General features: G+C 72.4%; 45 protein-coding genes, 1 tRNA gene and 2 pseudogenes (1 of these 48 running past the window's edge). 24 read left to right on the top strand and 24 right to left on the bottom strand.

The window, feature by feature from the left end; genetic code table 11:
* Nucleotides 1–104: 104 nt before the first annotated feature.
* From IG84_RS0126020 to IG84_RS0126030, 3 genes are all read right to left on the bottom strand, one after another.
* Nucleotides 105–1661, bottom strand: a complete 1557-nt coding sequence (locus tag IG84_RS0126020) for a hypothetical protein (RefSeq protein ID WP_031062089.1) — start codon at nucleotides 1659–1661, stop codon at nucleotides 105–107.
* 232 nt (nucleotides 1662–1893) lie between these two features.
* A complete protein-coding gene (locus IG84_RS0126025; protein WP_031062091.1) occupies nucleotides 1894–2427 on the bottom strand; it encodes a hypothetical protein in 534 nt (177 codons plus the stop codon).
* Nucleotides 2428–2562: 135 nt separating this feature from the next.
* Nucleotides 2563–2635, bottom strand: a tRNA-Arg gene (locus IG84_RS0126030).
* A gap of 302 nt (nucleotides 2636–2937) precedes the next feature.
* On the opposite strand from IG84_RS0126030, the gene IG84_RS0126035 reads away from it, so the two are divergent.
* The 7 genes and pseudogenes from IG84_RS0126035 (at nucleotide 2938) to IG84_RS0126065 (ending at nucleotide 12416) form a co-directional block, all read left to right on the top strand.
* Nucleotides 2938–4809, top strand: coding sequence for a dynamin family protein (locus IG84_RS0126035; protein WP_051862444.1), 1872 nt, complete (start codon nucleotides 2938–2940; stop codon nucleotides 4807–4809).
* Nucleotides 4806–6491 (top strand): GTPase, encoded by a 1686-nt coding sequence (locus IG84_RS0126040; protein ID WP_078649418.1) that lies wholly within the window; start codon nucleotides 4806–4808, stop codon nucleotides 6489–6491. Before IG84_RS0126035 ends, IG84_RS0126040 begins: the two co-directional genes overlap by 4 nt.
* 249 nt (nucleotides 6492–6740) lie before the next feature.
* Nucleotides 6741–7178 (top strand): annotated as a pseudogene (locus IG84_RS42390) (single-stranded DNA-binding protein); the annotation flags it as partial.
* A gap of 594 nt (nucleotides 7179–7772) precedes the next feature.
* On the top strand, nucleotides 7773–9191 hold the full coding sequence (locus IG84_RS0126050; RefSeq protein ID WP_031062103.1) for a thioester domain-containing protein: 1419 nt from the start codon (nucleotides 7773–7775) through the stop codon (nucleotides 9189–9191).
* Nucleotides 9192–9581: 390 nt separating this feature from the next.
* Nucleotides 9582–11246, top strand: a complete 1665-nt coding sequence (gene ettA / locus IG84_RS0126055; protein WP_078649420.1) for an energy-dependent translational throttle protein EttA — start codon at nucleotides 9582–9584, stop codon at nucleotides 11244–11246.
* Nucleotides 11247–11256: 10 nt separating this feature from the next.
* Entirely contained in the window at nucleotides 11257–11709 is a 453-nt protein-coding gene (locus IG84_RS0126060; protein WP_031062107.1) for an acyl-CoA thioesterase, read from the top strand.
* A complete protein-coding gene (locus tag IG84_RS0126065; protein ID WP_031062110.1) occupies nucleotides 11706–12416 on the top strand; it encodes a DUF8010 domain-containing protein in 711 nt (236 codons plus the stop codon). Before IG84_RS0126060 ends, IG84_RS0126065 begins: the two co-directional genes overlap by 4 nt.
* Before the next feature lie 75 nt (nucleotides 12417–12491).
* Here the strand turns inward: IG84_RS0126065 and IG84_RS0126070 are convergent, their stop codons facing one another.
* Nucleotides 12492–12896 carry a globin gene (locus IG84_RS0126070; RefSeq protein WP_030249823.1) on the bottom strand — a complete coding sequence of 135 codons (405 nt, stop codon included), beginning with the start codon at nucleotides 12894–12896 and terminating at the stop codon, nucleotides 12492–12494.
* 96 nt (nucleotides 12897–12992) lie between these two features.
* Between IG84_RS0126070 and IG84_RS0126075 the strand changes: the two genes are divergently transcribed.
* The gene (locus tag IG84_RS0126075) at nucleotides 12993–14030 is read left to right on the top strand and encodes a methyltransferase domain-containing protein (RefSeq protein WP_031062111.1); all 1038 of its coding nucleotides are present in this window, start codon (nucleotides 12993–12995) and stop codon (nucleotides 14028–14030) included.
* Nucleotides 14031–14047: 17 nt separating this feature from the next.
* Here IG84_RS0126075 and IG84_RS0126080 read toward each other — a convergent pair whose 3' ends face one another.
* The 7 genes from IG84_RS0126080 to IG84_RS0126110 form a co-directional block, all read right to left on the bottom strand.
* Nucleotides 14048–15394: an FHA domain-containing protein gene (locus IG84_RS0126080; protein WP_031062114.1), complete on the bottom strand. Its 1347-nt coding sequence runs from the start codon at nucleotides 15392–15394 to the stop codon at nucleotides 14048–14050.
* 62 nt (nucleotides 15395–15456) lie between these two features.
* Nucleotides 15457–16809, bottom strand: coding sequence for a VWA domain-containing protein (locus tag IG84_RS0126085; RefSeq protein ID WP_031062116.1), 1353 nt, complete (start codon nucleotides 16807–16809; stop codon nucleotides 15457–15459).
* Between the two features lie 148 nt (nucleotides 16810–16957).
* Nucleotides 16958–18217 carry a protein phosphatase 2C domain-containing protein gene (locus IG84_RS0126090; protein ID WP_031062118.1) on the bottom strand — a complete coding sequence of 420 codons (1260 nt, stop codon included), beginning with the start codon at nucleotides 18215–18217 and terminating at the stop codon, nucleotides 16958–16960.
* 1 nt (nucleotide 18218) lies between these two features.
* Nucleotides 18219–20840: a tetratricopeptide repeat protein gene (locus IG84_RS0126095; protein WP_031062120.1), complete on the bottom strand. Its 2622-nt coding sequence runs from the start codon at nucleotides 20838–20840 to the stop codon at nucleotides 18219–18221.
* Nucleotides 20837–22120 (bottom strand): hypothetical protein, encoded by a 1284-nt coding sequence (locus IG84_RS0126100; RefSeq protein ID WP_031062122.1) that lies wholly within the window; start codon nucleotides 22118–22120, stop codon nucleotides 20837–20839. Before IG84_RS0126100 ends, IG84_RS0126095 begins: the two co-directional genes overlap by 4 nt.
* Nucleotides 22121–22181: 61 nt before the next feature.
* Nucleotides 22182–23171, bottom strand: coding sequence for a glutamate ABC transporter substrate-binding protein (locus tag IG84_RS0126105; protein ID WP_078649436.1), 990 nt, complete (start codon nucleotides 23169–23171; stop codon nucleotides 22182–22184).
* Between the two features lie 17 nt (nucleotides 23172–23188).
* Nucleotides 23189–24631 carry a hypothetical protein gene (locus IG84_RS0126110; protein WP_031062126.1) on the bottom strand — a complete coding sequence of 481 codons (1443 nt, stop codon included), beginning with the start codon at nucleotides 24629–24631 and terminating at the stop codon, nucleotides 23189–23191.
* 294 nt (nucleotides 24632–24925) lie between these two features.
* On the opposite strand from IG84_RS0126110, the gene IG84_RS0126115 reads away from it, so the two are divergent.
* Nucleotides 24926–25612, top strand: a complete 687-nt coding sequence (locus IG84_RS0126115) for a FadR/GntR family transcriptional regulator (protein WP_037800894.1) — start codon at nucleotides 24926–24928, stop codon at nucleotides 25610–25612.
* Between the two features lie 16 nt (nucleotides 25613–25628).
* On the opposite strand, the gene IG84_RS0126120 is transcribed toward IG84_RS0126115, so the two are convergent.
* The gene (locus tag IG84_RS0126120; RefSeq protein WP_031062129.1) at nucleotides 25629–26195 is read right to left on the bottom strand and encodes a helix-turn-helix domain-containing protein; all 567 of its coding nucleotides are present in this window, start codon (nucleotides 26193–26195) and stop codon (nucleotides 25629–25631) included.
* 47 nt (nucleotides 26196–26242) lie between these two features.
* On the opposite strand from IG84_RS0126120, the gene IG84_RS0126125 reads away from it, so the two are divergent.
* Nucleotides 26243–27118: a class I SAM-dependent methyltransferase gene (locus IG84_RS0126125; RefSeq protein ID WP_031062131.1), complete on the top strand. Its 876-nt coding sequence runs from the start codon at nucleotides 26243–26245 to the stop codon at nucleotides 27116–27118.
* A gap of 38 nt (nucleotides 27119–27156) precedes the next feature.
* Here IG84_RS0126125 and IG84_RS0126130 read toward each other — a convergent pair whose 3' ends face one another.
* From IG84_RS0126130 to IG84_RS0126160, 7 genes and pseudogenes are all read right to left on the bottom strand, one after another.
* Complete coding sequence (locus IG84_RS0126130) at nucleotides 27157–28137, bottom strand: N-acetylglucosamine kinase (protein WP_031062133.1); 981 nt, start codon at nucleotides 28135–28137, stop codon at nucleotides 27157–27159.
* A 185-nt stretch (nucleotides 28138–28322) separates the two neighbouring features.
* A complete protein-coding gene (locus IG84_RS0126135) occupies nucleotides 28323–29591 on the bottom strand; it encodes a 6-phospho-beta-glucosidase (RefSeq protein WP_037800902.1) in 1269 nt (422 codons plus the stop codon).
* A 16-nt stretch (nucleotides 29592–29607) separates the two neighbouring features.
* A pseudogene (locus IG84_RS0126140) lies at nucleotides 29608–30435 on the bottom strand (carbohydrate ABC transporter permease); the annotation flags it as partial.
* 12 nt (nucleotides 30436–30447) lie between these two features.
* Nucleotides 30448–31401, bottom strand: coding sequence for a carbohydrate ABC transporter permease (locus tag IG84_RS0126145; protein ID WP_031062140.1), 954 nt, complete (start codon nucleotides 31399–31401; stop codon nucleotides 30448–30450).
* A 13-nt stretch (nucleotides 31402–31414) separates the two neighbouring features.
* On the bottom strand, nucleotides 31415–32752 hold the full coding sequence (locus IG84_RS0126150) for an ABC transporter substrate-binding protein (RefSeq protein ID WP_051862448.1): 1338 nt from the start codon (nucleotides 32750–32752) through the stop codon (nucleotides 31415–31417).
* Between the two features lie 47 nt (nucleotides 32753–32799).
* Entirely contained in the window at nucleotides 32800–33966 is a 1167-nt protein-coding gene (locus IG84_RS0126155; RefSeq protein ID WP_031062143.1) for an ROK family transcriptional regulator, read from the bottom strand.
* Nucleotides 33967–34147: 181 nt separating this feature from the next.
* Complete coding sequence (locus IG84_RS0126160) at nucleotides 34148–35227, bottom strand: mechanosensitive ion channel family protein (RefSeq protein ID WP_031062144.1); 1080 nt, start codon at nucleotides 35225–35227, stop codon at nucleotides 34148–34150.
* Nucleotides 35228–35492: 265 nt separating this feature from the next.
* On the opposite strand from IG84_RS0126160, the gene IG84_RS0126165 reads away from it, so the two are divergent.
* Complete coding sequence (locus IG84_RS0126165) at nucleotides 35493–36029, top strand: HNH endonuclease (protein WP_031062146.1); 537 nt, start codon at nucleotides 35493–35495, stop codon at nucleotides 36027–36029.
* Nucleotides 36030–36220: 191 nt separating this feature from the next.
* On the opposite strand, the gene IG84_RS0126170 is transcribed toward IG84_RS0126165, so the two are convergent.
* Nucleotides 36221–39229 (bottom strand): glycoside hydrolase family 84 protein, encoded by a 3009-nt coding sequence (locus IG84_RS0126170; RefSeq protein ID WP_031062148.1) that lies wholly within the window; start codon nucleotides 39227–39229, stop codon nucleotides 36221–36223.
* A gap of 434 nt (nucleotides 39230–39663) precedes the next feature.
* Here IG84_RS0126170 and IG84_RS0126175 point away from each other — a divergent pair, with 434 nt between their 5' ends.
* From IG84_RS0126175 to alc, 7 genes are all read left to right on the top strand, one after another.
* The gene (locus tag IG84_RS0126175) at nucleotides 39664–39918 is read left to right on the top strand and encodes a hypothetical protein (RefSeq protein WP_031062150.1); all 255 of its coding nucleotides are present in this window, start codon (nucleotides 39664–39666) and stop codon (nucleotides 39916–39918) included.
* Nucleotides 39918–42014: a 4-alpha-glucanotransferase gene (gene malQ, locus IG84_RS0126180; RefSeq protein WP_031062152.1), complete on the top strand. Its 2097-nt coding sequence runs from the start codon at nucleotides 39918–39920 to the stop codon at nucleotides 42012–42014. Before IG84_RS0126175 ends, malQ begins: the two co-directional genes overlap by 1 nt.
* 48 nt (nucleotides 42015–42062) lie before the next feature.
* Nucleotides 42063–42305, top strand: coding sequence for a hypothetical protein (locus IG84_RS0126185; RefSeq protein WP_031062155.1), 243 nt, complete (start codon nucleotides 42063–42065; stop codon nucleotides 42303–42305).
* Nucleotides 42306–42516: 211 nt separating this feature from the next.
* Complete coding sequence (locus IG84_RS0126190; protein WP_031062157.1) at nucleotides 42517–43494, top strand: acyl-ACP desaturase; 978 nt, start codon at nucleotides 42517–42519, stop codon at nucleotides 43492–43494.
* 127 nt (nucleotides 43495–43621) lie between these two features.
* Complete coding sequence (locus IG84_RS0126195; RefSeq protein ID WP_031062160.1) at nucleotides 43622–44596, top strand: DMT family transporter; 975 nt, start codon at nucleotides 43622–43624, stop codon at nucleotides 44594–44596.
* Between the two features lie 17 nt (nucleotides 44597–44613).
* Nucleotides 44614–45531, top strand: coding sequence for a LysR family transcriptional regulator (locus IG84_RS0126200; RefSeq protein WP_031062161.1), 918 nt, complete (start codon nucleotides 44614–44616; stop codon nucleotides 45529–45531).
* A gap of 141 nt (nucleotides 45532–45672) precedes the next feature.
* Entirely contained in the window at nucleotides 45673–46818 is a 1146-nt protein-coding gene (gene alc, locus IG84_RS0126205; RefSeq protein WP_031062164.1) for an allantoicase, read from the top strand.
* A gap of 238 nt (nucleotides 46819–47056) precedes the next feature.
* On the opposite strand, the gene pepN (IG84_RS0126210) is transcribed toward alc, so the two are convergent.
* Nucleotides 47057–49624: an aminopeptidase N gene (gene pepN / locus IG84_RS0126210; protein WP_031062166.1), complete on the bottom strand. Its 2568-nt coding sequence runs from the start codon at nucleotides 49622–49624 to the stop codon at nucleotides 47057–47059.
* A gap of 197 nt (nucleotides 49625–49821) precedes the next feature.
* Between pepN (IG84_RS0126210) and IG84_RS0126215 the strand changes: the two genes are divergently transcribed.
* The 3 genes from IG84_RS0126215 to IG84_RS0126225 all read left to right on the top strand — a co-directional run bounded on the left by IG84_RS0126215 (nucleotide 49822) and on the right by IG84_RS0126225 (nucleotide 51001).
* Nucleotides 49822–50076: a type II toxin-antitoxin system RelE/ParE family toxin gene (locus IG84_RS0126215; RefSeq protein ID WP_107053964.1), complete on the top strand. Its 255-nt coding sequence runs from the start codon at nucleotides 49822–49824 to the stop codon at nucleotides 50074–50076.
* Between the two features lie 53 nt (nucleotides 50077–50129).
* Nucleotides 50130–50402 carry a helix-turn-helix domain-containing protein gene (locus IG84_RS0126220; RefSeq protein ID WP_245659617.1) on the top strand — a complete coding sequence of 91 codons (273 nt, stop codon included), beginning with the start codon at nucleotides 50130–50132 and terminating at the stop codon, nucleotides 50400–50402.
* A 77-nt stretch (nucleotides 50403–50479) separates the two neighbouring features.
* Nucleotides 50480–51001, top strand: coding sequence for a DUF1203 domain-containing protein (locus tag IG84_RS0126225; RefSeq protein WP_031062172.1), 522 nt, complete (start codon nucleotides 50480–50482; stop codon nucleotides 50999–51001).
* Between the two features lie 74 nt (nucleotides 51002–51075).
* Here IG84_RS0126225 and IG84_RS0126230 read toward each other — a convergent pair whose 3' ends face one another.
* Entirely contained in the window at nucleotides 51076–52107 is a 1032-nt protein-coding gene (locus IG84_RS0126230; RefSeq protein WP_031062174.1) for an aspartate-semialdehyde dehydrogenase, read from the bottom strand.
* A 280-nt stretch (nucleotides 52108–52387) separates the two neighbouring features.
* On the opposite strand from IG84_RS0126230, the gene IG84_RS0126235 reads away from it, so the two are divergent.
* The 3 genes from IG84_RS0126235 (at nucleotide 52388) to IG84_RS0126245 (ending at nucleotide 56200) form a co-directional block, all read left to right on the top strand.
* Complete coding sequence (locus IG84_RS0126235) at nucleotides 52388–52948, top strand: HPP family protein (RefSeq protein WP_031062176.1); 561 nt, start codon at nucleotides 52388–52390, stop codon at nucleotides 52946–52948.
* A gap of 256 nt (nucleotides 52949–53204) precedes the next feature.
* Nucleotides 53205–54941, top strand: a complete 1737-nt coding sequence (locus tag IG84_RS0126240; RefSeq protein ID WP_031062178.1) for a TIGR03767 family metallophosphoesterase — start codon at nucleotides 53205–53207, stop codon at nucleotides 54939–54941.
* 110 nt (nucleotides 54942–55051) lie between these two features.
* Entirely contained in the window at nucleotides 55052–56200 is a 1149-nt protein-coding gene (locus IG84_RS0126245; protein WP_031062180.1) for a serine hydrolase domain-containing protein, read from the top strand.
* Nucleotides 56201–56251: 51 nt separating this feature from the next.
* Here the strand turns inward: IG84_RS0126245 and IG84_RS0126250 are convergent, their stop codons facing one another.
* Both IG84_RS0126250 and pepN (IG84_RS0126255) read right to left on the bottom strand, forming a co-directional pair.
* Nucleotides 56252–57370, bottom strand: a complete 1119-nt coding sequence (locus IG84_RS0126250; RefSeq protein WP_031062182.1) for a hypothetical protein — start codon at nucleotides 57368–57370, stop codon at nucleotides 56252–56254.
* Between the two features lie 124 nt (nucleotides 57371–57494).
* Nucleotides 57495–57671, bottom strand: the 3' end of a protein-coding gene (pepN, locus tag IG84_RS0126255; RefSeq protein ID WP_031062185.1) for an aminopeptidase N. 2427 nt of this gene lie beyond the right edge of the window; the window shows 177 of its 2604 coding nt (coding positions 2428–2604); its start codon lies beyond the right edge, outside the window; its stop codon occupies nucleotides 57495–57497.

Consider the following 57671-nt stretch of genomic DNA (forward strand, 5'->3'; position numbering starts at 1 on the left):
CCCTGGATCCCCCTACAGCCCCGCACCCCGAAGTTCCATGGAAGATCAGCCTGTAGTCCCGCCCCGACCAGTCTCTTTCGATTCGATGGTCGGAAAGCGAAGCCCTAATTCTTTTGCAGGGCACGGGTCACGCCCGCGATGACGGCCGTCGTCAGCTCCCAGCCAAGGGCCACCAGGGCGTAAGCCATCCATTGGAGGCCGCCGTCCGTCCAGTACCAGGCCGTGCGCTGCCCCAGGCCCCCGATGGGGATCAGGAGGTCGAGGGTGTAGACGAGGGGCTGGAACGGGGCGCCCTCGCCCCTTTTCACGGGCGTGGGGGAGTGCGCGCCGAAGGCCAGCGTGCCCAGCAGGGTCAGCACGAGGAGCCAGACGCCGGCCAGCCATGGGCGGTAGCCGTAGCCGACGGTCGCATCGAGCAGGTGTCCCCACGCACGCGCAGCCGGGTGCAGCGTGCAGCGGCGGTGGCGCTGCTTGGCCAGGAGGACCCGGCGGGCATCGTCGTCGTGGCCGGCCTTGCGGTACCAGCTCGCCAACTGCTCGTACGGCTGTGGGCTGTAGCCGGGGCTGCGCCGTATCCACGCCACGCGACGCGTCACGGAGTCCGGCTGCCGCACCGCCTCCCGTCGCTCGCCCGCCTCCGCCACCTTGATGGAGCCGTAGACAAAGCCGTCCAGCTCCACTACGTCCGGCCAGCTCTGGCCGCTGTCGTGGAGGTGGGAAACCTGCGCGCCGCGCAGGTCCACCGTGCCGGACGGCGACCGCGCGAGGGTGAGGTCGAAATCGACGGCCTGCATCAGCGTGGCGACCAGGGCCGGGGCGTCACCGTTGGGTGCCCCGTTCAGGAAAGCCCCCTCGAAGGTCAGGCTGTCCGAGACCTGGGCACCGCGCAGCCGTACAGTGCCGTTCGCGGTGAACCCTCGGGAAAGGTCGAGCACCGCGGCCACGGCATTGTCCAGGGCGAGCGCCACTCCGCGCGGGCCGGGGCGTTCCAGCCGCGCGCCCTTCATGAACAGCCCGCCCGGCAACTGCGCACCCAGCAAGCGGACTTCGCCGTGTGCGACGAATCCGTCCCGGCAGAAGATGCCTCCCTCGGAGACCAGGCCACCGGCCGCCATGGCCCACCCGCCGGGTGCGATCAGCTCGGCCCCGTTGAGGAGCACGCCGCCGGTCACGTGCGCCTTGGTGAGGGACAAGGCGGTGTTCTCATGGTCGAAAGGGGAGATGGGCCCGGCTTCCACGGTCGAACGGCGCAGGGCGAGGCGTCCCTCGATGCGGATCGAACCGGCTTCCAGGCCCGGCACGCGGCTCCCCAGGATCGCGATCGTCTGAGTCTGCGCCCCGAAGAGGTTCACACCCTCCTCGAACCAGCAGTCCTCGAACCAGAAGGGGTGGCTGATCTGCGCGCCGGCCAGGTTGAGGCGTCCGGAGATCCTTGCGCCGACGAGCGTCAGAGAGGCGACCGCGCCGGGCTGCGCGGCGTTGGCGCCGAGCAGCAGCGCCGCGATCACCGAGGCCCGGACGGTGCGCTCGGGCCCCCACTGCCCGCCGTCGGCAACGCGGTCGCCCTCGGGCGTACCCGCGCGCAGGTCCACGCGGTACCCCACGGGGAACGCATCCCACAGCTCACGTTCCGGCGGCGTCAACTCGTCGTATGAGAACACCCGAGCAGAGTAGTGATCTTCTCTTGCTCTCGGATTGCCCTGCTGCACGGGAAGCGAGGACGGGGGCGTGGCTCGCGGGGGCCGCACCGAGGCCGGAGGCGACCTCCTGGAGCTGACTCCCGAGGGGGGACCGCCCGCGTAGAGCACCACCGCGTATTCTCCGTGGCCACCCGCAGGAACCCGGTGACAGCGGACAGCCGAACAGGCGGCACCTGGCCGCCCGTTCGACAGATCAAGGACAGCCCTGTCGGTCCCGTGAAGGCGGGGTGGGGGAGCTTGCGGCGGAGTCGAGCTGCGCGTGGTGCGACTCCCGCCTGTGCGCCCGATCCCGGATGACTCGTTCCCGCGAGGACCAGCGGTAGCGCACCGCGTACTTCTTGACCGGGACCCAGGCGAAGAGCCCCGCGACGATCAGGCACGGCAGCAGCCCGAGGAGGGCCGGTACGGCGAGCAACACCACACCCAGCGCCGTCGCCACCGCGACATCCGTGGAGTCGCCCGTCTCGGATCCGGCGGCATCGATCACCATGGCGGGGACCAGGCCGGCGGTGAGCGTCACCAGGCCCGCACACAGCAGGAAGACGAGCGCCCGGCCGCGCGACAGATCCTCGCGGATCAGCGTTCCGAGGGCGTCCGCCTGGTCCCGCAGCCGGGACGCACGGTCCGGCCAGCTGTCCGGTGCGCCGGGGGACGCCGGTAGAGGAGCAGCCCGGAAGGGGGACGTGCGAGCGGGGGCCGGGGGGTGACCGTTGGTGGTGTTCGTCATGTCCGTTCTTGTGTCGCCCGCTCCGTCACCCGGTGTTCGGAGAGATGAAAGCCCGAGTGGCCGGCGTCTCCCCGCGGGTGATCGCAGGTACGCTGACCAGCGAAAAGGTCCTCCCATGGGGAGGACCTCGGAGAGCGCCCCCGGCAGGACTCGAACCTGCGGCCAAGTGCTTAGAAGGCACCTGCTCTATCCACTGAGCTACGGGGGCCGGGTGTGGACGTGGATCACGGACCGCGGACCAGGATAGGGGGCCGCGTGCCTCGTCCCGGTTGCTTCACCTCCGTGGCACGTTGTGGAGGTTCGGTGAAGCGGTCCCGATAATCGCAGGCAGGTACGAATTCTGCATCGGTTTTGGCGCCTCGTGGGACGGGTGTTGTGCACTCGTTATGCCTGAGCCCCTCCTGTCGCGGGCGCCTCACGCGCCACACATCCCATTTTGTGCTGGTTCGTACGGCGCGCACATAGGGCTATACGCTTCAAAAAGCTGTCGAAATTGGGCATTCTTCACATGTGGTGACCTTGGACGTAGGACCCCGGATCATCGACGCGCTCTCCGTGCTGCGTGACCGCGTCGCCGCCGCACGCTTCCCGCTCCCGCTCCCAGGGGTCGCGCGCGCCCGCCGCGACCGCGCCGAGTTGCTCGCTCACCTCGACGACTATGTGATGCCCCGTTTGCGCGCTCCTCAGGCACCGTTGCTCGCCGTCGTCGGCGGGTCCACCGGCGCCGGCAAGTCCACGCTGGTCAATTCCCTCGTGGGACGGCATGTCACGGAGGCGGGTGTGTTGCGGCCCACAACCCGTACGCCCGTCCTGGTGTGCCACCCGGACGACCGGCACTGGTTCACCGGGCCCCGCGTCCTCCCCGACCTCGTGCGCGTGTGGATGCCCGAGCAGGGGAGCGGCGGGAGTCACGCGGGGACGTACGGGAGTGCCCTTTACGGGGATGGAGGCGTGGGTGAAGGCGACGAGGGGGCGGAGGTCTACGAGGACGAAGAAGACGGCGGTGACGGGGGCGACGGGCCGGCGCCGCTGCGTATCGAGACGGACCGCGGCGTCACGAGGGGACTCGCCCTCCTGGACGCTCCGGACATCGACTCCCTCGTGGCGCGCAACCGGGAACTCGCCGCGGAGCTGATCTGCGCGGCGGATGTGTGGGTGCTGGTCACCACGGCCTCTCGGTACGCCGACGCCGTGCCCTGGCATCTGCTGCGCACCGCCAAGGAGTACGACGTCACGCTCGTCACCGTGCTCGACCGGGTGCCGCACCAGATCGCGCCCGACATCGCGGGCCGGTACGCGGCCCTGCTCAACCGCGCCGGCCTCGGGGACGTACCGCGCTTCACCATCCCCGAGCTGCCGGAATCGGCGGGTGGCGGCAGCGGTCTGCTGCCCGCCACCGCGGTCGCCGCGCTCCGCGCCTGGCTGGAGCGCCACGCCGAGGAGCCCGTAGCGCGCGAGGCGGCAGCGGCCCGTTCCGTGACCGGGGCGATCGCCTCCTTGCGCAGCCGGCTGCCGGCGCTGGCCGGGGCGTCCGCCGCCCAGCACGCCGCCGCGGTCCGGCTGGCCGACCGGGTCGACGACGCGTACGAGAAGGCGTCCGTACGGGTACGGAGCGCCGTGGCCGCCGGCGAGGTCCTCTCGGGGGACGCGCGCGCCCACTGGCGCGACCACGCACTCGGGGGCCGCCCCGACGAACTGCTGGACGCCCTCACGTGCGGGCTCACCTCCCTCTTGTGCTGCGCGGTGGAGGAGGCGGACGAGCGGACGGCGGAGGCGTGGCGGCGGGAACCGGCGGCGGGCGGGCTCGGCCCACCGGGGGGCGTGGGAGCGCCCGGTACCAGTGCTGTCGCTGGTGCTGGTACCGCCGCCGGACGGCTCGGCATTCTTGTGCGGCGCTGGCGGCGCTGCCTGGAGGAGCTCGCGGAGGACGAGGTACGCGAGGTGCGGGAGGCACGGGAGGCGGCCGCGGACGTACGAGGCGTGTTCGGCGGCGTACGGGCGCTGACGCGCGAGGCGCGCGGCGTACCGGGGGACGCGCGTGGGCCGGAACGGACGGGGGCCGCCGTACCCGAGGAAGCGGCAGCGCTGCTCGCCACCATGTTGCTGGGCGGTCGCCGGGCCCGTACGGCGGGCGAGAACCTCGCCGAGCTGCTCGGCGCGCACGGAGCGCTGCGGCTGCGGGACCGGGGCGGTGCGCTGCTGGACACGTACCTGGACCGGGCACTGGCGGGCGAGCGGGAACGCAGACTCGCCCCCCTGGACGAGCTGACCGTGCCCCCTGAGCAGCAGGCGGGGCTGATCGCCGCCCTGTCGGCGCTGCGCAGGGTGCCCGTACCGGGGCCGGCATCGGGGCCGGCCCCGGAGGGGGCGATGGCGAGATGAGTGGCACCTGCGGAGAGGGCTTCATGGTGAGCGGTGAGGGCGAGGACGCGGCCGGCTATGGAGGCGTACCACGAGGGCGGCGCACCGTGGAGGACGAACTGCAGCCACGGATCGACGCGCTGCGGGAACTCATCGGGCTGTCCCGGACGCGGCTGGACGGGCGGACGCTGGACGAGGCCGGGCAGGTACTGGAGGCGGCGGACGAGCGGTACCGGCTGTCGGGCGAGCACACGGTCGTGGCGGTCGCCGGAGCGACCGGCAGCGGCAAGTCGTCGCTCTTCAACGCGCTCGCCGGCGCACCGTGCTCCGAGGTGGCGGCGCGCCGCCCGACCACCTCGCAGCCCGTGGCGTGCGTGTGGCCGGGCGACCGGGCCGGCGCCGAGGGGCTGCTGCACCGGCTGGACATCCCCGTAGCGCAGCGCTTCGTACCCGCCCCGGAGCCTGCGGGCGACGAGGACCTGCGCGGACTCGTCCTGCTCGACCTGCCGGACCACGACTCGGCAGCGGCCGGCCACCGCGCCCAGGTGGACCGGGTACTGAAGGCGGTCGACGCCGTCATCTGGGTCGTGGACCCGGAGAAGTACGCGGACGCGGTGCTGCACGAGCGGTATCTGCGCCCCTTGGCGGGCTACGCCGAGGTGACCTTCGTGGTGCTCAATCAGGTGGACCGGCTGCCCGGTGACGCCGCTGACCAGGTGGTCGACGATCTGCGACGGCTGCTCGACGAGGACGGGCTGGCGCTCAGCGAACACGACGAGCCGGGCGCCACGGTACTCGCGCTGTCCGCGGCCACCGGGGAGGGCGTGGGTGAACTGCGGGACGCCCTCCGGCAGTTCGTCGCGGAGCAGGGGGCGGCGGGGCGCCGCCTGGCCGCGGACGTGGATGCCGCGGCGGAGCGCCTGCAGCCCGTATACGTGGCGGAGGGGCACGCCGGGCTGACCGAAGGGGCGCGGGAGGACTTCGAGGAGCGGCTCGCCGAGGCCGTGGGCGCCACGGCTGCCGGGCGCGCGGCCGAACGCGACTGGCTGCGCCATGCGGAACGTGCCTGCGCCACCCCGTGGGTACGGCTGCGGAGTTCGAGGCAGGGCGCGTCGCCCGGGCAGACCTCGCAGACCCTGCCCGGACGGACCTTGCCCGGGCAGGCATCGCGCGCCGTGACCGAGCAGGCGGTGCGGGCCGTGGCCGGCGAGGCGGCGCGAGGACTGCCCGTGCCGTGGGCGCAGGCCGTGCGCGAGGCGGCGGACAAAGGGGCGCAGGGGCTGCCGGAGGCACTGGACCGGGCGGCGGACACGGCCGACAGGGCGCTGCGGGCCGGGCCGCCGGCGAAACCGCGGTGGTGGACCGTGGCAGCGGCGGGTCAGGGCCTGCTGGTCGGGCTGCAGGCGCTGGGTGTGCTGTGGATGGTGGGCCTGTTCTGCGGGGTGGCGTGGGCAGCCAGGGGGCCGGGCTGGCTTCCGGCGCTCGTGCTGATCACGGCCGGTACGGTCGGCGGGCCCGCGCTGTCCTGGCTGTGCGGCGTGGCGGCGCGCGGCCCGGCGCGACGGTACGGGCAGGACGCCGAACGGGAGTTGCGGGCCGCGGCGGCCGGCTGCGGCCGGGCCCGGGTGCTGGAGCCGGTCGCGGCGGAGCTGCTGCGGTACCGGGAGGTGCGTGAGCAGTACGCGGTGGCAGCGGGGGTGTGAGCGGGGGCCGCGAGAGCGCGCGGGAACACGAAATCGCGGGTCACGAGAGCGCGGGCCGCGAGCGGATCACTCGTACGGGTGGCCGACTTTTCCCCGTTCCTTCCTTCTCCGGCGGTTGTCCCGGCGGTTGTCCACAGCCCCCGACGAGCTTTTGCGAACTCGTGCAGCATGAGTTCCAGGCGCGGTCGAGGGTGGGATCGACGACCGAGCCGGCGGAGACCAGGAAGAGCAGAAACGGGGGAGATGACGATGACCGACACGATGGTGACGCTGACGGGGAACGCGGCGACGGCGGTGGAGCACCGCTATACCAAGGACGGCGCGGCAGCGGCGAGGTTCCGGATGGCCTGCACGCCACGCCGCTTCGACAGGGAGCAGGGCCGCTGGACGGACGGCGTCACGAGTTTCTACACCGTGCGGGCGTGGCGCACGCTCGCGGACAATCTCGCCGCCTCGGTGGCGGTGGGCGAACCACTGGTCGTACGGGGCCGGTTGACCGTGCGCGAGGGGGAGCACCCGCCGGAGCGGGGCGGCGGCCGGTGGTTCGCGGCCGAGGTCGACGCCGTGACGATCGGGCACGACCTGACCCGCGGGACCGCCGCCTTCCGCCGCGCCGCACGGGCCCGTACGGAGGCGCTGTCGCAGCCCGGCCAGTCGCAGTCCGATCAGTCGCAGTCCGGCCCGCCGCCGTTCGGCGCGGCACAGTCCGGCTCGGTGCAGTCGGCCTCGGACGACGTGGCAGCCACCGCGTCCCTGTGGACGACTGCTCCGCCGGATAAGGGTGTTGAGACACGCGACGATGCCGGTCCGCTCGCAGCCGAACGGGCTGACACTTCCAACGGAACCAACGCAACTAGCAAAGCCGACGCGGAAAATGGCGATTTCACGAGTGGAACTCGGCACTCCGGCGCCGAAGGTGGCGATTCGGCATCCGCGATTGCCGTCCACACGAACGGAATTGGTGATTCCAGGACCGGAAGTGATTCGCCGGAGAAGGTGCCAGTGTCCTGAATTGCCCCCGGGGATTTGTCGATAATCCCAGGTCAGCGGGGCTTCCTTCGGTAACGATTGCGATTCGGATCGCTTGTCCGACGGTTGAGACCGGGGACGCTGTTGCGCTCGCTCTCTAGGATCCACGAGTACTCACGGGGGCCGATCATCACGAGTACTCACGGGGACTGATCGTTCCGTTCGGCGACCGTTCCGTTCGGCTGTTGAGTTCTTGCGTTCTTTCCGGCGGGGCCACCTCCCAATGACCTGCCCCGCCCAGAGGGGAATTTCATGATTTCTGTGAAGAGGCGCGGTGCGGCCCGCCTTGCCGCCGCGGTCCTGGCCTCCGGCCTGGTCGCGGCGGGTGCGATAGCCACCGCGGGGCCTGCCGCCGCGGACGACGCGCCCCCCGGGCACAGCGGAGTGACCGCCACGCTCGGTGGTCTGACGACGTACGACCAGGCCGTCATCCACGACCACGGCCGGGACCAGAAGCTCGGTGCCGGGCTCTTCGAGATGGCTGTCGACGGGGGCGGCTCGCTCCAGACGTACTGCATCGACATCCACAACCCGACGCAGGACCAGGCCAAGTACCAGGAAGTGCCCTGGAGCCAGTCCTCGCTGCACGACAACACGGACGCCGGCAAGATCCGCTGGATCCTGCAGAACTCCTACCCGCAGGTGAACGACCTGGCCGCGCTCGCGGGCAAGGCCGGCTCCGGGACGCTCACGGAGAAGACCGCGGCGGCCGGTACGCAGGTCGCGATCTGGCGCTTCTCCGACCACGCCGACGTCGACGCGGCCGACCCCGCGGCGGAGAAGCTGGCGGACTACCTCCAGAAGAGCGCGCAGGACCTCGCGGAGCCGACGGCGTCCCTGACGCTCGACCCGCCCGCGGTCTCCGGCAAGTCCGGCAGCCGCATCGGCCCGGTCACGGTGCACACCAACGCCCAGAGCGCGACGGTCACCCCGGCGGCGGACGCCCCGTCCGGCGTCTCGATCGTCGACAAGGACGGCAAGGCGGTCGCCAAGGACGGCAAGCCGCTCGGCACGGTGTCCAACGGCTCGCAGCTCTTCTTCGACGTGCCGGCCGGTGCGGAGGACGGTGCCACCTCGATGACCGTCCAGGCCGCGACGAAGGTGCCGGTCGGCCGGGCCTTCACCGGTGTCGGTGATCACGCCAAGAGCCAGACGCAGATCCTCGCGGGCTCCAGCGAGTCCACGGTCTCCGCGGTGGCCGGCGCTTCCTGGGCGAAGCAGGGCGCGGTTCCGGCGGTCACCGCCGAGAAGAACTGCGCCAAGGGTGGCGTCGACATCACCGTCAGCAACAAGGGTGACGAGGTGTTCGGCTTCCAGCTGTCAGGCAAGGACCACGAGGTCGCGCCGGGCAAGTCCGAGACGGTGACCGTGCCGGTCGGCGAGGACCAGTCGTACGAGATCACGGTGAAGGGCGCGGGCGGCTTCTCGAAGACGTTCTCCGGCGTCCTGGACTGCAAGACCGCCGGCAGCGGTGGCGACAGCAGCCCGTCCCCGGCTCCGTCCGCGCACCCGAGCCCGGCCTCGGCCGGTGGTACGGGCGGCGACTCGGCGGGTGACCTGGCCGAGACCGGTTCCAGCAGCGCCACGCCGATGATCGCGGGCGTCGCGGTCGTGCTGGTCGTGATCGGCGGTGCGGCGGTGTTCTTCGTCCGCAAGAAGAAGACGGTGTGACGCAGTGCGTCAGTGAGCCGGTGAGTGCCGGTAAGCAATGCCGGTGTGACCCAGTAGGTACGGCGGGAGCGAGCAGTACCCGCGGTACGAACAGTAAGAAGCAGTAAGAAGCAGTAAGCAGCAGACCGGCGGCCCCGGAGCGCGCTCAGCGCCCCGGGGCCGTCGACGTCCGCCACCCCGGCCACCCCGGCGGCCTCAGCGGCCCCGCGCTCCGGCCGCCCCGGCGGCCCCGCGTCCCGCCATTTCAGCCCGCGCCAGGTGTCCACTCCCCGTGCACCCGGCCTCACTCCGAGTCGCTCTCGCGAGCTACCCGTTTCCTTCTGGGGACGGGCGTACGGCAAGATGGGTAGTACTGCCCACTTCCAGATCCAGACTGCCGGACGGTTTCTCTTGGCTGAGTTCATTTACACCATGCGCAAGGCGCGCAAGGCGCACGGCGACAAGGTGATCCTCGACGACGTCACCCTGAACTTCCTGCCGGGGGCGAAGATCGGTGTCGTGGGCCCCAACGGTGCCGGTAAGTCCACGGTGCTGAAGATCATGGCGGGCCTGGAGCAGCCGTCGAACGGCGACGCGTTCCTGTCGCCCGGTTACAGCGTCGGCATGCTGCTGCAGGAGCCGCCGCTGGACGAGTCCAAGACGGTCCTGGAGAACGTCCAGGACGGCGCCCGCGAGATCATCGACAAGCTCAAGCGCTTCAACGAGGTCGCCGAGCTCATGGCGACCGACTACTCCGACGCGCTGATGGAGGAGATGGGCAAGCTCCAGGAGGACCTCGACCACGCCAACGCGTGGGACCTGGACACGCAGCTCGAGCAGGCCATGGACGCGCTGGGCTGCCCGCCCGGCGACTGGGGCGTCACCAAGCTCTCCGGTGGTGAGAAGCGCCGCGTCGCGCTCTGCAAGCTCCTCCTCGAGGCCCCCGACCTGCTGCTCCTCGACGAGCCCACCAACCACCTGGACGCCGAGTCCGTGCAGTGGCTGGAGCAGCACCTCGCCAAGTACGCCGGCACCGTCGTCGCCGTCACCCACGACCGGTACTTCCTCGACAACGTGGCCGAGTGGATCCTGGAGCTGGACCGCGGCCGTGCGCACCCGTACGAGGGCAACTACTCCACCTACCTGGACAAGAAGGCCACGCGCCTGAAGGTCGAGGGGCAGAAGGACGCCAAGCGTGCGAAGCGTCTGAAGGAAGAGCTGGACTGGGTGCGGTCCAACGCCAAGGGCCGGCAGGCCAAGTCCAAGGCGCGTCTGACCCGGTACGAGGAGATGGCGGCCGAGGCCGAGAAGACCCGGAAGCTGGACTTCGAGGAGATCCAGATCCCGCCGGGCCCGCGCCTGGGCAACGTCGTCGTGGAGGTCGAGAACCTCAGCAAGGCGTTCGGCGACAAGGTCCTCATCGACGACCTCTCGTTCAGCCTGCCCCGTAACGGCATCGTGGGTGTCATCGGCCCGAACGGCGCCGGTAAGACCACGCTGTTCAAGATGATCCAGGGCCTGGAGTCCGCGGACTCCGGTTCGATCAAGGTCGGCGACACGGTCAAGATCTCGTACGTGGACCAGAACCGCGCCAACATCGACCCCAAGAAGACCCTGTGGGCCGTGGTGTCGGACGAGCTGGACTACATCAACGTGGGCCAGGTCGAGATGCCGTCCCGCGCGTACGTCTCCGCGTTCGGCTTCAAGGGCCCGGACCAGCAGAAGCCGGCCGGCGTGCTGTCCGGTGGTGAGCGGAACCGCCTCAACCTGGCGCTCACGCTCAAGCAGGGCGGCAACCTGCTCCTCCTCGACGAGCCGACCAACGACCTCGACGTCGAGACCCTGTCCTCGCTGGAGAACGCGCTGCTGGAGTTCCCGGGCTGCGCCGTGGTCGTCTCCCACGACCGCTGGTTCCTGGACCGCGTCGCCACGCACATCCTGGCGTACGAGGGCGAGTCCAAGTGGTTCTGGTTCGAGGGCAACTTCGAGTCGTACGAGAAGAACAAGATCGAGCGGCTCGGTCCGGACGCCGCCCGTCCGCACCGCGCCACCTACAAGAAGCTGACCCGAGGCTGAGGCTGATCGCGTGCGACACGTCTACTCCTGCCCGCTGCGCTGGGCGGACATGGATGCGTTCGGCCACGTCAACAACGTGGTCTTCCTGCGCTACCTCGAAGAGGCGCGGATCGACTTCATGTTCCGGCTGGCGCCGGGGGACGGCAGCCCGTCGTTCTCCGGCGGGTCCGTCGTGGCCCGCCACGAGATCGACTACGTCCGCCCGCTGGTCCACCGGCACGCGCCGGTGACCATCGAGTCCTGGGTGACCCGCATCACCGCGGCGTCCCTGACGATCGCGTACGAGATCAAGGACGAGGACACCCTGTACGTGCGCGCCTCGACCGTCGTGGTGCCCTACGACCTCGAAGCGGGCCGTCCTCGGCGGATCTCCGCCGAGGAGAAGGCGTTCCTGCAGGAGTACATGGACGAAGCTGACGACGCCGGCAGCGCGGGCAAGCAGTCGGAGGCCGTCGCCGCATGACGGTCCTGCGCCTCGCCGACGACGGGGAGGCGGCGGACCTCGCCGCCTTCCTGTCCCGGCTGCTGCATTACGACCGTGCGGCGGCGGTGCGCCTCCAGGCGGCCCCCGCCGGCGGTGCCGGGGACGGCGGCGTGCTCGCCGTCTTCGGCCGGCCGCCGTCCTTCGAGGTACTGGCCATCCGTACGGCGCGCCTCGCCGAGCCGGTACGGCTGGACGCGACCGTCTCGGCAGGCGAACTGCTCGACGGCATCGACGAGGCGGCCGGCACGCTCACCGTCCCCGCCGAGGTCACCGGCCCGCCCTGGGCCGGGGTGCTGCCGCCGCAGGGCGGCTGGCGGCGGGTGCCGGGGCTGCCCGCGCCCGACGCGCTGGGCCGGATGCTCGCGGTCTCGGTCGCCGAGTTCCGGGCCCGTGACGGGGCGCTGCCGCCCGAGCAGCGGACCCGGGCGGAGCGGGACCGGATCGGCCGCGAGATCTGGTCGCGTACGGTCGGCGACACGCACCTCCCGCTGCGCGCCGTGCACGCCGCGCAGTCCCTGGGCTTCCTGCGCCCGGTACGCACACCGGTCGGTGCCGCGGGCACCGGCCCGCTCCCCGAGCCGTACACCTTGCTCGAGGCGGGCGGCTGGCTCCGGCTGCGTACGCCGCTCGGCTCGGTCGCCGTCCGTACGGGCGGGCTCCAGGGCCTGTCGGTCACGCCCGCCTGACGAGCACCTGCATGGCATGAAAAGAGGCCGGGCCGCCCCCTGGGGGCGGCCCGGCCTCTGTCACATCGTGCGTGCTCAGCCCTCGCTGTTGACCATCGAAGCGGCCGCATACGTCAGGTAGTTCCACAGCTGCGTCTCGTGTTCGGGCGCCAGCTCCAGGGAGTCCACGGCGTCCCGCATGTGCCGCAGCCAGGCGTCGTGCGCCGCGCGGTCGACCGTGAAGGGCATGTGCCGCATCCGGAGCCGGGGGTGGCCGCGGCTGTCGCTGTACGTCCGGGGACCGCCCCAGTACTGCATGAGGAACAGCGCGAGGCGCTCCTCGGCCGGGCCGAGGTCCTCCTCCGGGTACATGGGCCGCAGCAGCGGGTCCTCCGCGACGCCCTGGTAGAAGCGGTGCACCAGACGCCGGAAGGTCTCCTCGCCACCGACCTGCTCGTAGAAGGTCTGCTCCTGAAGCGTGCCGCGCGGAATCTCGTTCACCCTTCCATGGTCTCAGACGTACCGGCCGAGTACGGGAGACGTAGGACCGGAAAGCCGGTAACGGCAGCACGGGCGGGTGCGTAGCACAGTGGAGGTATGAGCGGGAGCGGTACGGAGCCAAGGAGCGATCCGTACGCCGTCGAGGCCGCGGCGGCCCGGGCCGGGCTGGTGCGGCTGATCACCATGGGCGGCGGGCTGACGGATACGCGCTGGCGGGCGGCGTTCGCCGAGGTCCCCCGGCATCTCTTCGTGCCGGTGTACTACGTGGGCGTGGCCGGCGGGTACGAGCGGCGTGCGGCGGACCACCCCGATCCGGAGCGCCGGGATGAGTGGCTGCGCGGGGCGTACGCCGACAGCGCACTGGCCACGTACGTGCGCCACGGGGAGCTGGTCTCCTCCAGCAGCCAGCCGTCGCTGATGGCGGAGATGCTGGCCGCGCTGCGCGTCGAGGACGGCGACGAGGTACTGGAGATCGGCGCGGGCACGGGCTACAACGCGGCGCTGCTCGCGCACCGGCTCGGGGACGAGCGGGTCACCACGGTCGATCTGGACGAGGAGATCACCGGGCCGGCGCGGGAGCACCTGGCGGCGGCCGGGTACCGGCCCCTGGTGGTCACCGGGGACGGCGCGCTGGGCTGCCCGGAGCGGGCGCCGTTCGACCGGATCATGGCGACCTGCCAGTTGCCGTCCGTACCCCCGGCGTGGGTGGCGCAGTGCAGGACCGGCGGGCTGATCCTCACGCCGCTGGCCACGGGGCTGGTGCTGCTGCGGGTGACGGGTGAGGGGCGCGCGGAGGGACGGTTCCTGTCCACCCCGGCGTACTTCGTACGGCTGCGCAGCGCGGCCCCCGAGGGCGAATCCGATACCGAAGCCGGTCCCGCGTCTGAGGAGCGCGCCGAAGTGTGGGCCGCCACCGCGGAGCTGCCGCGCGAGGCGCTGCGCGACGAGCGGTTCCACTTCCTGCGCACGCTGAGCGCCGGGACGCTGGACCCGCGCGGCGCCTACGAGCTGTGGCGTGCCAAGCGCCGGCCGCACCGCTCGCGGTTCGGCGTGACGGTGGACGGGGACCGCCAGTGGGCGTGGCTGGACGCCCCCGACGGCCCCCACAGGTGGCCGCTGCCGGCCCGGGACTGACCCCGGGGCCGCAACGCTCAGCCCCGGCGGACCGTGATCGTCGTCCAGGCGCCGACGTGGACGCGGTCGCCTTCCTGGAGCGGGACCGGGACGTACGGCTGGATCGGGTCCTCGCCGCCGTTGACGGTCGTGCCGTTGGTGGAGTTCTGGTCCACCACCGCCCAGCCGCCGCCCGGCTGCTGCACCAGCATCGCGTGCTGGTGCGAGACGCCAGGGTCCTCCGGCGGGCGCGCCAGGTCGATGTCCGGCGACTCGCCCGTGCTGTGCCGGCGGCGGCCGATCGTGACCTGCTGCCCGTCGAGCGGGAGCTGCTGCTCGGGGGAGTAGGCGGGGAGGTTCAGGCCGGCCGCCTCGGGGCCGCTGCGGCCCATCATCGCCATGAAGTACTCACGGTCCGGAGCGATCACCGCGACCCAGCCGGCACCGGCCGGCGCGTGACCCGGAGCCTCGCCGCCCGGGGCCCACGGCTGCTCGCCGGTCTGCCCGTGCTGCGGCTGCTGCCCCTGCTGCGGGAACGGGGGCTGCGGCTGCTGCTCGTACTGGCCGGACTGCTGCTCGTACTGGCCGGGCGGCGCCGGGGGAGCGGACTGCTCGTACGGCGGGGGCGGTCCGGGCTGCTCGAAGGGACCCTGCGGCCCGGGGCCCTGCGGTCCGGGGCCCTGCGGTCCGGGGCCCTGCGGTCCGGGCGGCGCGTACGGGCCCTGCCCCTGCTGACCGGGCGGGACCGGCTGGCCGGGCGGGAACTGCTGACCGGGAGGGGCTGGCTGCGGGGGTGCCTGCTGGCCGCCGGGCGGCGGCAGCAGCCAGTCGTCGCCGCCCTGGGAGGGTGCCGGCTGCTGCGGGGGCTGCTGCTGCGGCGGACCCGGGTGGCCGTAGGGCGGGGGCGGGCCGCCGGGGTCGCCGAACGGCTGCTGCCCGGGGCCCAGCGGCTCGGCGGGGCGGTTCATCTGCGAGGGCCGCGAGCTCTGGTACTCGTACTGGTCCGGCGGGCCGGACTGGGGCGGGAAGCCGGGCGGCTGCGCGGACTGCGGCGCGGGCGCCCCGTACGACGCGGAGGTCGAGGAGTGCGTCAGGAAGTTGTACCGGCACCCCTCGCAGAACGGCGCCATGGCCTCGCGCGGCGTGCCGCACTGCGGGCACAGCTCGGACTGGCCGGTGTCGGGCCCGGGGGCATGCCCCGCGCCGGGCGGCGGGGACGGCGGCGGGAAGCCGTAGCCGCCCTGCTGCGGGGGCTGCTCGGCCGGGGCGCCGGGGAAGCCGGGGGGCGGGGGAGGCGGAGGAGCGACAGTGCCCGCCATGCGGTGGCCGCACACCTCGCACCAGTCTTCGGCCACTGACTGGTGGCCGTTCGGGCAGGTCGGCATGTCGGTATGTCCCCCTCCGTACCGTCTTCCAACGGTTTTACGTCTAGCTCGTCACTCGTTTGTCACTTTTTGACGCGAACTGTCTTGGTAGAGCGCGTTTCGAGCGTCATCTCGTCCGCTTCCGCGACCTTCGCCTTCAGCCGCACAGTACCGGTCACCGCGTCCACGACGTCCACCACCTTCGCAAGCAGTTTCGCAGTGTCCTCGTTCCCGGAGGCGCTCGCCAGTTGCACGGCCCGGCCCAGCCGGGCGGTCGCGCCGTCGACATCTCCGGACTTACGGGCATCCAGTCCCGACTGGATGGCCCGGGCCAGTTCCGCCTGTCCCGTGTAGTGCGCCACCTGTGGGTTGATCTGCGTCGATGCGGCCATGTCGGTCGTCCACACGGCCCGTACCAGGCCCTGCGCGAGCGTCCGGGGCGCGCCGCCACCGGGCGCAGGGAGCACCAGTGCCACCCGCGCGGCCAGCATCTCCTGGCCGACGCCGGCGTCCGGGACCCGTACGCACACGTGGTAGTCGCGGGACTCGTCGCCCCACGAGCCGGTCGGGTAGTCACCGGCCCGCGGCCCGGCCTCGGTGCGGCGGCCGGTGAGGTCCTCGACCGTCGGCGCGACCTGCTTCACGAACTGGATCTCGGCGCCCTGTGGCGTCCACACCCGCAGGGCCACGTCCGCGACCTCCTTGCCCATCGCGGTCTCCATCATCCGCGTGAAGTCCGCGGTCAGCCCGGCCGGATCGGCGACGATGTCGGCGCTGCCCAGCAGGGCCGAGGCGATGCCGGTGACCTCCTTGACCTCCCAGTCCGTGCCCACCCCGCGCGCGTCGCAGGTGAACCGCCCGGCACAGGCGTCCAGGGTGGCCCGCAGGTCCTCGGGCGACTCGTGTTCGTTGCGGCCGTCGGTGAGCAGGATGCCGTGCCGGATGGCCACGTCGGCGGAGTACAGCAGCCGGTCGGCCAGCCGCAGCCACGTGCCGATCGCCGTGCCGCCGCCCGACTTCAGCCGCCGCAGCGCCTCTTTGGCCTGGCCGCGGGTGGTGGGTGACGCCTGCGCGAGGCGGCCGCCGCCCGGGTAGACCTCGGCGGCCTGATGGGTCCCGGCGATCACCGCGAAGGCCACCCCGTCGCGCAGCGTGTCGATCGCCGCCGCGGTGGCGTCGCGGGCGTTGCGCATCTTGGTCGGCGGGTACTCCATCGAGCCGGAGGAGTCGACCATGATGACCACGGCGGCGTCCGGGGCGCCGCCCGGCGCGGGCTGCCCGGCGGCGTCGGCGAGCGGCCGGCCGCCGGAGGTGCCGCCGCCGGTGGCGGTGACCGTGGCGATGGCGTTCACCTCGCGCCCGCCCTCGGGGAGGTACTCGTTCTGGTACACCTCCACGGAGAACTGCGGGACCGTGGACTTCGAGAAGTTGGCCATCTCTTCCGCTCCTTGACGCTCCGTCGTGCTCGTCGGCATGCGGGCGGGCGGAAGTACCCCAGGCCGTCCCCCCGTCGGCACCTCCCCAGGTGCCGGACCGTTCTCCTGCGCCGATTGCGCAGACTGCGTTACGCGTTGCTGTGGTGACTCACGCCGATACTGCCCCGGCCACGGGGACCGGGAACGGCACCACGGCCACTGTTACGTTGTCGTGGCCCCCGCTGTCCAGAGCGTGGCGAACGAGGGTACGGGCGCTGTGCAGCGGGCGTTCACCCGCGTCCGGGGGCAGCAGCGCCGCCAGTTCGGCCGCCGCCTCGGTGTAGTTCCACAGACCGTCGGTGCACACCACGACCACACCCGGGCGGTCCGGCCGGAACGCGGCGGTGTGCGGCTGCAGTTCGTAGGCGTCGGCGCCCAGCCAGCCGGTGATGGCGTGGGCCCGTTCGTCGGAGTACGCCTCGGCCTCCGACATCAGGTTGTTCGCCACCATCTGTGCGGCCCAGGAGTCGTCCTCGGTGAGCCGGGCACCGGGCGCGGTGCGGTCGTCGGGGATCCAGTACGCGCGGCTGTCGCCGACCCAGCCGACGGTCAGCACCCCGGCGGCCGCGACGGCCGCGACGAGCGTGCAGGCCGGGGCGTTCTGCTGGCGGTACGGGTCGCGCGGGTGCTCGGGCTCCTCGGCGAGCGCGTCGACGGACTTGGCGGCGGCCAGGATCGCGTCGTGCATGGCCTGCTGCGGGTGCGCCTCCCGGGGCAGGGCCGCCAGCAGCGACTCGGCGGCCGTCTCGGCGGCGGCCTGCGACGCCTCGTCGGGCCGGGTCGCGGAGGAGACGCCGTCGCAGACCACGGCGAGCACCGCGGGGGAGCCGTCGGAGAGCGCGGTGTGGGCGACGGTGAAGAAGTCCTCGTTGCGGTGGTGGCGGTGGCCGCGGTCGCTGACGGCGGCGACCCGCTCCAGCTCGCGCTCGAAGTGGTCGCGCTCGCGGGGCTGGGCGTGGCCGCAGTGCTCGCAGTAGCCGTCCTGGTCGACGGTGCCGGTCCGGCAGGCCACGCACGTCTTGGCGGCGAAGGACTCACGGGGGTCGGCCGGGCCGTCCGCCCTCGCTGTCGCGCCGTCCGGACCGTCCGCGACCGGCGCCGCGCCGTCCGAGCCGTCAGCCACCGGCGCCGGGCTGTCGGCGCCGGCTTCGCCGCCAGAGCCGCGAGAGCTGTCCGAGCCGTCCGGGAGCCGGCTCTCGGGAGCGGGCGGCGGGGCCGCCCCGAAGGCCCCGGCCGCTCCGTACGCTCCGGCCGCCGTGCCGTCCGGCACCGCCGCGGAGACATCCGCGCCGCACACACCGCAGAAGTTGTCCCCCGGCTCCAGCGGCTCGGTGCATCCCGGGCACCGGGAAGGACCTGTCACTGCCATCTCACACCCACGTCCTGGGGCGGAAGCGGTTGGCCCGCTCCACCAGTTCGATCCTCTCATCACCGCGCTGAGCCAGCCTGGCGAGCAGCCGGCAGGACCGCTCCAGGCCGAAGCGCAGCCCGCGCTCGTCCACCTCGCAGCCGAGCAGCACGGGGACGGCCCCGGGCGTCGGCCGTTCCCCGGCGCGCCCGGACAGTACCCAGTCCAGCGCGCAGCCCAGTACCTCCGTCGTCAGTGTCTCGCGGCGCTGCGCGTCCAGCCCGAAGTCCGCCAGCCGCTCGATCTGCCGGGCCGCGGCCTGCAGGTCGGGCAGCAGCGGGTCGCTCGCCGGGCGCTGCCGGAGCCGGGCCCGTACCGCGGCGATGCGGGCCGCGGTGAAGTGGATCGAGGACTCCGGTACGGCCTCCAGGGCACGCACCGCGCCGCTGCGGTCACCGGCCGCGAGCCGCACCCGGGCCAGCCCGAACGCCGCGCTCACATAGCTGTGGTCGGTGGTCCACACCAGGTGGTAGTACTCGGCGGCGTTGTCGAGCTGCCCCAGTACCTCGGCGCAGACGCCCAGCGCCAGCTTGGGCGCGGGTTCCCCGGGGAACGCGTCGTACACCGCGTCGAAGGACAGCGCGGCGGTCTCCTTGTCGCCGGTGGCCAGGGCCACCAGGCCGCGGTACCAGACCACCCGCCAGTCCGTCGCCCAGTCGGCCAGCGGATCGGTCTCGACCTCCCGCAGCACCCGCTGTGCCAGTGACCCGTCGGCCATCTCCAGCCGGGCCCGCAGGTCGCGCAGGCGCAGCTCCAGGGAGTCGGCGGGCGCCGAGCGCAGCGCGACGACCAGTTCGACGGGGGCCGCGGCCAGCAGACCGGCCAGGAAACCCGCGTTCGGGTCGCCCGGGTCCACCCGCGGCACGGGCAGCGCGAGCACGGCGGCCGCGGTGTCCACGGGGCGCAGCACGGGGCCCGGGCTGCCGTATCCGGGAAGCGGGGAGATCTCGTACGACACCTGCGCCGGGACCGACGGCGTGGCCGGTGCGGCGCCCACCAGGCCCGCTGCCGGCGCCGTGCCCGGCAGCGCGGGCGGGGCCGCCTTCCTGCCGCGGCGGCCGCGCGGCAGGTCCACCCGTCCGCCCAGCAGCGAGGTGTCCCCGTCCACCGCCGGCATCAATTCGGTGTCGACCACTCGAAGTTCGGGCCCGAAAAGCTGCGACAGGGCGGGCCGCTGCTCGCCGGTCTGCAGCGCCACGACCTCGCGCAGCACGCCGGTGAGCTGCTCGGCCATCTCCTCGGCGGAGGAGAACCGGCGTGCCGGGTCGGGGTCGGTGGCCCGGACGAGCAGCCGGTAGAAGGACTCGTACCGGCGGAACACCTCGATGTGCTCGGGGTCCGGCAGCGAGTCCGCGAAAACGTTCGTGTAGCCCTGGAAGTCGAAGGTGAGGACGGCGAGGGTGCGCGCGACCGTGTACAGGTCGGAGGCGACGGACGGGCCGACCTCGGCGACCTCCGGCGCCTGGTACCCGACCGTGCCGTAGATCGCGCTCTCGTGGTCGTCCATCCTGCGGACCGCGCCCATGTCGATCAGCTTGAGCTGGTCGTTCTGCTGGATGGCGTTGTCGACCTTGAAGTCGCAGTAGAGCAGGTTGCGGCTGTGCAGATGGCCGAGGGCCTCCAGCGCCTCGATGCCGTACGCGCACGCCTGCTCGACCGGGAGCGGGTCGCGCCGTCCTTGCGGCGTGCGCCGCTCGTTGGCGATCTCCTTGAGGGACTTGCCGCCGACGTACTCCATGACGATGTAGCCGTCGAGGCTGCCGGTCGCCTGGTCGAGGTGCTCGACGAAGTTGTAGATGCGGACGATGTTGGAGTGCTCGATCTCGGCGAGGAAGCGGCGCTCGGAGACCGCGACCGCGAGCGCCTCCTCGTCGCCGGTGTCCAGCAGGCCCTTGAGCACCACCCACCGGTCGGAGACCGCGCGGTCCACCGCGAGGTAGATCCAGCCCAGCCCGCCGTGCGCGAGACACCCCGCGACCTCGTACTGGCCGTGCACGACGTCACCGGCCCGCAGCTTCGGCACAAAGCTGTACGGGTGGCCGCACTTGGTGCAGAAACCTTCCGTACGCCCCGGCCGCCCGCTGCGCGCCCGGCCCACCGGCGCCCCGCAGTCGCTGCGGCTGCAGAACCGCTTGCGCTCGGGGACCTCCGGGTTCTCCAGCACGACCGAGCGCGGATCGGGCCGCGGCACGTCCGGGACCGCCACCAGCCCGGCCCCCAGCCGCCCGCGCCCCGGACCCGAGCTCGACCCGGAGCCCTGCCCCGAACTGCCGCTGCGCACGGACACCGAGCGGGTCGACGGGCCGGACAGGGAGCGCGAGAGACGCCCGGAGACCGAGCGCCGGGAGCCGGCGGAGCGGGAGGAGGACGACGTACGCGCGCTGCCGGAGTTCTGCGAGCCGCCGGACCCGGAGGCGGCGCGGCCGGCGCCCGCGACGCCGGTCGGCGGCGAGGCCACCATGCCGGTCTCCGAGACGACCGGCGCCATGCCGCAGGTGTCGCAGTACAGTTCGCCGCCACCGACGTCCTCATAGCGGCCGCCGCACTCAGGCCGCTGGCAGGCGGCGTCCTTCTCACCCGTCATGACTCCCCCTCGCGGTCCGGCTGCCCGGCCGCCAGGGCCTCGGCCGCCGCCTGCTGGTAGCGCAGGACGGCGTGTTCGGCGGCGCGCAGGTCGCAGGGCGCGCTCCACAGCATCCGGCGGGCGATGTCGTACCGCTCGATCAGCAGCGGGTCCTCGGCCAGGCCGTGCCGCGCCGTCTTCGCCTTGTACGCGTCGAGCCGACCGCGCAGCTCGGCGCGGACGGCCAGCGGCGCGGTCACCGCGGTCAGCGACTCGCGGGCGCGCAGCAGCTCGTCCTCGGCGCGCTCCTCCAGGCTCTCCAGCAGCGGCGACAGCAGATGCCACTGGGCGCGTCTGCGGTACTCGGCGGCGGTGGCGAGCTGCTCGTGCAGGGCGGCCGACGGGCCCGAGACGGCCGGTACTTCGGACGCGGCGATCTTCGCCAGCACCTCGCCGCGCGCCTCCCGCGCCTCGGTGAGCGTGCGGTCAGCGCGCGAGAGCAGGTCGCGCACGAGCATCAGCCGCCGCTCGGCGTCCTGCCGCACCGCGAGGACCGCCTCGATCTCGCGCCGGACGTCCTCCAGGGCGCGGGCCGCGCGGTCGTACCGCTCGGTGTCCGGGCGGCCGCCGCCGGGCGCGGCGCTGGCGTCGGCGGCGGGCACCCAGAAGGCGAGCGGGTCGGTGAGCACCTCGGCGCGCAGCCGGGTCAGCTCGTCGGTGATCTGCTCTAGGTCGTCACCGGAGGGGTGCTCGCCGGGGCGGACGCCGACGGAGTGCGCGAGGGAGCGGGTGCGCCGCAGCTCGGCGGCGAGCAGGTCGATCCGGGCGGGCAGCGCGGTCCATACGGAGTCGGCGCTGACGATGACGTCCAGGGCGTGCGCGTACAGCCCGTTCATCCGGTCGACCAGCGCCTCCAGGCTGAGCTGTTCGCTGAGCTTGGTGAGGCTGCCGACGGCCGCGCCGCCGGAGACCGTGACGCCGTTGCCGCGCAGCATGTCGGTGAGGGTGGCCAGGTCCTCCTGGGAGAGCCAGCGGCGGCGGGCGCGCAGCTCACGGGCGGCCTCCAGCGCCGCGCTGTACGCCTCGAAGTGCGCCCAGAGCACCGTGATCCGCTGCTCGGCGGTGGCCCAGCGGTCCTTGGTGACGCCGGTCAGCTCGGCGCCCTCCAGGAGGCGGCGTCCTGCGTGGTCCTGCAGCGCGAGCAGCGAGGTCTCGATCGCTTCGTGCTCGGCGCCGAGCCTCGCGAGGGCGCGGTCCACCTCGTCGCGGCTCATGGCCGGGGCGGGTCCAGGGACCCCCATCGATCACCTCTCCAGAGTGCGTGCGGTGCGCTGCGGGCGGCCGGGCGTCCGGCCGGGCCTTTCAGTCGCTGTACTGGGGCGCCGGCGGCCCGGAGACGCCCGGCAGGTCGGCCTTGAGCCACTTGTCGTACGCGGTCGTCCAGGGGCTGTCGGCGCCGCCCGCGCGGTAGTCCTCCAGCACCTTGTTCACCCGCCGCACCAGGTCCTCGTCCTCCTTGTTCATGGCGACGCCGTACAGGTCCGTGCTGAACGGCTCGCCCTTGAGCTCCACGGCCGGGTCCTGCGCGGCCTGGCCGGCGGCCAGCGCGCTGTCCGTCACGACGGCGTCGGCCTCGCCCAACTGGAGCCGCACCAGGCAGTCGAGCTGGTTCGGCACGGTCATGACCGTCGCGCCGTGACTCTCACCGTCCAGTTCCTGCTCGCCCGTTGATCCCTTCGCCGTGCAGATCTTCTTTCCCCGCAGCGAGTCGTCGAACGCGTCGATCGACGACCTCTTGGGCGCGAGCACCTGCTGGCCGGCCTTGAAGTAGGCCGTGGAGAAGGCGACGTCCTCCTTGCGCTCGCAGTTGATCGTCATCGTCCGCACGACCATGTCCACCTTGCGCTGCTTCACGGCGTCGATGCGCTGGTTGGTGGGGATGGCGCGGTACACGATGTCCGGGTCCGGCCCGAGGATGTCCTTGGCGATGGCCTTCGCCAGGTCGATGTCGAAGCCGATGAGGTTCCTGGGGTTGTCCGGGTCCCGGTAGCCCCAGCGGTAGCTGTTCTGGTCGACGCCCACGACCAGCCGGCCCGCCTTCTTGATCCGCTTCACCGCGTCGCCGTCGGCGGAGGAGGGCCGCAGGCTCTCCGCCGCGTTCGCCTCCGTGCAGCCCGCGGCGGCGGGCGCGGCCGACGCGGCGCGCGGCGGCGAGGGCAGCGGCGGGTCGTGCGGCACGGCGGGGCCGCTGCTGAGCACCGGCACCAGCACCGCGGCGGCCGCGGCCATCACGCCCATGCCGGCGGCCACCGGAGCCAGTGCTGACCCGAGGTCCGCCATTCGCGCGCGCATGCTCATCCCCGCCCTCGTCACCGGTACTCCGACAGCCTGCGGCCGATGCCCAGCACCGCGCCGGCCGCCGCCAGTACGACCAGCACCGCCGCCCCCACGGCGAGCCCGTCCAGCGCGTGCCGGCCGCCCCGCGCCGCGTCGTGGAACTCGGTCTGCTCGTGCTTGAGCGCCTGCTTCAGCGCCGCGTCCACCTTGTCGAAGGACTCCTTCGTGGGCCGGTCCTTCCCGATCACCTTCGCCAGCGCGCCTTCGTAGTCGCCCTGGTCGTTCTCCGCGCGCGCTTCGGTGTGCCGCGCGCGCCACTCCCGTACGTTCGCCAGCGCCTCCTGCACCGGCTCGCGGCCCTCCGCGTCGTCCGCCAGCGCCAGCGCCTCCGCCAGCTTGCCGCCCGCCCGGTCCTCGGCGCCCTCCCCGTCACCCGCCAGCGTCTTCATCCCGGCGGCGTACTCGACCTCGTAGAAGTCCCGCTGGTCCGCGGTCACCTTGCCGCCGCGCGCCACCAGCGTGAGGTTCTCGTCGCCGCGCGCCTGCAGCGTCGCGATCCGCGCCTCGTTGAGCACCCGCAGGGACTTCGCGCCGTGCTCGATGGAGTCGTCGAGCCCCGCGCGTGCGATGGCGTGCCCGCCCGCCATCCACAGGAGGACGCCCACGGAGGCGGTGGTGGCGATCAGCAGTCCCTGGTTGAACACCCGGTTCGTACGCCGGTAGTTGCGGCGCTGCGCCCAGCCGAGCGCGCCGGTCGCCAGCACGCCGGCGGCCAGCGCGACCCAGGGCCAGGCCCTGGCGTCCTCGTAGTCGGCGTCGAGCCGCGCGGTCTCGGCGTCGTAGAGCTGCCGCGCTGCGGGCAGGAGTTGGGTACGCATCTGATTGTTGGCGTACTGGAGGTACGCGCCGCCCACCGGCAGGCCCTGCCGGTTGTACATCCGCGCCGTCTCCACCAGACCCGTGTACCGCGGCAGGCCGTCGTTCAGCCGCTCGATCCGGTCCCGGGCCGTCTGCGAGCCCCGGGAGTTGGCGGAGGCGCGGACCAGCAGCCTGGCGGCGGTGGAGATGTCCTCCTTGTAGCGCCGACGGCTGGCCGCGCTCTCCCGGTCGCCGGCCAGGAAACCGCCGGCCGCCGTGGTGTCGGCGTCCGCCAGCGAGCGGTAGATGTCGGCCGCGTCCCGGCTCAGCGGCTGGCTGCTCCCCAGGACGTCGTCGGCGGCGGCCGACCGGTCCGCCACCTGCCAGGCCGTCATGGCGCCGAAGAGCACGACCAGCGCGGCCAGTACGGCACCGATGAAGCGCAGCCGGCCCGGCTCGGTGAGCATGGCGGCGCGCAGCCGTCGCAGCGCCTCGGTCCATACGGCGCGCTCGCCGGACGGCGGCGGCGGAGCGGACGGTTCCGGTGCGGCCGCGTCCGGTCCGGGGGCCGCTGCGGGCGCGGGTGGTGCCGCGCTGCCGGTCGGCGGATATGACACGGAACCTCCCCCTCGGTCGCTGGCCGTGCCCCGCGGCCCGCGCCGCGGGCAGGGGTGCACCGCCAGCAGTATGGCTGCAGGGACCGACAACCACACCGGTATTGCCTGGATCTTGTTCGTATTGCGATCTCGTTCGAGCCCCGTGGCCAGGCCCCACACCTCGCGCCCCCGTTGCCCCTCTTCACGCATTCGTACGGTGTTCGGTTCCGCGGCTTCACCGAAGGGGCAGCCGGGGGCCGGCCGGGCTGACTAGAGTTGCCTGACGTCAGGTGACCTGGGAAATGGAGCGGTACGGTGCGGACGATACGCAGGGTGTCGCTGGTGGAGACCGCGACCGACGAGATCCGGGAACAGATCCTCAAGGGGGTCTGGCCGGTGGGCAGCCGCATCCCGCCCGAGAGCGCCCTCTCCGAGACGCTGCAGGTCAGCCGGGCCTCCGTACGGGAGGCCATCCGCGCCCTCGTGCACTCCGGACTGCTGGAGACCCGGCAGGGCGACGGCACGTTCGTCCTCTCCGACGACGACAGCGCGGTGGCGCTCCGCCGCCGCCTGGAGCGCGCCGAGCTGACCCATGTCACGCAGGTCAGGCAGGGTCTGGACGTGATCGCGGCGCGGCAGGCGGCACGGCACCGCACGGACGCCCAGCTCGCCGCGATAGAGGCGGCGCTGGCCCGGCGCCGGGCGGCGCTCGCGGCCCACGAGGACGAGGCGTTCACCGCCGCCGACGCCGACTTCCACGTCCTGGTCGCCGAGGCCAGCGCCAATCCCGTACTGGCCGACATCTACCGCTCGCTGAGCACCGCCCTCCGTGCGGAGCTGCGCCGCGCCGCCTGCCTGGACACCGCGACGGCAGCGCCCACCGACCCGCACCACGTCCTCGTCGAGGCGATCCGGGAGCGGGACCAGGCGGCCGCGGTGGACGCCGCGGTGAAGCTGCTCGCCGGTCACGTACGGGATCTGGCGCTGCCGCTGGACGACTGACCGTCTGCCGGACGGTTCAGTGGGCGGATCGCAGGTGGGTGCGCTGTCCGTCGTGGTCGAAGATGCCGAGGATCTCCGCCGGGCCGCCCTGGGCGCCGAAGGCGTGCGGGACCATGGTGGAGAACTCGGCCGCCTGCCCTTCCTCGACGACGATCCTGCGGTCCCCGAGCAGCAGGACGACGGTCCCGGACAGCACGGTGAACCAGTCCTGCCCCGGGTGGGCCTTGAGCGCGCCGCTGCCGGTCGGGGCCGGCTCCGTGAGGCGCAGCCTGGCGACGGTGACGCCGGGGTCCCGCTTCAGCATCCAGGTGGTCAGCCCGCGTGCCGCGTGGTGCTGCGGCCTGATGATCACGTCGTCGGTGGCGGACTCCACGAGCTGGTCCAGCGTGGCGCCCAGGGCCCGGGCGATCGCGGTCAGCTGGTCCAGGCTGATCCGCCGGTGGCCCGTTTCGATGCGGCTCAGCGTGGAGGGGCTCAGGTAACAACGGGCGGCCAGATCGTCGAGCGACCAGCCCATCGCGACCCTCAGTCCCCTGATCCGCTTGCGCACGAGGACGTCGAGATCCTCATCTTCTTGCGTCATACGCAATATGGTATGTCGACAGCGCAAGGCGCTCTTAGAGTCGAGACATGGCACCCCACGCGCATCAGCCCCAGCGACACCATCAGCACCACCCTTCCGAACACCATGAGCCGTTCGTCGCCGAGCTGCTCGATCTGGAAGGCGACGTCCTGCACGCGCACCTCACCGAGGTGACCGGCCGGCTGGCGGACCTGACCGCGGACCGGCCCGTGCGCCGGATTCTGGACCTGGGCAGCGGGACCGGTACCGGTACCTTCGCGCTGCTCCGGCGCTTCGAGGACGCCGAGGCGGTCGCCGTCGACGCCTCTCCGCGGCTCCTGCACCACCTCGAGGGCCGGGCCCGCGAGCTCGGCGTGGCGGATCGGGTGCGCACCGTCGAGGCCGACCTGGACGCGGCGTGGCCGGACTTCGGCGGCGTGGACCTGGTGTGGGCGTCGGGGGCCCTGCATCACATGAGCGACCCCGACCGTACGCTGCGCGAGGTGTTCGCGGCGCTCGCCCCGGGCGGGGTGCTGGCCGTGATCGAGATGGCCGGCGTCCCGTACTTCCTGCCGCACGATCTCGGCATCGGGCGCCCGGGGCTCGAAGCCCGCTGCCGTGCCGCGCTGGCCGGCGGGCACGCCGAGGCGATGCCGCACCGGGGGGCCGACTGGGGGCCGCTGCTGTCCCGGGCCGGGTTCGCCATCGAGGCCGAGTGCCCGTACACCGTCGAGCCGGCACCCCCGCTGCCCGAGGCCACCGGCCGGTACGCCCGGGCGACGCTGAGCCGCATGCGGAACGCGCTCGACGGCCGGGCCGACGCCGACGACCTGGCCACGCTCGACGCCCTCCTCGACAGCGACGGACCGCACAGCGTCCTGCACCGCGACGACCTCACCGTCCGCACCGAGCGCACGGTGTGGGCCGCTCGGCGTCCGGCGTGATCAGCATCAGTCGTGAGCTGCGTCAGTCGTGATCGGCGTCAGGCGTAATGGGCGCGCAGGCGGGCGTACGCAGTGTCCGGCGCGCCCGTCTCGTCCAGTGCCAGCAGGCCGGCGCCGAGTACCGGGGGAGCGGTGACCACCTCCGGCACCGCCTTCGGGGCGCGCTCGGCGAGCAGCGCGAGCACCGCCTCGTGCAGCACCGGGTGGCGCGCCGCCAGTACGCCGCCGCCGAGGACCACCGGCACCGGCTCGTCCAGCAGGTCCAGGCGGCGCAGCGCGACCGTGGCCATGAGGACGATCTCCTCGGCCTGGCGCGCCACGAGGGCCCTCGCCACCTCGTCCCCCTCGGCGGCCACCGCGAAGAGCACCGGTACCAGTTCGTGGCGGCGCTCGGCCGGTACGTCCCCCAGGTGCAGCGCCTCGATCAGCTCCGGCATCCCGGGCAGCCCGAAGTGGGCCGGCAGCCGGTCCGCGAGGGCGCTGGGCGCGCCCCGCCCGTCCTCGGCCCGCGCCGCCCACCACAGCGCCTCCTCGGCGAGGTGCCCGCCGCCGCCCCAGTCGCCGGAGATGCGCCCGATGGCGGGGAAGCGCGCGGTACGGCCGTCGGGGCCGAGCCCCGAGCAGTTGATCCCGGCTCCGCAGACCACCGCGACGCCGGTGTGCGGGCCGCCGTCCGGCAGCCCGGCCCGCAGCAGCGCGAAGGTGTCGTTGGCGACGGTCACGGTGTCCGCCCAGCCACGCGCCGACAGCAGGGCGGCCAGCCGCTCTTCCTCCACGGGCAGGTCGGCGTTGGCCAGGCAGGCCGACAGATGGCGTACCCGGCCGGCGCCCGCCTGCGCCAGGCCCCTCTGTGCCAGGCCCGCCTGCGCCAGGGCGGCCTCGACGAGCTCGGCGAGCCCGGCCACGGCCCGGTCAGCGCCGACCGCGGGCGGCCGGAAGCCGCCGCCGCGGGCCGCGCCGAGCACCGCCCCGTCGGCGCCGAGCACGGCCACGTCCGTCTTGCTGTTCCCCGCGTCCACGGCGAGGAGCGCGGCCCCGCACGAGACGTTCTCGCGCCGCCTCCCTTGGGTAACCCCCTGCTGGGGGGACGAGGTAGTTCGATTCGCCCCGTAAGCGCGCGGCCCTGGGCGCGCCGCCCGGCCCTCGCGCCCCTCGCCCCCGGCCCGCGCCCGGTCCGCCGAGCCCGCCCCGTTGGGTCCCCCGTTCAAGCCCACGCCAGATGCTCCCGGTTGTGCGCGAGCAGTTCGTCGGTCAGTCGGTCCGCGTAGTCGATCTGGCCGATGAGGGGATGGGCGAGCAGCGCCTCGAAGACGCGGTCCCGGCCGCCCTTCAGGGCCGCCTCCAGCGCCAGGTGTTCGTACGCCGTGACGTTCGCGATCAAACCGGCGTACAACGGCTCCAGCGGGCGTACAGGCACCGGTACCGCGCCCCGGGCGTCCACCGTGGCCGGTACCTCGATCACCGCGTCGTCCGGCAGGAACGGCAGCGTCCCGTTGTTCAGCACGTTCACCACCTGCACGTCCCCGCCCTCCTCGGAATGACGCGTCCGCAGCAGCGAGGACGTCAGCGCGACGGCCGCCTCCGAGTAGAACGCGCCGCCCCGCTTGCCCAGCAGCTCCGGCTTCTCGTCCAGCGCCGGATCGCCGTACATCCGCAGCAGTTCCCACTCCATCGCCGCGACCTCGGCGGCGCGGGACGGCTTGGTGCGCAGCTCCCGTACGACCGCGTCGTGCTGGTAGTAGTACCGCAGGTAGTACGAGGGGACCACGCCGAGGCGCTCGACCAGGGTGCGCGGCATGTGCAGGTCGGCGGCGATCGTGTCGCCGTGCTCGGCGATCAGCTTCGGCAGCACGTCCTCGCCGCCGACGCGCACGGCCCGCTCCCAGGTCAGATGGTTCAGCCCGACGTGTTCGAGCTGTACGTCCTGCGGCGCCACGTCCAGCAGCCGCGCGAACTTCCGCTGGAACCCGATCGCCACGTTGCACAGTCCGACGGCCTTGTGCCCGGCGGTGAGCAGCGCCCGCGTCACGATCCCGACCGGGTTGGTGAAGTCCACGATCCAGGCGTCCGGATTCCGCCGCCGTACCCGCTCCGCGATGTCCAGCACCACCGGCACCGTACGCAGCGCCTTGGCGAGCCCGCCCGCGCCCGTCGTCTCCTGGCCCACGCACCCGCACTCCAGCGGCCAGGTCTCGTCCTCGTTGCGCGCCGCCTGTCCGCCGACCCGCAACTGGAGCAGTACCGCGTCCGCGCCGTCCACCCCGGCATCCAGGTCGCCCGTCCAGCGGATCCGGCCCGGGTGGCCCTGCCGGGCGAAGATCCGCCTGGCCAGCCCGCCGACCAGCTCCAGGCGCTCGGCGGCCGGATCGATCAGGACGAGTTCGTCCACCGGCAGCACATCGCGCAACCGCGCGAAACCGTCGATGAGTTCGGGGGTGTAGGTCGATCCGCCGCCGACCACCGCAAGCTTGATACCTGTCATCAGTTCCTCAGCCCTTGACCCCTGTGAGAGTGACGCCTTCGACGAAGGCGCGCTGCGCGAAGAAGAAAACGACGATCACCGGAGCCATGACCAGCAGCGTCGCCGCCATGGTGAGGTTCCAGTCGACCATGTGGGCGCTCTTGAACGTCTCCAGTCCGTACGAGAGCGTCCATGCGCCCGGATTCTGCGCGGCATAGATCTGCGGCCCGAAGTAGTCGTTCCAGCAGTAGAAGAACTGGAAGAGCGCGACGGCCGCGATGCCGGGCTTCGCCATCGGCACGACGATCCGCAGCAGCGTCCGCAGCTCCCCGCACCCGTCCACCCGCGCCGACTCCAGGTACTCCTTCGGGATCGTCAGCAGGAACTGCCGCAGCAGGAAGATGGAGTACGCGTCCCCGAACGCCATGGGGATGATCAGCGGCCACAGCGACCCCGAGAGATGGAACTGCTGGGCCCACACCAGGTACATCGGCACCACGATGACCTGAGGCGGCAGCATCATCGTCGAGATCACCAGCAGCATCGCCGTCCGCCGCCCGCGGAAGCGGAACTTGGCCAGCGCGTACGCGACCGGGAGGGACGAGCACACCGTGAACACCGTGCCCAGCACCGCGTACGTCAGCGAGTTCCGCCACCAGTCCAGGAAGCCCGGCGTGGTGAACACCTGCACGTAGTTGGACCAGTGCCACTCGTGCGGCCACAGATCGCCGCTCATCGCCTGCCCGTCGCCCATCACCGAGGTCAGGAAGACGAAGACGAAGGGGAGGAGGAAGAAGAGCGCGGCGGCGACGGCCACGGAGTGCACCGCGATCCAGTGGAGGAGGCGCTTTCTGCGGATCATGTGGGATCAGTCCTCCGCCGAGAGCAGGCCGGCGCGCTTGCGCATCAGCAACGTGGTGAAGGCCATCGCGATCGCGAAGAGCACGAGCGAGAGCACGCACGCGGCACCGGTGTTGAAGTTCTGGAAGCCGAGCGAGTAGACGAGCTGCGGCACGGTGAGCGTGGCGTGGTCCGGATAGCCGGGCTGGATGACCGTGCCGGGCCCGATCGAGACGCCCGAGGCGAGCTTCCCTGCGACCAGGGCCTGTGTGTAGTACTGCATCGTCTGTACGACCCCGGTCACCACCGCGAACATCACGATCGGGGTGATCGACGGCCAGGTGACGTACCGGAAACGGGCCCACGCGCCGGCCCCGTCCAGCTCCGCCGCCTCGTACTGCTCCTTCGGCACGTCCAGCAGCGCGGCCATGAAGATGACCATCAGGTCACCGATGCCCCACAGGGACAGCATCACCAGCGACGGCTTGGCCCACGTGGGATCGTTGAACCAGGTCGGCGGCGAGTCGATGCCGACCGCCGACAGGACCTCGTTGACGGGGCCGCCGCCCGGGCTGAGGAGGAAGACGAAGGCCACGGTCGCGGCGACCGGCGGTGCCAGGTACGGCACGTAGAAGGCGGTACGGAACAGCCCGACGCCGGTCTTGATCTTCGTGACCAGCATGCCGATGCCGAGGCCGAAGACCACCCGCAGCGCGACCATGACGACGACGAGCCACAGCGTGTTCCACAGCGCGGGCCCGAAGAGTGGCATCTGCGTGAGCACGTACGTCCAGTTCCGCAGCCCGACGAAAGTCGGCTCCTTGATCTGGTTGTAGTGCATGAACGAGAAATAGACGGTTGCGAGGAGCGGATACGCGAAGAAGACCGAGAAGCCGACCAGCCACGGCGAGAGGAATCCGAGCGTACGGAGCCGGGTGCGGCGGTGCTTGCGCCGCAATGCGGGCGCGGGGGAGAGAGCCATGGTGGATGCGACCTCAGCTCTTGGACTGGAGGGTGTCGGCGTCTATCTGTGCATCGAGTCCGCGCAGCCCGGCCGGCAGATCGGGCACTTTCCCCGCCTCCACCTTGTAGGCGAAGTCGCGCAGCGAGACGACGTACTGGCCGCCGTTCGTGGAGGGCGGCAGCGCCGTGCTGTACGGATTGCGCGCGATATCGAGGAACGTACGGAACGAGCGGTCACCGTCCAAAGCAGGCGACTTCAACGCGGCTTTCGTGGACGGCACGTTGTGAATGGCATTGGCGAAGCGCACCACTTGCTTTGTGTCCGCGGTCAGGAACTTCACCAGTTCCCACGCCGCGTTCTGATGCTTGCTGCTGTGCGCGATGCCCGCGACCGTGCCGGTCAGGAAGCCGCGGCCGTACGTCTCCGGCCGGTCGTCCGGCACCGGCAGCGGCGCCGTCCCCCACCGGAATTTCGCCTTCGCCTCGTCCAGCATCAGCCCCCGCCACTCACCGTCCAGGTGCATGGCCAGCTTCCCGGTGAGAAAGGCGTTCTGCGACGACATCTCGTCACCGAACGTCGTGCGGAACTTCTCCAGCGCCGCATACCCGCCCTGCGCCTTCATCAGCTCGCCGGTCGTCCGGAAGAACTCCGGTACCGTCTTCTCCTTCGCCAGCCGGGAATTGCCCTTGCCGTCGAAGTACGTCGGCCCCCACTGCGCGAACAGCCGGTCCGGACTGTTCTGGTACATCCGGAAGTTGGGCATGAACCCGACCCGTTCGTACCCGCCGCCCTCGGCCTTCTTCGTCAGCTTCCTGGCGTCCCGCACCAGCTCCGACATGGTCCGCGGCGGCCGCGCGATGCCCGCTTCCTCGAACGCGTCCTTGTTGTAGTACATGCCGTACACGTCGGCGAGCAGCGGCAGCGCGCACTGCTTTCCCTCATAACTGCTGTACTCCAGCAGTGTCTTGGGGAAGACCTTCTCCTTCACCAGGTGGCTGCGCGCCATGAACGGATCGAGGTCCGTCCACATCCCCGAATCGCAGTACTGCCCCACATTGTTGGTCGTGAACGACGACACCACGTCGGGGGCGTCGTTGCCGCCGGCCCGCAGCGCCTGATTGGTCGTCTCGTCCGAGACGTTCCCGGTCGCCACGACGTGGATGTTGGGGTGCAATTCCTCGAACCGGGCGAGCGAGCCGTCGATCGCCTTCACTTCCCCCGGTGCCGACCAGCCGTGCCAGAACTTCAGCGTGACCGGCTTCGTCGGATCGTCCCGGTCGCTGCCGACGCCGGGATTGGCGCAGCCGGCGGCCAGCAGCAGGGCGACGGCCGCCGCGGTGCCGCGCACGGCGCGTCTTGGTGAGTACATGACATGACCCTTCTCAAGGGTGGGGCAGGGGGCGGGGCCACGGCCCCTCAGGCCGTGTCGAAAACGGCGTCCCGGGCCTGGACGAGGGCGGTCCGCAGGGCGCCCGTCAGGATCGGGTCGCCCTCGATGTCGCTGATCCGCAGCTGCGGGCGGGGGAGCGCGAGCCCGGTCAGCTCCTCCTCGACCCGCACGCGCAGCCGCTCGCCGCCCGCCTGCGCGACGGTCCCCGACAGCACCACCAGCTCGGGATCGACCACCGCGACGACGGCGGCCAGGCCCGTCGCCAGCCGGCGCGCCACCTCGTCCACGACGCCCGGGTCCGCGAGCGCCTCGGTGACATCGGCCGGCGCCAGCCCCAGGCCGCGGGCGATCCCGAGTACGGCGGGCTGCCCCACCAGGCTCTGGAAGCCGCCGCCCGCGTCCGGAGCGGCCGTCGCGTCCGGTCCGCCCCGCGCGAGCGGCGCCCCGGGCAGCGGCATGTACCCGATCTCCCCGGCCCCGCCGGTCGCCCCGCGCAGCAGCGTCCCGCCGAGCACGATCGCCGCGCCGACCCCCTCGTCGACCCACACCAGCACGAAGTCGTCGTGGTCCTGAGCCGACCCGTCGTGCTGCTCGGCCAGCGCCGCCAGATTGACGTCGTTCTCGATGACGACCGGCGCCCCCAGCGCGTCCCCCAACTCGCCCAGCAGCGACCGCGAGTGCCAGCCGGGCAGGTGCGGCGCGTACCGCAGCTCGCCGGTGCGCGGGTCCAGCGCGCCCGGCGTCCCGATGACGACCCCGTGCAGGTCCTCCCGGGCGAGTCCGGCCTTCTCCAGTGCCCCGTCCACGGCGGCGGTGACCACCCGGGCGGTCGCGCTCCCGGTGTCCTGCCGGTCCCCGTCCCCGGCGGTGGCCCGCCGCTCGCCGACCACCCGCCCGGTGATGTCCGCGACGACGGCGGTCACCCCGCCCGGATCCACCGACAGCGCGGCCACGTACGCCGCCGCCGGATTCACCTCGTAGAGCTGCGCGCTGGGCCCGGGCCGTCCGGTCACGTTGCCGGTCGTCCGTACCAGTCCGGCCGCCTCCAGCCGCCCCAGCAGCTGGGAGGCGGTGGGCTTGGAAAGCCCGGTCAGCTCGCCGATCTGCGTACGGGTCAATGGCCCCTGCGCCACGAGCAGTTCCAGCGCGGCCCGGTCGTTCATCGCCCGCAGCACCCGAGGCGTCCCCGCCATGTCCGAACCCACCCTCTGTGAGGAAGCCGATCTGTGGAGAAGCTGATCTGTTAGGAAACTTTCCAATCAACTTCCAGGAAGGTAAGTCCCCGTGCGTGGGCCGTCAATGGGTCGCACGCAATTGGCCCGCTCCCCTGTCACAGGGGAGCGGGCCAACGGTGTACGCGCGTGGGGTTACTCGTTACTTGTTCAGGCTCGTGGACGAGCCCTGGGCAGGGGGAGTGATCGGGTTGCTGGCCACCGACTGGGCGGAGAGGGGGTTGTTGAAGGCCGAGGGGGCGGCCATTCCGGCCGACGGGTCGGCGGCGTCCTCGGCGTCCTCCGGGACCGGCTGGTTGCCGACGATGCGGATGCCCGCCGCGTCCAGGGCCTTCTTGATGCGCCAGCGGAGCTCGCGTTCGACGGCGAAGGACTTGCCCGGCATCGTCCTGGCGGAGACCGTGATCGTCATCGATTCGAGGAAGACCTCGCTGAGGCCGAGCACCTCGACCGGCTCCCACAGGCGCTCGTTCCACGGCTCGGACTTGGCCATCTCCTCGCCCGCCTGAGTGATCACCTCGCGGACGCGGACCAGGTCCTCGCTCGCGCGGAGCTGGACGTCGACGCTGGCCGTGGCCCAGCCCTGGCTGAGGTTTCCTATGCGCTTGACCTCGCCGTTGCGTACGTACCAGATCTCGCCGTCGGCGCCGCGCAGCTTTGTGACCCGCAGCCCGACCTCGATGACCTCACCGGAGGCGACGCCCGCGTCGATGGTGTCGCCGACGCCGTACTGGTCCTCCAGGATCATGAAGACGCCGGAGAGGAAGTCCGTGACGAGGTTGCGGGCGCCGAAACCGATCGCGACGCCGGCCACACCCGCGCTGGCCAGCAGCGGGGCGAGGTTGATGTTGAGGACGGAGAGGACCGTCAGGGCCGCTGTGCCGAGAATCACGAAAGAAGCGACGCTGCGGAGGACCGAACCGATGGCCTCGGAGCGCTGGCGGCGGCGCTCGGCGTTCACCAGCAGACCGCCCAGTGCGCCGTTGCGCGCGGCTCCCGCGTTGCGGTTCATCCGCTCGACGAACTTCGTGATCGCGCGGCGCACGAGCGACCGCAGGACGAGCGCGATGACGATGATCAGAATGATGCGCAGACCGGCGTTGAGCCAGCCTTGCCAGTTCGCCTGCACCCAGCTGGCAGCGTCGGTGGCCTTCTCCGTGGCCTCGGATATGGAGGACGGATCCGGCGCCGCGGCGGCGACCGGAGAAGCGGACCAGTACACAGCAAGGACCTTCCGTATGGGACAGCAGACCCGGGCGGCACGCACCGCACATCGGGCAGACCAACCACACTAACGGGGCAACGCGGGCAGTCCGCGCCGCTGTTCGAGTAGCGCGGGCCGAAATGCTGGGCAGTAAAGAAGTGTGGTCGAAAACACCTCCGACCCGTTACCTGGTCATGGTGGCGCTCCGACCAGGCACCGGGGGACACTGTGGGGAGATCGTCCCGGCGCGAGCCACGCGCCGCCGGCGTACAAGGAGGCACCCGTGCCGCATGTCCTGGTCCTCAACGCGTCGTACGAGCCGCTCGGCGTCGTACCGCTCCGCCGCGCGCTCATCCTCGTCCTCAATGAGAAGGCCGTCAGCCTCGAGGATTCCGGCGCCCTGATGCACAGTGCGACCCGCGCGATGCCCGCGCCCAGTGTGGTCCGTCTCAAGCGTTTCGTCCGGGTGCCCTTTCGAGGCCCCGTTCCCCTGACCCGCCGTGCGCTCTTCGCGCGCGACGGCGGCCGGTGTGCGTACTGCGGTGGCGTCGCAACCAGCGTCGACCACGTGATCCCGCGCAGCCGTGGCGGGCAGCACACCTGGGAAAACGTGGTTGCCGCGTGTCGCCGGTGCAATCACGTGAAGGCTGACCGGCACGTCGCCGAGATCGGCTGGCGGCTGCGGCATCAGCCGGCGCCGCCGTCGGGCCTCGCCTGGCGGATCATCGGCACAGGGCATAGGGATCCGCGCTGGCTGCCATACCTGCAGCCGTACGGCGCGGATGATGCGATGGCCCGTATTGACGCGGTTTCCGCGTAAATCCGGGCCATTCGCGTCTCCGGGGCGAGCCCCGGCCACCCGCCGTGGGGGCTACGGCCGTCGGCCGGGTGCGCCGCCGCGCTGGTCGCTCGCGCAGTTCCCCGCGCCCCTTACGGGGCGCGCCCTGAAGGGGCGCGGGGAACTGCGCGACCAGCCACAACGTGGCGGCACCGTGCCACCGGGAGTCCGCCCTACGGCGAGACCGCGTACGCCTCCACGCCCCACAGCGAGTACCCGTACCGGGTCGCCCGTTTCTCGCCCTGCACCCGGACGTAACGGACGTCCTTCGCGTCCATCCGGACCGACTCGCGGCCACCCTTCCCGTCCCGGACGGTGGCCGCGGTCCGCCACGTACGCCCGTCCCCCGAAACCTGTACGCGATAGCGCGCCGCATACGCGTCCTGCCAGTGCAGCACCACTCGCCCGAGCCGGACCGGCCGGTCCAGCGCGAACTGGAGCCACGCGCCGTCCTCGGCGGGCGAGGACCAGCGGGTCTTCGGGTCACCATCCGTAGCCGCAGAGGCCGGAAAGTCCGCGGTCTCGTCGCCCGACGAAACCGCAGCCGCACCGCGGGCCAGGTCCTTGCCGCCGGTGGGCGGGAAGGTGCGGACGGTCAGGGTCTGCTTCTCGTCACCGAAGGTGACCGGAACCTTGTGCGTGGCGGAGCCGGCGGTCTTCGGGACGGCGAGCCGGACGTGGGCGGTCGCGGTGCCGCCGCGCGGCGCGGTGAGGCGGTCGGGGGCGTGCACGGCGAAGCCCTTGGGGGCGTGGACGCGGAGCCGCCCGTGGACGTCGGCGGGGCGGCGGGAGAAGAGGCGCACGTCGACGTCGACCGTGCCGCCCGGCTCGGCGTCCGCCTCCTCGCGGGAGAGCTCCAGGCCGGCCGGTGCCGTGTCGTCGAACCAGGGGGTGAGGGACGTCACCGAGGGCGCCGGGTCGTCGTGGCCCCAGCGCAGCCGGACCGCGTCGGCGCGCAGGCCGTGGGCCGCGGTCTGGGTCCAGCCGGAGGCGGAGAGGCGGCCGAGGCGCTGCCAGCCCTTGCCCGGGACGCGGGCCTCCACCGAGGCGCGCGCGGCGTCCGGGGAGGGGTCGGTGAGCGCGGTGACCGCGGTGAGCGTGCGGGGGCGCGCGAAGGGCACGGTCAGGGACGTCGCGTGGGCGGCCTCATGCGGCGCCGGGGCGTCGGAGGCGGCGCCCGTCCAGGCGTCGGACTCGCGCAGCGCCCGGTCCAGGAACGGGCCGAGCACGCCCTTGCCGACCGTCGCCGACCGTTTGCCGATGTCCTCGCGGAGGTCCTCCGCCGCACGCTGGGCCCGCCACGCGGCCGTGCCGTCGCCGCGGGCCTGGGCGCGCAGCATGTCGATCGCCTGCACGCCGGCCCGCCCGTACCGCGCGAGCTGCGAGGACCAGGAGCGTACCTCGGTGGCGAGGCTGCCGGTCAGCCGCTCCGGGGTCTCGCTCATCGTGGTGAACGCCGCGCGGAGGGCGGCCGCGGCCTTGGCGTACTCCTTGTCGCGGGCCGGGTCGCCGCTGTCGATCGCGGCGGCGCGGGTTTTCCAGAAGCGGTCGATGAGGGGGCGGAGGTAGCCCGATTCGCCGGTGTGCAGGACGGAGGAGGCGTCGTTGCCGGCGAGGGCGTGCAGCGCGGCGCGGGTGCGGGCCAGCCGGTCCCGGTCCGCGTCCGAGGCGGCCGCGCCGGCCCCGCCGTCCGCCTGGCCCGCCTGCTCCGCCGCCAGGTCGTCGAGGGCCGCCTCCCAGGACTCCTGGGGACGGTAGTCGCGCGGGTTCCAGGCGTAGTCGGCGGCGGTGAAGAGGGGGATGCGGGAGGCCGTGGGCTGTTCCATGGCGTTGGCCAGGAGGGCGGCGGAGCCGGTGGCGACGGCGGGCTCGCGCCCGGTGTACGGGCCGAGGAAGATCCGGTCCTGCGCGTAGTCGTTGACCGGATAGTTGTCCATCGTGATCAGACGGTGCCCGAACACCTCGCGGGCCTTGGCCAGTTCGCCGCCGGTGATGGTGCGCGGGACGACGCCGACGCCGGTCCAGGCCACGTCCACCCGGTCCGGGAGCGCGGCCGCCAGCGCCTCCCGGTACGCCGTCGAGCCGTCCTGGTAGTACTCGGTCGGCATCAGCGACAGCGGCGCCGATCCGGGGTGACGGTCGGCGAGGTGGGCCGCGAGCGCGCCGGCGACCTTCGCCTGGGCGCGCGCCGCCGCCTCCGGGCCGCTGCCGAAGGCGTCCTGGTCGGCGTCGCAGTGCCACTCGCTGTAGCTGACGTCCTGGAACTGCAACTGGAAGCTGCGCACGCCCAGCGCCCACATCGCGTCGATCTTGCGCGTGAGGGCCCGCAGGTCCTCCTCGGAGGACATGCACAGGGACTGGCCGGGGGAGAGGGCCCAGCCCAGCGTGACGTGGTTGGCACGGGCCCGCTCGGCCAGCTCGCGGAAGTGCGCGCGCTGGGCTGCCGGGTAGGGCTCGCGCCAGCGGGCCTGGCGGTAGGGGTCGTCGCCGGCCGCGTAGAGGAAGCGGTTCTGCTTCGTGCGGCCCATGAAGTCGAGCTGGGCGAGGCGCTCGGCCTGGGACCAGGGGGCGCCGAAGAAGCCCTCGGTCGTGCCGCGGACCGCGGTGCCCGGCCAGTCGCGCACGGCGACGGAGGCCACCCGGTGCGCGCCGTCCTCGCCCCGCACGATGAGCTGCCGCAGGGTCTGCACGGCGTGGAAGAGCCCGTCGGGTCCCGTGCCCTCCATGGCGACCGTGGCGCGCCCCGCGACCTGGCCGGTGGCGAGGCGGTAGCCGCCGGAGGGCAGGTCCGTGCCGCGGGCCGGGGCGTGCAGGGCGCGCAGCGCGTCGGCCGCCTGCCGCCCGCCGACGCGGATCAGCGGCCCGTCGGACGGCAGCGGGGCACCGGGTCCGGCCTCGTGGACCGTACGGACCCCGGCGCCGCGCAACAGTTTGAGCAGCGCGTCCATGGCGTACGGGTCGGTGTCGCCGTCGGTGACGACGGTGACGGCGGTGCCCAGCGGCACGGCGGTACCGAGGGGCCGCAGCGACTGCGGGCGCGGCCAGACGGCGGGCGTCTCTCCCGCGTCGGCGGCCTGGTCGGGCGCGCCGACGGCCGACTCGTCGGGGGCCGCCTGGGCGGCCGGTACGCCGCCGAAGAGTCCCCCTATGACGGCGGCGGCCAGTGCCGTCGTGCCTGCCACCCTGGCGCCGGACCCGGCGCCGTTCCGTTTCCTGGCGCCGGCGCCCCGGAATCGCACGGCCTCTCCTCGTCCCCGTCGGTCTGCGGCCTCACTGGCCGGGCCCGCTCCATGTGGTCGGTCGGCGGAGCGGCCGCCATTGGCTGTGAGCCCACCACTCGGGGGTCGAGGTGTCAACGACGGTTACCGAAGTGCCCCCCTTTGCCCTGTGTGGCGGGCGAGACACGCGGGGGTGCGAGTCCGCAGGAAATGCCGCAGGAGTTTCGCTATGATGTCCGATTAGTCGGTATCTCCTGCGTGGGGGACCGGCCCGCACCGCGAAATCGTTCGTCAGGGCGAAGGTGTGAGGTGGCGCACGTTTAGCGACCGGATACGTCTGCGACGGCATGGATTGGGTAAGGCCCTCGTGTCCTACTCTCGACGAACGGGAGGCCCTCGTGGCTCCGTCCGCTCAGCTTCTTCTCGACGCCCTCTCCAAACCGACCGAGCCGGATCTGCTGGCAGGGGTCTCCGACCCGGACTGCGGCTTGGACGGATCCGGCTCGTTCATGTTCTCCGAGCCCCCTTTGACCAGCGAGCCCCCGCTCGCCGACACCACCCCCCTCACCAGCGAGACCCCCATCGCCGCCGGGCTGCCGCTCACCAGTGAGCCCGCCGCCGCCGGCTACGGCACGGAGCCCATGGAGGTCTGATGGGCCGAGCGCGGCTCGCCCGGCTGCACGGCGTCACCACGTCCTACGAGCCCGCGCCGGGCCGCACCGTCCACGTACCCGAGGACACGGTCGTATCCGTGCTCGCCGCGCTGGGGGTCGACGCCTCCACGCCGCAGGCCGTCCGTGACGCACTGGACGCGTACGAGTACGGACCGGCCCGTGCCCTCCTCCCGCCCACCCTCGTCACTCGTGAGGGCCGCCCGCCGGACCTGGCGGGGCTGCCCGGCGGCACGACGCTGTGCGTCGACACCGAGGACGGGCGGACGCTGGACTGGGGCCTGGTGCCCGGCGGGCGTGCGGCGCCGCTGCCGCCCGGCGTGCACCTCCTGCGCGCCTACTCCCCCGAGGGCCGCGCCGCGCACTCCCACCTCATCGTCGCGCCCGACCGGATGCCCCCGGCGCCCGGCCGCGCCCACGGCTTCATGGTCCAGCTCTACTCCCTGCTCTCCCAGCGCTCCTGGGGCATGGGCGACCTCGGCGACCTGGCCCGGCTGGCCGACTGGTCCGGGCGGACGCTCGGCGCGGACTTCGTGCAGCTCAACCCGTTGCACGCGGCCGTACCGGGACCGCCGACCGACCCCTCCCCGTACCGCCCCTCCTCGCGCCGCTTCCCCGATCCCGTCCATCTGCGGATCACGGACGTGCCCGAATACGGGCAGCTCTCCGACGCGGACCGGCAGCGGGCCGATGAGCTGGCCGGGAAGGCCGCCGCGCTGCGGGACGCCGTCCTGAAGAACGGCGCGCTGATCGACCGGGACGCGGTCTGGGAGCTGAAGAAGGAAGCGCTGGAGCTGCTGCGGACCGTGCCGCTGAGCACGGCCCGGCAGGCCGCGTACGACGCCTTCCGCGCCGTCCAGGGCCGGGACCTGGAGGACCACGCCACCTGGTACGCGCTGGCGGAGGTGCACGGCCCGGACTGGCGCGACTGGCCCGACGGGCTGCGCGACCCGCGCTCGGCCCGCACGGAGCGGATGCGGCGCGCCCTGGCCGACCGTGTCGACTTCCACCGCAGGGCCGCCTGGCTCACCGACGAGCAGCTCGGTGTCGCGCAGCGCACCGCGCGCGACGCGGGCATGAGCGTCGGGCTCGTCCACGACCTGGCCGTCGGCGTCCATCCGTCGGGGGCCGACACCTGGGCCCGGCAGGACGCCTTCGCGGCCGGCATGTCCGTCGGCGCGCCGCCGGACGCCTTCAACTCGCGCGGTCAGGACTGGGGGCTGCCGCCGTGGCGCCCCGACACGCTCGCGCGGACCGGGTACGCGCCCTTCCGCGCGCTGCTGCGCGGCCTGCTGCGGCACGCGGGCGCGCTCCGCATCGATCACGTGATGGGCCTGTTCCGGCTGTGGTGGATCCCGGAGGGCCGGCCGCCCACGGAGGGCGCCTACGTCCGGTACGACGCCGAGGCGATGCTCTCCGTACTGGCTCTGGAGGCGGCGCGCGCCGGCACCACGGTCATCGGCGAGGACCTGGGGACTGTCGAGAACGGGGTGCGCGAGGCGCTGGCGGGGCGCGGCATCCTCGGGACGTCGGTCCTGTGGTTCGAGCGCGACTGGACCGCGGAGGAGCAGCCGCCGCTGCCGCCGCAGGACTGGCGCGCGGACTGCCTGGCGACCGTCACCACGCACGACCTGCCCAGCACGGCCGGGCGGCTGACCGGCGAGCACACCGCGCTGCGGCACCGCATCGGGCTGCTGGACGGCTCCCTGGAGGAGGCGCGGGCCGCCGAGGCCGCCGAGGTCGCCACCTGGCTGGAGTGGCTGGTCGCGCTGGGGCTGCTGCCGGAGGGCGCGGCCACCGGCGACACCGCGGCCGACGAGGAGACCGCGGTCGCGGCACTGCACCGCTTCCTGCTGCGGGCCCCGGCCCGGATGGTCGGCGTGTGGCTGCCGGACGCGGTGGGCGACCGGCGGCCGCAGAACCTCCCCGGCACCTCGGAGGAGTACCCGAACTGGCGGCTGCCGGTCGCGGCGCCGGACGGCCGGCCGATGACGCTGGAGGAGATCATGGAGTCCCCGCGGCTGCGGGCGCTCATGCGCGAGTTCGAGCCTGTGCCGGAGGAAGAGGTCAGCCGTTAGGGCACCCCGAGCGCGCGGGCCGATCACGCGTCCGATAAATTGAGGTACGTGAGCAACAAGGTCAAGAACCACGCCCTGCGCGCCGGAACGATCACCGCCGGTACCGCGCTGATGCTGCTGATGTCGTCCCCTGCTTTCGCGCTCACCCGCGATGACGGCGACGACCCGGGTCCGGGCCTGAGTGTTGTCCAGACGCTCGGTCTCTACGTGGCGACGCCGATCGTCCTCTTCCTGATCATTGCCGGCCTGGTCATGGTGGGCGACAAGTCCCGCAAGGCCGAGAAGAGCTGACACCCGGCCTTCCAGGCTCACGGGGCACCACAGACTGCAAGGCGCCGAACGGTTCGTACGAACCGTTCGGCGCCTTTTGTCGTGCTCGGCAGGTCCAATTTCCGCCGATTCACCCGATTGCTCTGGCGATGCGTCTTGACGGGGAACTAACCTACGATGCCGTAACCTACGGAACCGTAAGGTTTTCTCCACGTCCCCAGGAGACCCCCGTATGACCATCGCCCCCGCCCACCATGACGGAGAGCGCGGCCAGACCGCCTGGAGTGACGCTCAGCTCCTCTATGCGCTCGAAGAGGTCGTCGAGAAGGAACTCAACCGCCACCTGGCGATAGCCAAGGAGTGGATGCCGCACGAGTACGTGCCCTGGAGCGACGGGCGGAACTTCGACGGCGTCATGGGCGGTGAGCCCTGGGCGCCCGAGCAGTCCAAGGTCAGCGACATCGGCCGCATCGCCCTGATCGTGAACCTGCTCACCGAGGACAACCTCCCCAGCTACCACCACGAGATCGCGACCCTCTTCGGACGGGACGGCGCATGGGGCACCTGGGTGCACCGCTGGACGGCCGAGGAGGGCCGGCACGGCATCGTCATGCGGGACTACCTGCTGACCAGCCGGGCCGTCGACCCGGTCCAGCTCGAGCGCTTCCGCATGGCGCACATGTCGGAGGGGTTCGAGTCCGACAACAACCACAGCATGCTGCACTCCGTGGCGTACGTGGCCTTCCAGGAGCTGGCGACCCGCATCTCGCACCGGAACACCGGTCTGCACTCCGGCGACCCGGTCTGCGACCGGATGCTCGCCCGGATCGCCACGGACGAGAACCTCCACATGCTCTTCTACCGCAACCTCCTCGCCGCGGCGTTCGAGCTGGCCCCCGACCAGACCATGTCCGCCGTGCGCGACGTGGTGGTCAACTTCCGGATGCCCGGCCACAGCATGCCCGGCTTCGAGCGGTCCGCGGCCCGCATGGCGATCGGCGGGATCTACAACCTGCGGATCCACCACGACGACGTGATCCAGCCGGTGCTGCGCTTCCTGAAGGTGCTGGAGATCGGCGGCCTGGGCCCGGAGGGCCTGAAGGCGCAGGAGGAGCTGGGGCTCTTCATGGGCGGCCTGGACGACCAGGCGCGCAAGTTCGACGAGCGGCTGGCGGCCCGCGAGGCCCGCAAGGCGGCCCGGCAGGGCTGACGCCTCACCCTTTCGGGCTTGAACCTCCTTTCAGTTTGCCTGAAAGGAATCGTCAGGAACATTCGATGGACCTGATGAGTTCCGGGCTGTCACGGTAGGTGTGATCCGCACCGACCGAAGGGAAGCCGTGACAGTCCTGGAGAACGAAGCAGCCGTACGGACCGGGAGCGCACCCCGGTCCGTACGCCCCACCGCCGCCCGGCGCGCCACCCTCACCGGCCTCGCGCTCGCGCTGACCGCCACCGTCGTCTGGTCCGGCAGCTTCGTCGCGACCCGGGCGCTGCACGACAGCGTGCCGCCCGTGCAGGCTGTGTTCTGGCGGTGGGTGATCGCGCTGCTCGCCGTGGCGCCGATGACGCTCCCGCAGGTCTGGCGGCAACGCGCGCTCGTCCGCCGCCACTTCCGCTTCCTGCTGGTGGCCTCGCTGCTCGGGGTCTCGCTCTACAACACCCTGGTCCACCAGGCGGGGCTGACCACCACGGCCGGCACCATGGGCATGATCATGGCCGCGTCGCCCACGCTGATGGTGCTGTTCGGGCGCTTCGGACGCGGCGGCGAGCGGATCGGCGCCCGGCGCGCCGCCGGCATGCTGGTCGCGACGGCCGGCGTCCTCACCCTGCTCGGCAAGGGCGACCCGACGGCCCTGTTCCGGCTGGACCTGGCCAGTGGCGGGCTGTGGATGCTCGCCGCCATGGCCTGCTTCGCCGGGTACAGCGCGCTGGTGCGCCACAAGCCCGCGGAGCTCACCGGCCCGGTCTTCCTCTGCGTGACCTTCCTCATCGGCACGCTGCTGCTGGCGCCCGCGTACGCCGTCAGCCTCACCGTGCAGGGCGGCTTCGCGCTCGGCGTCGACACGGTCGGACCGCTGCTGTACGTCGGGATCTTCTCCTCCGCGGTGGCGTTCTTCACCTGGAACAAGGCCATCGCGCTGGTCGGCGCGGCCCGCGCGGGCGCCGTCTACTACCTCCAGCCGGTCTGCGTCGCCCTGCTCTCCCTCCTCCTTCTCGACGAACACACCGGCCCGGTGCAGATCCTGTGCATGGTGCTGATCCTGGGCGGCGTGGTGCTCGCCGCCGGTGTACCGCGAACAGCCGCACGGTGACCGCATACGCTGCCCGCATGGCCGACTGGGACATCAAGAAGCTGCGCATCCTGCGCACGCTCGGCGAGCTGGGCACGGTGACCGCGACCGCCGAGGCGCTGCACATGACGCCCTCGGCGGTCTCGCAGCAGCTCACCGGGCTCGCCAAGCAGCTCGGGGTGACCCTCCTGCAGGCGCACGGCCGCCGGGTACGCCTCACCGACGCGGCCCACCTCGTCCTGCGGCACGCCGACGCGGTCTTCGCGCAGCTCGAGCGGGCGGACGCCGAGCTGCTCGGGTACTTGCAGGGCGAGGCCGGCGAGGTGCAGGTCGGCGCGTTCTCCACGGCGATCCCGGCGCTGGTCGTACCGGCCGTCGAGCAGCTGCGGCGCACCCACCCGGGCCTGGTCGTCCGGGTACGGGAGGCCGAGGCGGCCGAGGCGTACGAGCTGCTCTCGGAGGGCAGCGTGGACCTCGCGCTCTCCCTCGCGGCGCACGCCCCCACCCCGCGCGACCCCAAGTTCGCCCGGCTGTCGCTGCTCGCCGACCCGCTGGACGTGGCGCTGCCGGCCGGGCACCCGCTGGCCGCCGAGCCGGGGCTGCGGCTGGCCGATCTGGCGGGCGAACCGTGGATCTTCGGGCGCAGCGGGCCGTGGTCCCAGATCACCACCACGGCCTGCGAGAACGCCGGGTTCGTGCCGGAGCAGGCGCACGCGGCGGCCGACTGGGCGGCGATCCTGGCGATGGTCGCGGCGGGCATGGGCGTGGCGCTCGTCCCGCGGATGGCGATGCGGCCGGAGCGCGGCGGCGCCGGGGTGGCGGTCCGGGTGCTCCACGCCGACCAGCCGCGCCGCCATGTCATCGCGGCGGTGCGCCGGGGGGCTGAGGACGCGCCGGGGATGGCCAAGGTACTGGCCGCGCTGCGGCACGTGGCGGCGGGACTGTCCGACCAGTAGCCGACCGCCGCCCGTATCCCACCTTTCGCTTTTCCTTAAAAACCACTCCAGAAACTTTCGATAGACCTGCCCGAATGCCTCTGCGAAGGTCAGTAGTGAGCGCTTCCGGGCGCTCCCACCACCGGACGACGAAGGGCAGAGATGACCACCACCCCGGCCGCCTCCTCCACTGATCCGCACGCCAACGACGCCGCCCCGTACGGCGGTGGCGACCCCTACGCCGACTACCGCGGCGGGGACTACGCCTTCACCTCGCTCGTCGACCTCGCCGACCGCCGCTTCGGCGCCGGCGTGATCGCCGCGAACGACGAGTTCTTCGCCGAGCGGGAGAACCTGCTGAAGCGCGAGCGCGCCGTGTTCGACCCGGAGCACTTCGGGCACAAGGGCAAGATCATGGACGGCTGGGAGACCCGGCGCCGCCGCGGCGCCGACGGTGACCACCCCTTCCCGACCGACGACGAGCACGACTGGGCGCTGATCCGCCTCGCCGTACCCGGCGTGATCCGCGGCATCATCGTCGACACCGCCCACTTCCGCGGCAACTACCCGCAGCAGGTCACCGTCGAGGCCACCTCCGTACCGGGCAGCCCGAGCCCGGAGGAGCTGCTCGCCGACGACGTGAAGTGGGAGGAGATCGTCCCCCGCACGCCGGTGCGCGGCCACGCCGCCAATGGCTTCGAGGTCACCGCCGAGCGCCGCTTCACCCACCTCCGCCTCAAGCAGCACCCCGACGGCGGCATAGCCCGCCTCCGCGTGCACGGTGAGGTCGTGGCCGACCCGGCGTGGCTGGACGTCCTGGGCACCATCGACCTGGCGTCCGTACTGAACGGCGGCGCGGTCGAGGATGCCTCGGACCGCTTCTACTCCTCGCCCACCCAGATCATCCAGCCCGACCTCTCCCGCAAGATGGACGACGGCTGGGAGAACCGCCGCCGCCGCGTCAAGGGCACGAACGACTGGGTCCGCTTCCGCCTCGCCGCGCAGGGCGAGATCCGCGCGATCGAGATCGACACGGCGTACCTCAAGGGCAACTCCGCGGGCTGGGCGGCCCTGTACGGCTGTGACGGCACGCCGGAGGACGAGTCCTCGTGGTTCGAGATCCTGCCGAAGACGAAGCTGCAGCCGGATACGCCTCACCGCTTCGCGCTGCCGAACCGGGTCACCGCCACCCACATCCGGCTGGACGTCTTCCCGGACGGCGGCCTTGCGCGGATGCGCGTGCACGGTGAGCTGACCGAAGCCGGCCGCGCCGAACTGCGCCGCCGCTTCGACGAGGTGAACGGCTGACGCGCTGCGGCCGAAGGCCGCGGTATTCCGACTCGTCCGGCGGACGGCTGCGGATGACCGCGCCGGCGCCGGGCGGTTTCACTGCCCCTCCGTGCCCGACGCACCCGTGCGCTGTGGCTGAGCGCGCAGTTCCCCGCGCCCCTTCAGGGGCGCGGGGAACTGCGCGAGCAACCGAGACGGCGCCGCAGCCGGGCACGGAGGGGGCCGGGCACCCCGCTACGTCGGCTCAGCGCCGCCGTCAGGCGGCAGCGGCATCCGCCGCCTGCGCCTTCAGCGCCCGTTCCACGCCCGCGCGGGACTCCGTCACCAGGCGGCGCAGCGCCGCGCTCGGCTCCGCCGAGGCCAGCCAGGCGTCCGTCGCGTCCAGCGTCTCCTGCGAGACCTGCAGCGACGGGTAGAGCCCGACGGCGATCTGCTGCGCCATCTCGTGGCTGCGCGCGTCCCACACGCTCTTCAGCGCGTCGAAGTACTGCGCGGTGTACGGCGCCAGCAGCTCGCGCTGGTCGGTCTGGACGAAGCCGCCGATGACGGCCTCCTGCACCGCGTTCGGGAGCTTGTCCGACGCCACGACCGACGCCCACGCCTCGGCCTTGGCCTCGGCCGTCGGGCGGGCCGCGCGGGCGGTCGCGGCGTACCGCTCGCCCGCCGAGGTCCGGTCCCGCTCCAGCTCCGCCTCGATCGCCTTCTCGTCCGCGCGGCCGGTGGCGGCCAGCCGCTGCAGCAGCGCCCAGCGCAGCTCGGTGTCGACGGCGAGACCGGTGATCTCCTCCGTGCCGTCGAGGAGGTTCTGCAGGAGGTCGAGCTGCGCGGTCGTACGGGCCGTCGCGGCGAACGCGCGGGCCCACGCGAGCTGGTGGTCGCTGCCGGACTCGGCGGCGCGGAGCTGCTTGAGGCAGGCGTCGGTCCACTTGGCGAGGCCCGTCTCGCGCCACTCCGGCGCGGCGTACAGCTCCAGCGCCAGCTTCACCTGGCGGTGCAGCGACTGCACGACGCCGATGTCGGACTCCTTGCCGATGCCGGAGAGCACCAGCTCCAGGTAGTCGCGGGTGGCCAGCTCGCCGTCCCGGGTCATGTCCCAGGCCGAGGCCCAGCACAGCGCGCGCGGCAGCGACTCGGAGAAGTCGCCGAGGTGCGTGGTGACGGTCTTCAGGGACTCCTCGTCGAGGCGGACCTTGGCGTACGACAGGTCGTCCTCGTTGAGCAGGATGACCGCCGGGCGCGGGGTGTTCGCCGGGAACGGCACTTCGGTGCGCTCGCCGTCCACGTCCAGCTCGATGCGGTCGGAGCGGACGAGCTTGCCGTCCTTCAGGTCGTAGCAGCCGACCGCGATGCGGTGCGGGCGCAGGACCGGCTCGCCCGTCGCGCCCTCGGGGAGCGCGGGGGCCTCCTGGCGGATGACGAGGGAGGTGACGTTGCCCGCCGCGTCCGTCTCGACCTCCGGGCGGAGGATGTTGATGCCGGCCGTCTGCAGCCACTTCTTCGACCAGGTCTTCAGGTCCCGGCCCGAGGTCTCCTCCAGCGCGCCGAGCAGGTCGGAGAGCCGGGTGTTCCCGTAGGCGTGCGCCTTGAAGTACTGCTGCACGCCGCGGAAGAACTCGTCCATCCCGACATAGGCCACGAGCTGCTTGAGCACGCTCGCGCCCTTGGCGTACGTAATGCCGTCGAAATTGACCAGCACGTCATCCAGATCGCGGATCTCGGCCATGATCGGGTGGGTGCTGGGAAGCTGGTCCTGCCGGTACGCCCACGTCTTCATGGAATTCGCGAACGTGGTCCAGGAATGCGGCCACTTGCTCCCCGGCGCGTACGCCTGGCAGGCGATGGAGGTGTACGTCGCGAACGACTCGTTCAGCCACAGGTCGTTCCACCACTCCATGGTGACCAGGTCGCCGAACCACATGTGCGCGAGCTCGTGGAGAATGGTCTCCGCGCGCACTTCGTACGCCGCGTCCGTCACCTTCGAGCGGAACACGTACTGGTCGCGAATGGTGACCGCGCCCGCGTTCTCCATCGCGCCCGCGTTGAACTCCGGCACGAAGAGCTGGTCGTACTTGGCGAACGGGTACTCGTAGTCGAACTTCTCCTGGAACCAGTCGAATCCCTGCCGGGTGACCGCGAAAATCTCCTCCGCGTCCAGGAATTCGGCGAGCGAGGGCCGGCAGTAAATGCCCAGCGGCACCCGCTTCCCGTCCTTCTCGTAGCTGCTGTGCACGGCGTGGTACGGGCCCACGATCAGCGCGGTGATGTAGCTGGAGATCCGCGGCGTCGGTTCGAAGGACCACACATTGTCCTTGGGCTCCGGCGTCGGGGAATTGGACACCACGGTCCAGCCCTCGGGCGCCTTCACCGTGAACTGGAACGTGCCCTTGAGGTCCGGCTGCTCGAAGGAGGCGAATACCCGCCGTGCGTCCGGCACCTCGAACTGCGTGTACAGATAAGCCTGCTGGTCCACCGGGTCGACGAAGCGGTGCAGTCCCTCGCCCGTATTGGTGTAGGCGCAGTCCGCCACGACCTTCAGCTCATTGCGCCCGGACCGCAGTCCGGTCAGCGCGATCCGCGAGTCCTGGAACACCTCGGCGGCGTTCAGCGGCGCGCCGTTGAGCACCACTTCGTGCACGGCCGGCGCCACCAGATCGATGAACGAATCCGCACCGTCCTCGGCCACGTCAAAACGCACCGTGGTCACGGACCGGAAAACGCCCCCCTCCTGCGCGCCGCTCAGATCCAGATCGATCTCGTACGCGTCGACGGTCAGCAGGCGCGCCCGCTCCTGCGCCTCTTCGCGGGTCAGATTCGTGCCAGGCACGCGGTCATCTCCTCCGGTATACGGCGTTGCATGCGACGTTCCCGCCATCCTTCCACGGGGGCGGGGGCCCGCGGCGACCGGTATTTACGGGAGTCGCCGTGGCGGCGCGTCAACGATCGCAGCGAGGGCGTCGCACTGTCGGGTGATACGGGGCGGAAAGCCCCCGCGGGCGATAAGGTTGTTCTTATGTTCGCGGCATGTGGGACATCGTCTTGCTGGAGCAGGTCGAAGACTGGTTTCTCCAGCTATGCCGCCATGATCCGGATTCGGCAGACCGGGTCACGGACGCACTCGACCAACTTGCTGCCGAGGGACCGACGCTCGGTCGCCCGATGGCCGACCGGATCCACGGCAGCGTGCTGCACGACCTCAAGGAGCTGCGCCCGGCTACCCAGTGGCGGATCGGTTACGGACAGTACGTGGACAGCTTGAAGCAGGAGGGCGACGGATGAGGGCGCGTTCGTGGCGCGAGGTGCGCGCTGAGGCGTTTGAGCGGTTCCCCCGCATGGCTTCCGAAGAGGCGGAGCAGGCGCGTGCCCGGATCCGGGCCGAGAACGAGGCCCGTATTCGCGGCCACGAGCTGGCGGAGCTCCGGCGCGAGGCGGGAATGACACAGAACGGCGTGGCGGAGGCGCTCGGTGTCACCCAGGCGCGGATTTCTCAGATCGAGCACGGCCAGGTCGACAGCCTGGAGGTACTGCGGGCATACGCGGCGGCCCTGGGGGCCGAGGTGTCGGTGATCGTCCGGCGTGGGGACACCTCGGTCAAGGTGGCCTGAGCGCGGGCCGTGGAGCGGCGTAACGCCAGGTCCGATTCCCGCCGGAAGTTCGTCCCCCGGGCGCCCAGGCTGGGTGTATGACCAGGTATTCGCCGCGTCCCATTGACGCGATCGTGCTCGAGGAATTGCGTGCTGCCGATGACGCCGGGCAGGTGATGCGGGCGTTCACCGCGTCGGAGGACGGGGTGCCGGTGGCGTGTGTCGGGAGTCCGTTGCGGTGCTGCCTGCGGGGCGTGCGGGCCGGGGAGCGGGTCGCGCTCGTGTCGTACGCGCCGCTGCGGCGGTGGGCGGCCGCCACGGGGGCGGAGCCCGGTGCGTACGACGAGCAGGGGCCGGTCTTCGTGCACGCCGAGGAGTGCGCGGGACCGGACCGCGACGCCGTGGGCTATCCGTTCGCGCGGCCCGGAGCGCTGCGGGTCCTGCGGCGGTACACCGCGGCCGGGCACATCGCCGGGGGCGAGCTGCTAGAGCTTCCGCAGGATGCCGACGCGGCCTTTGACCAGGCGCTGGCGGAGGCGTTCGACGACCCGGAGACCGCGCTGGTGCAGGTACGGGCCGTGGAGTACGGGTGCTTCCAGTTCGAGGTGCGCAGGCCGTAGCCGGAGACGCCGGAACGGCGCGGGGCCCGTACGGATCGTGTCCGTACGGGCCCCGCGCCGGCGTCAGGGAGGCGTCAGCCCTTGAGCTCGGCGGCGACCAGCTCCGCGATCTGGACGGCGTTGAGCGCCGCGCCCTTGCGGAGGTTGTCGTTGGAGAGGAAGAGCGCGAGGCCGTGCTCGACCGTCTCGTCCTTGCGGATGCGGCCGACGTAGGACGGGTCCTGGCCGGCGGCCTCCAGCGGGGTGGGCACGTCGGAGAGGGCCACGCCCGGCGCGCCCGCCAGCAGCTCGGTCGCCCGCTCGGGGCTGATCGGGCGCTCGAAGCGCGCGTTGACCTGGAGGGAGTGACCGGAGAAGACCGGGACGCGCACGCAGGTGCCGGAGACCTTCAGCTCGGGGATCTCCAGGATCTTGCGGCTCTCGTTGCGGAGCTTCTGCTCCTCGTCGGTCTCGTTGAGGCCGTCGTCCACGATCGAGCCCGCCATCGGCAGCACGTTGAAGGCGATGGGGCGGACGTACTTGTCCGGCTCGGGGAACTCCACCGACGAGCCGTCGTGCGTGAGCTTCGTCGCGTCCTGCTCGATGGCCTTGCGGGCCTGCTGGTCCAGCTCGGCCACGCCGGCCAGGCCGGAGCCGGAGACCGCCTGGTAGGTGGCGACGACGAGGGCGGTCAGCCCCGCCTCGTCGTGCAGCGGGCGCAGCACCGGCATCGCGGCCATCGTCGTGCAGTTCGGGTTGGCGATGATGCCCTTGGGGCGGTCCGCGGCCGCGTGCGGGTTCACCTCGGAGACCACGAGGGGGACCTCGGGGTCGCGGCGGAAGGCGGAGGAGTTGTCGATCACGACCGGGCCGGCCGCGGCGACCTTGGGCGCCAGCTCCTTGGCGGTCGCGCCGCCCGCGGAGAAGAGGACGATGTCCAGGCCCGAGTAGTCGGCCGTCGCCGCGTCCTCGACCGTGATCTCGGTGTCCTGCCACGGGATCGTGCGTCCGGCGGACCGCGCCGAGGCGAACAGCCGAAGCTGCTCCACGGGGAAGTTCCGCTCGGCGAGAATCCCTCGCATCACACCGCCGACCTGGCCGGTGGCTCCGACGATTCCGATCCTCATGGCACTCCTTCTAGGGAACTGGCGACGATTTCCGACTGGAAACCCTGCTCAGAAGTCCGTCCATCATGCGTGTGACACCCGTCGCCTTGTCCAATCCGTTTCAGGGAGTGGAGCGGAAAACGAATCTTGCCATGCGGACAAGTGACTTCTGAGTCGCTGCTGACCTCCCATAATCTCCTACGCGAAGGACAGTGCGAAGGCCACAACGAGGTGCCGGCGCGAAGACCGTACATTCCGGTACCGAACGGGGCGTATCCGTCCCCAGAGAGGCCCCGCTCCTGTGACCGCCCCTGCCCCGACCGCCGACGCCCCGGAGATCGCCGCCCCCGCCCTCCCCGACGCCACCGGACCCGTACGCGCCCTGCGCTCCGCCGCCCCGCCGCGCCCCCGCCCCCTCGTCCTGCTGGCCGCCACCACGGCCATCGCGCTCGCGCTGCTGCTCCTGGCCGGGACCGGGGTGCTCATCCGGCACCCCGTGCTCATCCCGCCGCTCGCGGCCAGCGCCGCGCTGATCGCCGGCGCCCCGGCGCTGCCGCTCGCGCAGCCGCGCAGCGTCATCGGCGGCCATCTGCTGGGGGCCGCGGCCGGCTTCGCCGTGGTGGCCGTCGCGGGGCCCGGCGTCTGGAGCGCGGCCGCGGCCGGCGCGCTGGCCTTCGGCGCGACGTCCCTGGCCCGCGCGCCGCACTCGCCCGGCGTCGCCACGTCCGTGATCGTCGGCTTCCAGGGGCCGGATCCGCTGCCGTTCCTGCCCCTGCTGGTGGCGGCCACCGTGATCCTGACCACGGTGGGCCTGTGCCTGCACCGCCTGACCGGCCGCCGCTATCCGCTGTACTGGTGGTGACCCGCGCCTCCTGCGTACGCCCGAGGTCTCCCCGCTACCCCATGACGTGAACGTCACATGAAGCGCGGGCGCCGGCTCCCCGAGCGTCCGGTGACCGGCACCTCACGCCGGCCGCCCGGGTGATCCCTGTGCAGAGATCGGCGGCGCGCGTTGTGGTCATGTTCACGCACAGTCCACCCCCGGTGCGAAACATCCCTGGTGAGGGGGCGGCCGGCCCGCCCCGCCACCACCGCGTTCGTACTCGGGGAGTTCGCGCATGTCCCGCACTCGGTCCGCCGCCGCCGCCCTCGACCGCCGTACCTTCCTCGCCGCCACCGGAGTGGCCGGCGCCGCCGCCGGGGCCGGGCTGACCCTCGGGCTGAGCGGCCGGACGGCCACCGCCGTGCCGGCCCAGGCCGGGCCCCCGCCCTTCGCGCCGGACCCGGTCGCCGCGCCCGCCGTGCCGCCCGTGCCCTTCCGCCGCGGCACCACCCTCGACTCCGTCGCCGCCCCGCGCGGCACCACCGGCTACCGCCGCCTCGGCGACGGCCCCGCCTGGTCCCGCGTCGTCCGTACCGAGCTGGCCGCCGCCCGCTCCGGCCGGGACGAGCGGCGCACCACCCTCGCGTCCTTCGCACAATTCACCGACCTGCACCTGGTCGACGTGCAGAGCCCGCTGCGGTACGAGTACCTGCGTGCGCAGACCGCGAGTGCCTGGCGCCCGCAGGAGGCGCTGTCGGTGGCCGGCATGGTCTCGCTCATCGAGCGGGTCAACGCGCTCAAGGGCGGCCCGGCCACCGGCTCCCCGCTCGGCTTCGTGATGACGACCGGCGACAACACCGACAACAACTCCAAGATCGAACTGGAGTGGTTCCTCAGTGCGATGAGCGGCGGCCGCATCATCCCCAACACCGGCGACCCGCGGCACTACGAAGGCGTGCAGGCCAGCGGCCTGAAGCTGTACTGGCAGCCGGACAGCGACCTGCGGGACGCCGACAAGCAGCTCGGCTTCCCGCGGCTGCCCGGCTTCCTCGACGCCGCGCTCCGCACCGTGCACAGCCCCGGGCTGGACATCCCCTGGTACACCACGGTCGGCAACCACGACCAGCTCCCCGGCGGCTGTTACGCGCCCGGCGACTCGTACTGGACGGAGGTCGCGACCGGCGGCCGCAAGCTGGAGACCCTCCCGGCGGACCAGGCGAAGCAGGTCTGGACGGCAGTGAAGAAGGGCCTGGACCCCACCGGCGCCGACTTCAAGGCGCTGATGCGGGCCAACCGCCGGCACACCCGGCAGGTGACGCCGGACCCGCGGCGGGCGCCCTTCACCCGCGCCGAGTACGTCCGCGCCCACCTCGACCCCGCCTACACCGGTGCGGGCCCGCACGGCCACGGCTTCACCGAGGCCAACGTCCACGACGACCGGCTGTACTACACCTTCCAGGTCTCCGACGACGTGATCGGCATCAGCCTGGACACCACCGACCCCGGCGGCCACTACACCGGCTCGGTCGGCACCGCCCAGCTCCGCTGGCTGGAGCGGCAGTTGAAGGAGCACAAGGACTCCTACGTCCTGGTCTTCAGCCACCACACCAGCAAGACCATGGACAACACCCGCCCGGACCCGGCCCGGCCCGACGAGGGCCGCCACGGGGGCGAGGAGCTGGTACGGCTGCTGTCCGGCCACCGCAACGTGCTGGCCTGGATCAACGGCCACAGCCACAAGAACGACATCACCGCGCACGACGGCTTCTGGGAGGTCTCCACCGCCTCCCACATCGACTTCCCGCAGCTCGCGCGGATCATCGAGGTGGTGGACAACCACGACGGGACGCTGTCGCTCTTCACCACGCTCGTGGAGTCCGCTGCCCCGCACCGGACGGACTTCCACGACCTCTCGCAGACCGGCCTGGCCTCGCTCTACCGCGAGCTGTCCGCCAATCAGCCGCAGGGCCGTACGGATCTGGCAGGCGAGCCGGGCGACCGCAACACCGAACTCCTGGTGAAACGTGGCTGATTGACGCTCAACCCCGGACCGCGCCTCAACCCCGGGCCCGGCCGCCGGGTCCCCCTCCCCGACCGCAGTCGGCAGCCGGCGCCACCGGCGCCGCAGGAGGGAGAAACGACATGAGAGCACGGATCGCACTGGCGGGGGCCCTGGCCGCCGCCCTCGCAGGAACGGCACTGCTCACCGCGCCCGCGGCCACCGCCGCCGGACCGGGCCCCGACGGCCACGCGGGCACCAAGGCGGCCATGGAGGCCCAGGTCGCCAAGGGCGTCCCCGGCATGATCGGCCAGGTCACGGAGGGACGCCGGGTCTGGCGGGCCACCGCCGGTGTCGGCAACCTCGACACCGGCGAACCGCGCGGCGCCGGTGACGCCTTCCGCGTCGGCAGCATCACCAAGACCTTCGTGGCCACGGTCCTGCTCCAACTGGAGGCGGAGGGCCGGCTCGACCTGGACGACACGGTCGAGGAGTGGCTGCCGGGAGTCGTGCAAGGCCACGGCCACGACGGCAGCCGCATCACGCTGCGGCAGCTGCTCAACCACACCAGCGGCATCCGCGAGATCTTCGAGGAGAAGGAGTTTCGCGACAAGGTGACCGGGCCGGGCTTCCTGAAGCACCGTGACGACACCTGGACTCCCCGGCAGCTCGTCCGCCTGGCCATGAACGGCAAACCCACCTTCGAGCCGGGCACGTCCTGGAGCTACTCCAACACCAACTACCTGCTCGCCGGCATGGTCATCGAGAAGGCCACCGGGAAGCCGTACGCCACCGAGGTCCGGCGGCGCGTCCTGAATCCGCTCGGCCTGCGCCACACCGTCGTGCCCGGCACCGACCACCGCATCCCCGGACCGCACGGCATCGCGTACTCCAAGCTGCTGGTGGAGAAGCCGGGGACCGAGGTGTACGACGCGACCGAGCTCAATCCCTCGCTCGCCGGACCGGCCGGCGAGATGATCTCCACGGCCGGGGACCTCAACCGCTTCTACGCGGCGGTGCTGCGCGGAAAGCTGTTCCCGCAGCGGCAGTTGAAGGAGATGCTGACCACCGTCCCGGTCGGCGCGGAGGCGCCCGGCATCCGGTACGGGCTGGGCCTGATGACCCAGAAGCTGTCCTGCGGGGTCCGGCTGTACGGCCACGGCGGCGGCATCCACGGCTCGTCCTCGGAGGCCGTCAGCACGAGGGACGGCCGGCACACCGCGGCGTTCAACTCCAACGCGGACTGGACCGGCGACAGCGAGCCGGTCGTCGAGGCGGAGTTCTGCGGCTGACCTCGCGCCCGCGGGGGCGGGCCCCGGTGGCCCGCCCCTTTCGCGTTGCGCTTACTTCGGCAGCACCGCCACATACGCGCTCGGCTCCCGGTCCGCCGCCGCCATCAGCGCGGTCCGCACCACCACCGCCTGCTGCTCGGGCGCCTCGCGCAGCTTCTTCGGCGTCACCTGCACGACCGTGATGCCCAGCCGCTCCAGCCGCTCCCGGGTGCGGGTGTGCTCCGGCCACAGCGTCTGGTCGGCGTACTTGGGGGACCGCGCGTCGATCGTCAGCGCGACCGCCTGTACCGGCCAGAACGCGTCCACGCCGCCGAGGTACGGGCCGCCCGGCAGCCGCAGGTCCACGTTCCACACCGGATCCGGCAGCCGGTACTCGCGCACCAGCGCGTACAGCAGCCCCTCGGCCAGCGCCCGGCCCTCCGCCAGCAGGCCGTCCACCGCGTCCATCACCTGCGGCCTGCCCAGCAGCCGCGCCCGGCTCAGCTCGCGCACCACGGCCGTCGGGTCGCAGTGCCCGCCGCGCACCGCCTCGGACAGCAGCCGCCGGATCGCCGTCGGCCCGCCGACCGCCTCCAGCGCCGTCATCTCCGCTTCCCCCAGCCCGGCCCTGGTGGTCTGCGGGCCGGTCAGCCGGGCCACCGCGTCGGCCAGCGCTCTGGGGACCGGGGCGACCGGCACTCCGGTGACCTCGACCGCGGGCGGCGGAGTCTGGGCCCGTACGACCTGCGCGAAGCCCGCCGAGCGCAGCCGCCGCGAGCGCGGCACGAGCACCTCGATGCGGTCCAGGGAGAGCAGCGGGGGAGCGGAGGAGAAGCGGTGCAGGGCGAGCGCCGCCAGCCCGGTGATCATCGCCTCGGGTTCGTAGCGGTCGGCGCCGTCGCCCTGGGCCGGCACGGCCGGTTCGCCGTCCGGGCCGGTGGCGGCCGCCGGCGTGCGCCGGGCCGCGTACAGCAGGACGGCGTGCAGCCGCTCCTCGCTGGTGGGCGGGCCGGGATGGAGCAGGTGGACGCCCGGCAGGATCTGCTGCCAGGGGCCGCCGGGCCGGCAGCGCTCGGCGAGATCGGACGGCGCGATGCCGTGCTCGCGCAACTGCCGGGCGGTCAGGACGCGGTGCCGTACGTCGGCGAGGTGGTGGAGCGGGCGGGGCGAGAGCGGGGTGTTGTGGTTCATGCCCCCGCCATTCCCGCGCCCGCGCCGCCCCCTAACCGCTGTTACCGTTCCGTCGACGTTTCCGCACAACCACGGCCTAAAGTACGGGCGTTCGACGGCCGATAAGTGCTGGTCCTACCGAGGGTTACGGCTTCGCGCCGATCTTTGCGTCACAAGCCTGTGCCCGCAGTGCCCGCGCGAGATCGTCCCGCGCCTCCGACACCAGCCGGCGCAGCGCGGGCGGCGCGTCCGCGTGCCCGATGAGCCAGGCGTCGGCGGCGTCCAGCGTCTCCTGGCTGCTCTGCAGCGCCGGGAAGAGACC

The sequence above is a fragment of the Streptomyces ochraceiscleroticus genome (genome assembly GCF_000720485.1).
GTDB classification, from domain to species: Bacteria; Actinomycetota; Actinomycetes; order Streptomycetales; family Streptomycetaceae; genus Streptomyces; species Streptomyces ochraceiscleroticus.

Excerpts from the sequence above, each read along its gene's own strand:
- IG84_RS0126190 (WP_031062157.1), top strand. The coding sequence starts at position 42,517 with ATGACCATCGCCCCCGCCCACCATGACGGAGAGCGCGGCCAGACCGCC.
- IG84_RS0126050 (WP_031062103.1), top strand. The coding sequence starts at position 7,773 with ATGATTTCTGTGAAGAGGCGCGGTGCGGCCCGCCTTGCCGCCGCGGTC.
- IG84_RS0126245 (WP_031062180.1), top strand. The coding sequence starts at position 55,052 with ATGAGAGCACGGATCGCACTGGCGGGGGCCCTGGCCGCCGCCCTCGCA.
- IG84_RS0126150 (WP_051862448.1), bottom strand. The coding sequence starts at position 32,752 with ATGTACTCACCAAGACGCGCCGTGCGCGGCACCGCGGCGGCCGTCGCC.
- IG84_RS0126230 (WP_031062174.1), bottom strand. The coding sequence starts at position 52,107 with ATGAGGATCGGAATCGTCGGAGCCACCGGCCAGGTCGGCGGTGTGATG.
- IG84_RS0126240 (WP_031062178.1), top strand. The coding sequence starts at position 53,205 with ATGTCCCGCACTCGGTCCGCCGCCGCCGCCCTCGACCGCCGTACCTTC.
- IG84_RS0126025 (WP_031062091.1), bottom strand. The coding sequence starts at position 2,427 with ATGACGAACACCACCAACGGTCACCCCCCGGCCCCCGCTCGCACGTCC.
- IG84_RS0126085 (WP_031062116.1), bottom strand. The coding sequence starts at position 16,809 with ATGGCCAACTTCTCGAAGTCCACGGTCCCGCAGTTCTCCGTGGAGGTG.
- IG84_RS0126225 (WP_031062172.1), top strand. The coding sequence starts at position 50,480 with ATGACCAGGTATTCGCCGCGTCCCATTGACGCGATCGTGCTCGAGGAA.
- IG84_RS0126080 (WP_031062114.1), bottom strand. The coding sequence starts at position 15,394 with ATGCCGACCTGCCCGAACGGCCACCAGTCAGTGGCCGAAGACTGGTGC.
- IG84_RS0126220 (WP_245659617.1), top strand. The coding sequence starts at position 50,130 with ATGGCTTCCGAAGAGGCGGAGCAGGCGCGTGCCCGGATCCGGGCCGAG.
- IG84_RS0126145 (WP_031062140.1), bottom strand. The coding sequence starts at position 31,401 with ATGGCTCTCTCCCCCGCGCCCGCATTGCGGCGCAAGCACCGCCGCACC.
- IG84_RS0126095 (WP_031062120.1), bottom strand. The coding sequence starts at position 20,840 with ATGACGGGTGAGAAGGACGCCGCCTGCCAGCGGCCTGAGTGCGGCGGC.
- malQ (WP_031062152.1), top strand. The coding sequence starts at position 39,918 with ATGGGCCGAGCGCGGCTCGCCCGGCTGCACGGCGTCACCACGTCCTAC.
- IG84_RS0126215 (WP_107053964.1), top strand. The coding sequence starts at position 49,822 with ATGTGGGACATCGTCTTGCTGGAGCAGGTCGAAGACTGGTTTCTCCAG.
- IG84_RS0126105 (WP_078649436.1), bottom strand. The coding sequence starts at position 23,171 with ATGCGCGCGCGAATGGCGGACCTCGGGTCAGCACTGGCTCCGGTGGCC.
- alc (WP_031062164.1), top strand. The coding sequence starts at position 45,673 with ATGACCACCACCCCGGCCGCCTCCTCCACTGATCCGCACGCCAACGAC.
- IG84_RS0126200 (WP_031062161.1), top strand. The coding sequence starts at position 44,614 with ATGGCCGACTGGGACATCAAGAAGCTGCGCATCCTGCGCACGCTCGGC.
- IG84_RS0126100 (WP_031062122.1), bottom strand. The coding sequence starts at position 22,120 with ATGGGGGTCCCTGGACCCGCCCCGGCCATGAGCCGCGACGAGGTGGAC.
- IG84_RS0126040 (WP_078649418.1), top strand. The coding sequence starts at position 4,806 with ATGAGTGGCACCTGCGGAGAGGGCTTCATGGTGAGCGGTGAGGGCGAG.
- IG84_RS0126065 (WP_031062110.1), top strand. The coding sequence starts at position 11,706 with ATGACGGTCCTGCGCCTCGCCGACGACGGGGAGGCGGCGGACCTCGCC.
- IG84_RS0126250 (WP_031062182.1), bottom strand. The coding sequence starts at position 57,370 with ATGAACCACAACACCCCGCTCTCGCCCCGCCCGCTCCACCACCTCGCC.
- IG84_RS0126155 (WP_031062143.1), bottom strand. The coding sequence starts at position 33,966 with ATGGCGGGGACGCCTCGGGTGCTGCGGGCGATGAACGACCGGGCCGCG.
- IG84_RS0126125 (WP_031062131.1), top strand. The coding sequence starts at position 26,243 with ATGGCACCCCACGCGCATCAGCCCCAGCGACACCATCAGCACCACCCT.
- IG84_RS0126090 (WP_031062118.1), bottom strand. The coding sequence starts at position 18,217 with ATGGCAGTGACAGGTCCTTCCCGGTGCCCGGGATGCACCGAGCCGCTG.
- IG84_RS0126120 (WP_031062129.1), bottom strand. The coding sequence starts at position 26,195 with ATGACGCAAGAAGATGAGGATCTCGACGTCCTCGTGCGCAAGCGGATC.
- IG84_RS0126075 (WP_031062111.1), top strand. The coding sequence starts at position 12,993 with ATGAGCGGGAGCGGTACGGAGCCAAGGAGCGATCCGTACGCCGTCGAG.